Annotated in this window: 46 protein-coding genes; 16 read left to right on the top strand and 30 right to left on the bottom strand. The window is 60.0% G+C overall.

Going from position 1 to position 57,671, the window contains the following annotated elements; genetic code table 11:
• Window positions 1-189 precede the first annotated feature (189 nt).
• Window positions 190-633 (top strand): response regulator, encoded by a 444-nt coding sequence (locus DOU54_RS03255; protein ID WP_006700295.1) that lies wholly within the window; start codon window positions 190-192, stop codon window positions 631-633.
• Between the two features lie 496 nt (window positions 634-1,129).
• Here DOU54_RS03255 and DOU54_RS03250 read toward each other — a convergent pair whose 3' ends face one another.
• From DOU54_RS03250 to DOU54_RS03200, 11 genes are all read right to left on the bottom strand, one after another.
• Window positions 1,130-1,276: a DUF1127 domain-containing protein gene (locus DOU54_RS03250; RefSeq protein WP_004444643.1), complete on the bottom strand. Its 147-nt coding sequence runs from the start codon at window positions 1,274-1,276 to the stop codon at window positions 1,130-1,132.
• A gap of 217 nt (window positions 1,277-1,493) precedes the next feature.
• Entirely contained in the window at window positions 1,494-2,096 is a 603-nt protein-coding gene (locus tag DOU54_RS03245) for a hypothetical protein (protein ID WP_193603293.1), read from the bottom strand.
• A 138-nt stretch (window positions 2,097-2,234) separates the two neighbouring features.
• Window positions 2,235-3,353, bottom strand: coding sequence for an ABC transporter permease (locus DOU54_RS03240; RefSeq protein WP_064264170.1), 1,119 nt, complete (start codon window positions 3,351-3,353; stop codon window positions 2,235-2,237).
• Window positions 3,350-6,118: a ribosome-associated ATPase/putative transporter RbbA gene (gene rbbA, locus DOU54_RS03235; protein ID WP_113730624.1), complete on the bottom strand. Its 2,769-nt coding sequence runs from the start codon at window positions 6,116-6,118 to the stop codon at window positions 3,350-3,352. The genes DOU54_RS03240 and rbbA overlap by 4 nt, the downstream gene beginning before the upstream one ends.
• Window positions 6,119-6,129: 11 nt before the next feature.
• Window positions 6,130-7,194: an HlyD family secretion protein gene (locus DOU54_RS03230; protein ID WP_022563844.1), complete on the bottom strand. Its 1,065-nt coding sequence runs from the start codon at window positions 7,192-7,194 to the stop codon at window positions 6,130-6,132.
• A gap of 416 nt (window positions 7,195-7,610) precedes the next feature.
• A complete protein-coding gene (locus tag DOU54_RS03225) occupies window positions 7,611-8,984 on the bottom strand; it encodes an alpha-glucosidase/alpha-galactosidase (RefSeq protein ID WP_113730622.1) in 1,374 nt (457 codons plus the stop codon).
• Window positions 8,985-9,007: 23 nt separating this feature from the next.
• Window positions 9,008-10,675 carry an ABC transporter ATP-binding protein gene (locus DOU54_RS03220; protein WP_113730620.1) on the bottom strand — a complete coding sequence of 556 codons (1,668 nt, stop codon included), beginning with the start codon at window positions 10,673-10,675 and terminating at the stop codon, window positions 9,008-9,010.
• A gap of 12 nt (window positions 10,676-10,687) precedes the next feature.
• Window positions 10,688-11,824, bottom strand: a complete 1,137-nt coding sequence (locus DOU54_RS03215) for an ABC transporter permease (protein ID WP_113730618.1) — start codon at window positions 11,822-11,824, stop codon at window positions 10,688-10,690.
• 1 nt (window position 11,825) lies between these two features.
• On the bottom strand, window positions 11,826-12,833 hold the full coding sequence (locus tag DOU54_RS03210) for an ABC transporter permease (protein ID WP_113730616.1): 1,008 nt from the start codon (window positions 12,831-12,833) through the stop codon (window positions 11,826-11,828).
• 142 nt (window positions 12,834-12,975) lie between these two features.
• On the bottom strand, window positions 12,976-15,063 hold the full coding sequence (locus DOU54_RS03205) for an ABC transporter substrate-binding protein (protein WP_113730614.1): 2,088 nt from the start codon (window positions 15,061-15,063) through the stop codon (window positions 12,976-12,978).
• A gap of 106 nt (window positions 15,064-15,169) precedes the next feature.
• Entirely contained in the window at window positions 15,170-16,636 is a 1,467-nt protein-coding gene (locus tag DOU54_RS03200) for an alpha-glucosidase/alpha-galactosidase (protein WP_113730612.1), read from the bottom strand.
• Window positions 16,637-16,834: 198 nt separating this feature from the next.
• Between DOU54_RS03200 and DOU54_RS03195 the strand changes: the two genes are divergently transcribed.
• Window positions 16,835-17,722, top strand: coding sequence for an AraC family transcriptional regulator (locus tag DOU54_RS03195; protein ID WP_004444665.1), 888 nt, complete (start codon window positions 16,835-16,837; stop codon window positions 17,720-17,722).
• Window positions 17,723-17,799: 77 nt separating this feature from the next.
• Complete coding sequence (locus DOU54_RS03190; protein WP_080823136.1) at window positions 17,800-18,267, top strand: hypothetical protein; 468 nt, start codon at window positions 17,800-17,802, stop codon at window positions 18,265-18,267.
• A gap of 10 nt (window positions 18,268-18,277) precedes the next feature.
• Here DOU54_RS03190 and DOU54_RS03185 read toward each other — a convergent pair whose 3' ends face one another.
• Genes DOU54_RS03185 through DOU54_RS03175 form a run of 3 tightly spaced genes read right to left on the bottom strand, consistent with a single transcriptional unit; the run spans window position 18,278 to window position 22,834 of the window.
• Window positions 18,278-19,189, bottom strand: coding sequence for a DMT family transporter (locus DOU54_RS03185; protein WP_080823137.1), 912 nt, complete (start codon window positions 19,187-19,189; stop codon window positions 18,278-18,280).
• Entirely contained in the window at window positions 19,186-21,588 is a 2,403-nt protein-coding gene (locus tag DOU54_RS03180) for a PIG-L family deacetylase (protein WP_113730610.1), read from the bottom strand. Before DOU54_RS03180 ends, DOU54_RS03185 begins: the two co-directional genes overlap by 4 nt.
• Before the next feature lie 19 nt (window positions 21,589-21,607).
• A complete protein-coding gene (locus DOU54_RS03175; RefSeq protein WP_113730608.1) occupies window positions 21,608-22,834 on the bottom strand; it encodes an ROK family transcriptional regulator in 1,227 nt (408 codons plus the stop codon).
• Window positions 22,835-23,085: 251 nt separating this feature from the next.
• Between DOU54_RS03175 and DOU54_RS03170 the strand changes: the two genes are divergently transcribed.
• The 6 genes from DOU54_RS03170 to DOU54_RS03145 are packed head-to-tail and all read left to right on the top strand — an operon-like array spanning window position 23,086 to window position 29,586.
• Entirely contained in the window at window positions 23,086-24,339 is a 1,254-nt protein-coding gene (locus DOU54_RS03170) for a sugar ABC transporter substrate-binding protein (protein WP_113730736.1), read from the top strand.
• Window positions 24,340-24,356: 17 nt separating this feature from the next.
• Window positions 24,357-25,298, top strand: coding sequence for a carbohydrate ABC transporter permease (locus DOU54_RS03165; protein ID WP_113730606.1), 942 nt, complete (start codon window positions 24,357-24,359; stop codon window positions 25,296-25,298).
• On the top strand, window positions 25,295-26,137 hold the full coding sequence (locus DOU54_RS03160) for a carbohydrate ABC transporter permease (protein WP_044458934.1): 843 nt from the start codon (window positions 25,295-25,297) through the stop codon (window positions 26,135-26,137). The genes DOU54_RS03165 and DOU54_RS03160 overlap by 4 nt, the downstream gene beginning before the upstream one ends.
• A gap of 4 nt (window positions 26,138-26,141) precedes the next feature.
• A complete protein-coding gene (gene argH / locus DOU54_RS03155) occupies window positions 26,142-27,656 on the top strand; it encodes an argininosuccinate lyase (protein ID WP_113730604.1) in 1,515 nt (504 codons plus the stop codon).
• Complete coding sequence (locus tag DOU54_RS03150; RefSeq protein ID WP_113730602.1) at window positions 27,656-28,696, top strand: ABC transporter ATP-binding protein; 1,041 nt, start codon at window positions 27,656-27,658, stop codon at window positions 28,694-28,696. Before argH ends, DOU54_RS03150 begins: the two co-directional genes overlap by 1 nt.
• On the top strand, window positions 28,693-29,586 hold the full coding sequence (locus DOU54_RS03145; RefSeq protein ID WP_113730600.1) for a carbohydrate kinase family protein: 894 nt from the start codon (window positions 28,693-28,695) through the stop codon (window positions 29,584-29,586). The genes DOU54_RS03150 and DOU54_RS03145 overlap by 4 nt, the downstream gene beginning before the upstream one ends.
• A 15-nt stretch (window positions 29,587-29,601) precedes the next feature.
• On the opposite strand, the gene betC is transcribed toward DOU54_RS03145, so the two are convergent.
• Both betC and choX read right to left on the bottom strand, forming a co-directional pair.
• Entirely contained in the window at window positions 29,602-31,116 is a 1,515-nt protein-coding gene (gene betC, locus DOU54_RS03140; protein ID WP_113730598.1) for a choline-sulfatase, read from the bottom strand.
• 14 nt (window positions 31,117-31,130) lie between these two features.
• The gene (gene choX / locus DOU54_RS03135) at window positions 31,131-32,084 is read right to left on the bottom strand and encodes a choline ABC transporter substrate-binding protein (RefSeq protein WP_113730596.1); all 954 of its coding nucleotides are present in this window, start codon (window positions 32,082-32,084) and stop codon (window positions 31,131-31,133) included.
• Between the two features lie 94 nt (window positions 32,085-32,178).
• Here choX and DOU54_RS03130 point away from each other — a divergent pair, with 94 nt between their 5' ends.
• The gene (locus DOU54_RS03130; protein WP_004444701.1) at window positions 32,179-33,075 is read left to right on the top strand and encodes a choline sulfate utilization transcriptional regulator; all 897 of its coding nucleotides are present in this window, start codon (window positions 32,179-32,181) and stop codon (window positions 33,073-33,075) included.
• 29 nt (window positions 33,076-33,104) lie between these two features.
• On the opposite strand, the gene DOU54_RS03125 is transcribed toward DOU54_RS03130, so the two are convergent.
• The 6 genes from DOU54_RS03125 to DOU54_RS03100 form a co-directional block, all read right to left on the bottom strand.
• Window positions 33,105-34,556 carry an aldehyde dehydrogenase gene (locus tag DOU54_RS03125; protein ID WP_113730594.1) on the bottom strand — a complete coding sequence of 484 codons (1,452 nt, stop codon included), beginning with the start codon at window positions 34,554-34,556 and terminating at the stop codon, window positions 33,105-33,107.
• A gap of 16 nt (window positions 34,557-34,572) precedes the next feature.
• Window positions 34,573-35,295 (bottom strand): ABC transporter ATP-binding protein, encoded by a 723-nt coding sequence (locus tag DOU54_RS03120; RefSeq protein ID WP_113730592.1) that lies wholly within the window; start codon window positions 35,293-35,295, stop codon window positions 34,573-34,575.
• A complete protein-coding gene (locus DOU54_RS03115; RefSeq protein WP_108081301.1) occupies window positions 35,288-36,016 on the bottom strand; it encodes an ABC transporter ATP-binding protein in 729 nt (242 codons plus the stop codon). Before DOU54_RS03115 ends, DOU54_RS03120 begins: the two co-directional genes overlap by 8 nt.
• A complete protein-coding gene (locus DOU54_RS03110; RefSeq protein WP_022563820.1) occupies window positions 36,013-36,921 on the bottom strand; it encodes a branched-chain amino acid ABC transporter permease in 909 nt (302 codons plus the stop codon). Before DOU54_RS03110 ends, DOU54_RS03115 begins: the two co-directional genes overlap by 4 nt.
• Window positions 36,918-37,790, bottom strand: a complete 873-nt coding sequence (locus DOU54_RS03105; protein WP_108081412.1) for a branched-chain amino acid ABC transporter permease — start codon at window positions 37,788-37,790, stop codon at window positions 36,918-36,920. Before DOU54_RS03105 ends, DOU54_RS03110 begins: the two co-directional genes overlap by 4 nt.
• 70 nt (window positions 37,791-37,860) lie before the next feature.
• Window positions 37,861-39,075, bottom strand: coding sequence for an amino acid ABC transporter substrate-binding protein (locus DOU54_RS03100; RefSeq protein WP_113730590.1), 1,215 nt, complete (start codon window positions 39,073-39,075; stop codon window positions 37,861-37,863).
• A gap of 410 nt (window positions 39,076-39,485) precedes the next feature.
• Here DOU54_RS03100 and DOU54_RS03095 point away from each other — a divergent pair, with 410 nt between their 5' ends.
• Window positions 39,486-40,079, top strand: coding sequence for a helix-turn-helix transcriptional regulator (locus tag DOU54_RS03095; RefSeq protein ID WP_286079850.1), 594 nt, complete (start codon window positions 39,486-39,488; stop codon window positions 40,077-40,079).
• A gap of 198 nt (window positions 40,080-40,277) precedes the next feature.
• Here DOU54_RS03095 and DOU54_RS03085 read toward each other — a convergent pair whose 3' ends face one another.
• From DOU54_RS03085 to DOU54_RS03070, 4 genes are read right to left on the bottom strand one after another with little or no spacing between them, the layout of a single operon-like run.
• Complete coding sequence (locus DOU54_RS03085; protein WP_113730588.1) at window positions 40,278-41,087, bottom strand: ABC transporter ATP-binding protein; 810 nt, start codon at window positions 41,085-41,087, stop codon at window positions 40,278-40,280.
• On the bottom strand, window positions 41,084-42,118 hold the full coding sequence (locus tag DOU54_RS03080) for a FecCD family ABC transporter permease (protein WP_113730586.1): 1,035 nt from the start codon (window positions 42,116-42,118) through the stop codon (window positions 41,084-41,086). Before DOU54_RS03080 ends, DOU54_RS03085 begins: the two co-directional genes overlap by 4 nt.
• Window positions 42,119-42,120: 2 nt before the next feature.
• Window positions 42,121-43,158 carry a FecCD family ABC transporter permease gene (locus tag DOU54_RS03075; RefSeq protein ID WP_502695898.1) on the bottom strand — a complete coding sequence of 346 codons (1,038 nt, stop codon included), beginning with the start codon at window positions 43,156-43,158 and terminating at the stop codon, window positions 42,121-42,123.
• A 2-nt stretch (window positions 43,159-43,160) separates the two neighbouring features.
• Window positions 43,161-44,135, bottom strand: a complete 975-nt coding sequence (locus tag DOU54_RS03070; RefSeq protein WP_286079849.1) for an iron-siderophore ABC transporter substrate-binding protein — start codon at window positions 44,133-44,135, stop codon at window positions 43,161-43,163.
• 257 nt (window positions 44,136-44,392) lie between these two features.
• On the opposite strand from DOU54_RS03070, the gene DOU54_RS03065 reads away from it, so the two are divergent.
• Window positions 44,393-46,513 carry a TonB-dependent siderophore receptor gene (locus tag DOU54_RS03065; RefSeq protein WP_113730580.1) on the top strand — a complete coding sequence of 707 codons (2,121 nt, stop codon included), beginning with the start codon at window positions 44,393-44,395 and terminating at the stop codon, window positions 46,511-46,513.
• 133 nt (window positions 46,514-46,646) lie between these two features.
• On the opposite strand, the gene DOU54_RS03060 is transcribed toward DOU54_RS03065, so the two are convergent.
• On the bottom strand, window positions 46,647-47,540 hold the full coding sequence (locus tag DOU54_RS03060) for a helix-turn-helix domain-containing protein (RefSeq protein WP_210206188.1): 894 nt from the start codon (window positions 47,538-47,540) through the stop codon (window positions 46,647-46,649).
• 224 nt (window positions 47,541-47,764) lie between these two features.
• Here DOU54_RS03060 and DOU54_RS03055 point away from each other — a divergent pair, with 224 nt between their 5' ends.
• Window positions 47,765-47,941, top strand: coding sequence for a hypothetical protein (locus DOU54_RS03055; RefSeq protein ID WP_113730578.1), 177 nt, complete (start codon window positions 47,765-47,767; stop codon window positions 47,939-47,941).
• A 126-nt stretch (window positions 47,942-48,067) separates the two neighbouring features.
• Here the strand turns inward: DOU54_RS03055 and katG are convergent, their stop codons facing one another.
• Complete coding sequence (gene katG, locus DOU54_RS03050; protein ID WP_113730576.1) at window positions 48,068-50,239, bottom strand: catalase/peroxidase HPI; 2,172 nt, start codon at window positions 50,237-50,239, stop codon at window positions 48,068-48,070.
• A gap of 205 nt (window positions 50,240-50,444) precedes the next feature.
• Between katG and DOU54_RS03045 the strand changes: the two genes are divergently transcribed.
• On the top strand, window positions 50,445-51,365 hold the full coding sequence (locus tag DOU54_RS03045) for a hydrogen peroxide-inducible genes activator (protein ID WP_035208302.1): 921 nt from the start codon (window positions 50,445-50,447) through the stop codon (window positions 51,363-51,365).
• Here the strand turns inward: DOU54_RS03045 and DOU54_RS03040 are convergent.
• Window positions 51,338-52,228 carry a DUF535 family protein gene (locus DOU54_RS03040; protein ID WP_286079848.1) on the bottom strand — a complete coding sequence of 297 codons (891 nt, stop codon included), beginning with the start codon at window positions 52,226-52,228 and terminating at the stop codon, window positions 51,338-51,340. The two genes, DOU54_RS03045 and DOU54_RS03040, sit on opposite strands and share 28 nt — an antisense overlap.
• Window positions 52,229-52,804: 576 nt before the next feature.
• Here DOU54_RS03040 and DOU54_RS03035 point away from each other — a divergent pair.
• Window positions 52,805-53,953, top strand: a complete 1,149-nt coding sequence (locus tag DOU54_RS03035; protein ID WP_113730572.1) for an efflux RND transporter periplasmic adaptor subunit — start codon at window positions 52,805-52,807, stop codon at window positions 53,951-53,953.
• A 1-nt stretch (window position 53,954) separates the two neighbouring features.
• Entirely contained in the window at window positions 53,955-57,140 is a 3,186-nt protein-coding gene (locus tag DOU54_RS03030) for an efflux RND transporter permease subunit (RefSeq protein WP_113730570.1), read from the top strand.
• A gap of 57 nt (window positions 57,141-57,197) precedes the next feature.
• On the opposite strand, the gene DOU54_RS03025 is transcribed toward DOU54_RS03030, so the two are convergent.
• On the bottom strand, window positions 57,198-57,671 hold a 474-nt coding region (locus DOU54_RS03025), incomplete at its 5' end, for an NUDIX hydrolase (protein WP_113730568.1).

Below are 57,671 nucleotides of genomic sequence, written 5' to 3'. Positions count from 1 at the left end.
TCACTATGTTTATCTCACTTTGGAACGAGTTGGCCCGCCGGGTGTTTGCTTGCCGACCGTGCTGAGGCGGCGGGTGATGAGATCAAACAGTCCCGACGCTCCAGATATTGTCGAAGCACCAGACGACCCCAAACCGCGGCATATTTTTTCAGTTCGGTGCTTGGTAGCGTACTCAATGGAGGCAGGCATATGTTGGCAGACGTTTTGCAGAGTGAACCCGGCTTCCGCATGGAGCAGCCGCGGGTACTGATCGTGGAAGACGAGTTCCTCATCGCCATGGACATAGAGGATTCCATTCTTCAGGCGGATGAAGAGGCAGACGTCATCGGGATCGCCAACAAGCTGGATGATGCTGTGGCACTTGGCCGCCGCGCCGATATTGCCTTTGTCGACGTCAATCTTGCCGATGGACAAACCGGGCCGGAGATCGGGCGACGGCTTTCCGAAGAGCACGGTGTGGTGGTCATCTTCATGACCGCGAACCCCGAGGTCGTGGTCAATCTCGGCATCGGCGCCGGCGTCATCGCCAAGCCCGTTCCGCAAGATGCAGTCGAACAATGCCTCACTTATGCACTCGCCAGACGCGCAGGCACCCGTGCCGTGACGCCCATCGGCATGATGGCATTCGACTGAGATATACTGACGAGGAAAACGGCCAAAGACAAAAAAGCCTGCCGCGGGAGGAGGTGCGGCAGGCTTTCTGAAAAGATGAACAGCGATATGGGAGGAGGAAAACCGCTGTCCCCGGGGCAATCCTTTGGGAGGAGGAGTAGGATCACCCGCTTAACGAAAAGGATGTGGGAGGAGGTACATCCGTTTCGATGAGAGGAACATACCATTTCCCTGCGCATTTGACAGGCACAAGGTTGCAGCGCAGATATGCGTCGAGCGCATGGCATCCGTCACGAAGGACAATACCGGGCTCTTATCCGCGTCTCGCGGCCCCGGCCTTTACCGATTTCCCAACCTGCACGGAACCTCGACAGCAATCGAGAAGAATGTCGTGCAAGCGGCGAGACCGCCGCCTCGCTGTCAGACGCCCCCAATGATGTGCCTTCATTTTCAAACCAAACAAAAACGCCCGCAAAGCGGGCGTTGAAGCATTCAGAATGTGGCGGTATCGCCCTATTTACTTGCCTACAGCGGCGCGAGCGACACTGGTGATCTGGCTGCGATCGATACCGAGATCGTGCAGTTCACGGGTGCTCATGCGGCCGAGTTCGGTGATGGTCTGACGATATTTGCGCCAATTGTTGAAGCTGCGTGCTACGTTCATGACATTACCCTTTCTGAGGTTTAGGTGACGTCAGTAACGTTTTCGTTCCGGCGTCCTTCGATGACCTCTATATGCGCTTTCCAATGGGGAATTAACAGGCAGAATAAGGCAATCCACCCATGCGTCAGACGCAAGGGTTGCTGGCGCCGGTTTGCGTTGAAACAGAGACATGGCTGAAATTCAGACAGTTCGCAGGACCTTATAACGGCGCGGCGGCTCAGAATTTGTAGCGGACTCCGAACACGTTGGCGTTTGTGGCGCCCTTCATGTTGCCAAGTGTTTTGCCGCCACCGGAACGGTGGTGGAGGCGCCAGAAGAATTCCGTCGAGGAATCCTCGCTGAAAGACACGTTGATTTCCGGCCCCAGATAAAAAAGGACATTGGCGTTGCCGTCGTCCTTGATTTCCTGTTCGCGCTCGCGGCCCGGCTGCGCATCCGTAACAATGCTGAGCCCTGCTGTAAAACTTGGGGTGATGAACAGTCGCTCTCCAAGCCTGATCTGTTCATAACGCGCGACCGGGCCCGCCCACACCTCGCCGGTGAAGCCCTTGCCGAACCTGACGGCCATGCCGACCTCGCCGCCCAGTTTTATATTGCCGATACGGTAAGGATAGAACTGATAGCCGCCGCCGATGACAGCATTTCTTTCATAGTCCACGGGAATAAGCGCCGCGCTTTTCAGCATGTCTTCTTTCGTCATGGGGCCAGCGAAGCCGAATATCGCCTCACTCGTCTCAGAGGTCATATCCTCCGACGCGAAAGATGACGTGGCAGCCAGTGCGACCATGGCTGCCGTCGACAGACGTGCTGCAATATTCATCGTGCTACTCCTGAACAAAGCTCGCTTTACCCAGCCGTCCTCATAGGCATAATCGCGGAAGGCGAACATACCGTTACCGAACACAATTAATTCAACTTACGTGGAATCGGCTGAAACATGCGCGTGATCCCGATGCTGTCAGCGCAGGAAACGCCTGAACCGGCGAAGCGCAAAAACGAAAAGAGCCGAGCCGATGGCCAGCAGCGCCAGCAGTTGCGGCCAGACCACATCCAGCCCCGCCCCTCTGAAAAGCACCGATTGCGCCAGGATGATGAAATGGGTGTTTGGCGCAAGAAGCATGATGTACTGGATGATATCAGGCATGCTTTCGCGAGGCGTCATGGCGCCGGAAAGCACCTGCAACGGCAACAAAAACAGGATCAGCAACATGCCGAATTGCGGCATGGACCCGGCGACTGTCGCGAGAAAAATTCCCATGGAAGTCATGGCGAAGAGTTGCAATGCCGTTCCGAGCAGGAAAAGCGAAAGCGAGCCTTCGATGGGAATGGCAAGCAGGCCCCTCACCACCACGAACAGCGAAAATGCAGAGGCCATCAGCACGACCAGCCCCATGGACCACACCTTGCTGAGCATGATTTCCAGCGGCGTCACCGGCATGACCAGCAGATGCTCGACCGTTCCGTGTTCTCGCTCGCGAATGAGCGCCGCCCCCGTCAGCACGATGGATAGCATGGTAATGGCGGTGATGATGTTGTTGATCGAGCCGAACCAGGACTTGTCCAGTTCCGGATTGAAGCGGGAACGTAGCGTGAGGTCCACCGGCACCGAGGTCGCGCCGCGATAGCGGTCGACATACTCCTGTATTTCGCTCGTCACGATGCTCTGCACGTAACCGCCACCGCTGAAAGCCTGACTCATGCGGGTGGCGTCGATATTGAGCTGGATGGCCGGCTGCTGTCCGGCCATCAGCCGGCGCTGGAAATCCGGGGGAATGTTGAGCGCGAAGGTATCGAGGCCCGCATCCATGCGCTTGTCCATTTCAGCGATGGAAATCTGCTTCGGCGGGGAGAAATAGGGCGGATAAAACGCCGTGCTGATGCGGCTGGAAAGCGGCGACTGATCCTCATCGACAATGGCGATGGCCGCGTTGTTCAGCGTCTCCGGCAGCGCGCTGGAACCGGTATAGATCTGCAGCGTGAAGGCATAGACGATAAGCAGCATCAGCATTCCGTCTCGCGCGAGACCGCGCAGTTCCTTGATGCCGAGCTGGAAGATGTTGGACGAAAAAAGCCTCATGACGCCTGTTTTCTCAAAAGTGCAGCGCCGGCAATGAGGAGCAGTGGAATGGCAATGAGAAGCGGCAGAAACGAGCCGGAAAGTCCGGCGAAATCCAGGCCCTTGGAGAAAGTTCCGCGCGAAATGGTCATGAAATAGGTGGCAGGATAGACGTTGCCGATAAAGGCGCCCGCCCCTTGCAGCGACGAGACGGGATCGATCATGCCCGAATATTGCGTCGCCGGAATGAGCGTCAGAAGAGCCGTGCCGAAGATTGCCGCAATCTGGCTCTTCATGAAGGAAGACATGAGGAGGCCGATGGATGTGGCGATGATGACATAGAGCAGCGCGCCCGTCGCATAAGCGAGATAACTTCCGGTGAACGGCACCTGAAAGATGAAGACCGCAAATGCCGTCAGAAGTACGAAATTGAGCATGCCAAGGGCGACATAGGGAAGCTGCTTGCCGATCAGGAATTCCAGCCGCGTGGTCGGCGTCACGTATAGATTGACGATCGAACCGAGCTCTTTTTCCCTGACGACGCTGAGGGCCGCCAGCATTGCGGGGATGAGCATGAGAAGCAGCGGAATGACCGCCGGCACCATGGCGACAAGGCTCTTGACGTCGGGATTGTAACGATAGCGCGTTTCGATGCTGAAGCTGCTTTGCGTGGCCGCGCTGCCGTAAATTTCGGCGGCCTTCCGCGCCAGCCATGTCTGATGCATGCCCTGCACGTAACCGCGAACGGTCTCCGCCCGCTGCGGCATGGCGCCGTCTATCCAGGCCCCTACCTCCACAGTCTTGCCGCGCAAGACATCGCGGCCAAAGCCAGGAGGAATTTCTATGGCAAGGCTCAGTTCGCCATCACGCATCCGCCGGTCCATATCGGCATAGTCCCGGATAGGTTCCTTCTCGATGAAATAACGGGAGCCGGCAATGTCGAGCACGTAATCGCGGCTGATAGTGGAATCGTCGCGATCCAGCACCGCGAAAGTCAGGTCCTCGACATCGAGATTGATGCCGTATCCGATGACGAACATCAGGATGACGCTGCCGAGCACGGCCAGCGTGCCGCGAATGGGATCGCGCTGCAGTTCCAGTGCCTCGCGGCGCGTATAGCTGAACATGCGCCTGAAATCGAAAAATCTCTTGCGGGAGGGCGCCGCATGTTGCGTCACCGGCACGTCCGCTGCTGCCACAGATGCTGTCGCAGGCGCGTCCCTCGTAACCCCGGAAGCATCTTCCAGATAGGCGACGAAAGCCTCTTCAAGTGTTGCGGCATTACGGCTCCTGGTGATCGCATCGGGCGTATCGCTGATCAACACCTTGCCGGCATGCATCAGCGAAATCCGGTCGCAGCGCTCCGCCTCGTTCATGAAATGGGTGGAGATGAAGATGGTGACATTATCGTTGCGCGAGAGATCGGCGAGGATTTGCCAGAAGCCGTCACGCGCCACCGGGTCGACACCAGAGGTCGGCTCATCGAGGATGAGAATATCGGGCGAATGGATCATCGCCACCGCAAGCGACAGCCTCTGCCGGATGCCAAGCGGCAGGTCGTCCGGCAGCGTGTCCATGACCGCGCCAAGATCGAAACGCTCCGCCATTTCGGCGATACGCGGTTGAATTGCCTCTTCCGGCAGCTTGAACAGGCGGGCGTGCAGATCAAGGTTCTGCCGCACCGTCAGTTCGGAATAGAGCGAGAAGGCCTGGCTCATGTAACCGACGCGGTGGCGGATCGCCATGTCGCTCGCATCCACCTTGTGTCCGAAGAGCTTCGCCTCTCCTTCGCTGGCGGCCAGAAGCCCCGTCAGCATCTTCATGGTGGTGGATTTTCCGCAGCCATTGGAGCCGAGAAAGCCAAAAATCTCGCCGCGCGGAATCTTGAAGCTGACATTGTCGACGGCGGTGAAATCGCCGAAACGCATGCTAAGGTGGGATGCCTCGATGGCATAATCACCTTCACCGGTCGGCTTTCGTGGCGCGATATGGACTTCGTGGTAATCCTTGCGCTTTTCTTCGGGAAGAAGCGCGATGAAGGCGGCGTCGAGATTGGGTGCCGCGGTGCGGTCGAGAAGTTCGGCGGGCGAGCCGGTGGCAAGAATCTTGCCGCCATCCATGGCAACCAGCCAGTCAAAACCGGCGGCCTCCTCCATATAAGCCGTTGCGACGATGACGCTCATGCCCGGACGCCCGGCACGGATAGAGTCGATCAGTTCCCAGAACTGCCGCCGCGATAAAGGATCAACGCCTGTCGTCGGCTCGTCCAGGATCAGCAGGTCCGGGTCGTGGATGAGCGCGCAGCAGAGCCCCAGCTTCTGTTTCATGCCGCCGGAGAGCTTCATCGCGGGACGATCGGCAAAAGGTTCGAGGCCGGTGCTCTTGAGCAATTCGGCGATACGCGCCTGCCGTTCCCTTCCGTCCTGTCCGAACAGCCGGCCAAAAAAGTCGATGTTTTCAAAGACTGACAGGGTGGGATAGAGGTTCTTGCCAAGGCCCTGCGGCATATAGGCGATACGCGGGCAGGTATCCTCACGGTGGCGCGGATCGGACATGTCGCCGCCCAGAACCTCTACCTTGCCCTTCTGGATGGCGCGCGCGCCCGAGACCAGCGACAACAGGCTCGATTTGCCGACGCCGTCAGGCCCGATGAGCCCTATCATCAGCCCGGCGGGTATCTCGACCGATATGTCGTCCAGCGCAACCGTGCTTCCGAAGGTCAACCGCACATCGGTCAATCGCGCAACGGGTGCGTTTCTGTCATTCGTTTCTGGAGGCGCGACCATAGCGGCCACCCTCACTTGACGAGATTGCGTTCGAGATTCTCCGGCCAGGCGGCCTCCGGATCAAGCCGGACATAGGCCATGCCGGGCAGCCCTGTTTTCACATATTGAATATATTTCTGCAGAAGTGCCTGGGGGATTTGCGCCCTTACCCGGAATGTCAGCTTCTGGCGTTCCTCTTCGGTCTCCACCGTTTTCGGCGTGAACTGCGCGACATCCGCGACGAAGGACACTTTTGCCGGAATGGTGTATTGGGGGGCGGCATCCAGTATCAGTCGAACATCAGACCCCATCGACGTGCGGCCAGCCTCGGCCGTCGGCAGGAAAAACGTCATATAGACGTCGCCGAGATCGACGAGGTTCAGAACCCTTCCACCGGCGGAAAGCACTTCTCCGGGCTGGGCGATGCGATATTGCACGCGACCGTCGCGGGGCGATTTCAGCGTCGCATCGGCTATGTCAGTCTCGATGCTCTCGATGTCAGCCTGTGCGGCGTCTACCGCCGCTTCGGCGTCGACGATCTGCGCCTTGGCGGCGTTGATCGCGGCGTCGGAAGCCGCAAGCGAGGCCTGCGCAGAGGCGAGCGTTGCGCGGGCGGACTGCTCGGCGGCCTCGCTGTCATCGACGATCTGCTGCGAGACCGCATTGCCCGTCAGCAATTGTTTCGAGCGTGCATTGGTCTTGGAGGCGGAATCGAGCTGGGCCTTTCGCTGTTCCACCACCGCAAGCGCCGACGTCTTTTCCGCTTCACGCTGGGCGACAAGACTGTGGGCCGTGTCGATTGCTATTTTCGCACGGCGAAGCTGTGCTTCCGCCTGGCGTTTCCTCGCCTCCAGCTGGGCCGTATCCATCTGCGCCAGAACCTGTCCGGCCTTCACGAAATCACCCTCACGGACCATAATATCCCGAAGGCGGCCGGCGGTCTTGGTGGAGATATCGATCTCGACGGCCTCGATGCGACCGTTACTGGCCACGAATCCCGAAGGCAGGCCCTCGGCCGTCAGCTTCGACCAGGCGAAATAGCCGGCCACGGCCAGAACCACAACCGCCAGACCAATGAGCAAGCCCTTTTTAGACATCCGTCTTCCCCATGAACCCTTCAGGTTTCAACCGTAGTACGATAAAACTGAAGAAGCCAGCCACCATCACGTTCATAATTCGTACCTGGTATTTCCCGCACTGAAAGCGGAATAACCGGTTTCCGGGACTGTCTACGCCAGAGAGCGGCCTGCAGCCTTGACACAAGTCAAGCGGCGAAAGGATTTAATGGAGAGCGTCATCAAGGCGCCTCCCGTTCGCCGGCAGTTAACCGGCTCACCTTTGAGAACACCGACAGTACCATGCGATCATACCGATGCCGCGCCATCCCCTCGACAATCGGACGTCATCCTCGAGCTTGTCCCGAGGATGACAGAGTAGGGTCTTCGATAGCGCTTGCGGAAGGATGATGTGGGCTCGCTGCACACCTCCGATCCGTTATTGAGGGCGATGATGTTTACACAGCCCGCGCCCGCTTCACCTCCGCCTGCGTCCATTCCGGCAGCCAGTCACTATGGGCCAGCAGCAGATCGTCCACCAGCGACCAAATCTGATCGAGATCGAGTTCCGCCGCAGTATGCGGGTCCATCATCGCGGCGTGAAAGATGTGGTCGCGGTTTTCGCTCATCAACGCCCGCACGGTCAGCTCCTGAACATTGATGTTGGTGCGCATCAGCGCGGTGAGCTGCGGTGGCAACTCGCCGATGAAGGTGGGCTGCACGCCGTTATGATCGACCAGGCACGGCACTTCCGCCGCGCAATCCGATGGCAGCGAGGCGATGCAGCCATTGTTGCGCTGGTTGCCGTAAATGACCGATGGTTCGCCGGTCCAGACCGAATTGATGATCGAGGAGGCATATTCCTTCGACTGCTTGACCTCGATCTTTTCGGCCGAACGATAGGCCGCCGCCTGGCCCTTCCAGCGCTCGATCTGTTCGATGCAGCGCTTCGGATATTCATCGAGCGGGATGCCGAATTTCTCGATCAGGTCCTCACGGCCTTCCTTGATGAAATAGGGTGTGTATTCGGCGAAATGTTCGGAACTTTCGGTGACGAAATAACCAAGCCGCGTCAGCATCTCGTAACGCACCTTGTTGGGGCAGCGCGGGTTCCAGCCGGGTTTTGGCGCGCGGCCTTCGCGATAGGCGCGCACGAGATCGGGGTAGAGATTCTTGTAGCTCCCGTCCGGCTGGCGATGTTCGAATTCCAGGAAGAACGCCATGTGGTTAATGCCGGCCGAACGATAACGGATGTCCTCATAGGGAATATCGAGATCATGGGCGAGTTCCATCGCCGTGCCCTGCACGGAATGGCAAAGACCCACCTGCCGGATCGTCGGGTATTTTTCGGCAATCGCCCAGGTGTTTATCGCCATGGGATTTACATATTGCAACATGATGGCGTTCGGGCAGACGGCCAGCATGTCCTCGCAAATCTTCCAGAGGTGAGGCACGGTGCGCAAGCCGCGCATGATGCCGCCGACGCCAAGTGTGTCAGCAATGGTCTGGCGCAGCCCATACTTACGCGGCACTTCGAAATCAGTGACCGTGCACGGCTCGTATCCGCCGATCTGGAACGCCACGATAACAAAATCCGCGCCGGAAAGCGCCTTTTTCTGGTCGGTATAGGTCTCGGCCTTCGCCTTTGCACCGAGCGTCGAAATCAGCTTGTTGACGACGATGGCGCTTTCTTCCAGCCTTTCACGGTTGATATCCATCAGCGCGATTGTGGCGCCGGAAAGGGCCGGACGCTGCAGCACGTCACCGATGATGTTCTTCATGAACACCGTGGAACCTGCGCCGATGAATGCAATCTTGGGATCTCTTGCCATGTCTACCTCCGGCAATTGGGAATTCAAGCGATTTCGAAAGCAGCTCGCACAAGCCGCTGTGTATATTCAGTTTTTGGCTGACTGAGCACGTCCTCGACAGGCCCCTCTTCGACAATCCGCCCGCGCTGCATGACGATGACGCGGTGGCAAAGGGCGCGGACCACTTTCAGGTCGTGGGAGATGAACAGGTAGCTCAAGCCACGCTCATCCTGCAGCTTGCGCAGGAGATCGATGATCTGCGCCTGCACGGAAAGATCGAGTGCGGAGGTCGGCTCATCGAGCAGGATGAATTCCGGCTCCAGCGCCACTGCGCGGGCAATGGCGATGCGCTGTCTTTGGCCGCCGGAGAACTCATGCGGGAAACGCGAGAGGATGTTGCCGGGCATACCCGCCGCCTCCAGCGCGTCGCGCACCCGGTCCAGCCTCTCGGCCTTTGTCTTGCCAAGACCGTTGATGATGAGACCTTCCTCGATGATCTGGCCAATGGTCATGCGCGGGTTTAGCGAGGCAAACGGATCCTGGAAGACGATCTGCATACGCGACCGCAGAGGCCGCATATCAGCCCGGGAACGGCCATCGACCCTCTGACCGTCAAAAACAACCTCGCCGCCCACAGGGTCGTTCAACAGGAGCAGGGACTGGCCGAAGGTCGTCTTTCCGGAGCCGGATTCACCCACGAGCCCCAGTGTCTCGTGCCGCCTGAGCGTCAAGCCGAGACTGTCGACCGCTATCAGCTCCTTGAGTTCTGGTTTGAACAGGCCGCCATATCGCATCATGAAGGAAACGCGCACGCCGCTTGCCGTCAGGAGGACGCCGGCGTTCTCCGGCAGCGGCTTTGCTGTGCCCCGAGGTTCGGAAGCAAGCAGCCTTTTCGTGTAGGGATGCTGCGGCGCTGCAAACAGCCGCTCCGTGGTATTGTGCTCACGCATCTCGCCATGCTGCATGACATAGACGTAATCGGAAAACTGCTTCACGATCGTCAGATCATGGGTGATGAGGACCACGGCCATGCCGCGCTTCTTCTGGAGATCCCGGATGAGGTTGAGTATCTGCGCCTGTACCGTCACATCCAGCGCAGTCGTTGGTTCGTCGGCAATCAGCACGTCAGGATCATTGGAGAGCGCCATGGCGATCATAACGCGTTGGCGCTGGCCGCCGGAAAGCTGGTGCGGGTATTGTTTGAGCCGCGCTTCCGGCTCCGGTATCTGCACCTGACGCAGCAGATCGAGCGCCCTCGCCTCTGCCTGCTTCTTGCTCAATTTCGAGTGGACGCGGATTGCCTCTACAATCTGGCTGCCGATCGTATAGATCGGGTTCAGCGAACTCATCGGCTCTTGAAAGATCATCGAGATGCGATTGCCGCGCAGCGCCCGGCGCTGGCGCGACGAGAATTTCAGGATGTCGTCGCCGTTGAACCGGACGACTGCCGATTTCGCGACTGTGGCGCGCTTGGTCAACAAGCCCATGACGGTGCGGGCGGTGACCGATTTTCCCGAACCGGATTCGCCGACGATGGCGATGGTCTCACCCCGGTAAAGCTGGAAGGAAATGTCCTTCACGGCCTCCACCATTCCGTGCTCCACCTTGAAGGTCACGGCAATGTTGCGGGCATCGATGATGGCGTTATCCTGACGATCATCCGCGTCGAAGCGGATGGCGGGGGCGAAGGTGTTGTTCAGGGCAGCTACCATGTCACGCTCCTCTCAATAGGGATCGACGGCATCGCGCAGGCCGTCGCCCAGTGCGTTGAAGGCAAAGACGGTGACCAGCACGAAACCGACCGGTGCAAGAATCCAGGGATAGGAACCTATGACCGAATAGGTAGCGGTATCCTGCAGCATCAGCCCCCAGGAGATCAGCGGCGGCTTCACCGCAAAGCCGAGGAAACCGAGGAAGGATTCGAGCAGCACGACGCTTGGAATATGCAAGGTCACCGCGACGATCACATGGCTCATCACATTCGGCAGGATGTGCTGGAAGATGATGCGCCTGTCGGTGGCGCCAACAGCGATCGCCGCCCGGACATAATCGATCCGCGCCAGTGCCAGCGTCTTGCCGCGCACCTCCCTCGACATCTGCGCCCAGCCAAGCGCCGACATGACGCCGACCACAAAGACGAGGAACACGGTTGTTGGTGCGGTGACGGGAATAAGGGAAGTCAGCGCGAGGTAGAGCGGCAATTGCGGGAAGGCGAGCACCACCTCCACGAAACGCTGCACCCAGGCATCCAGCGGCCCGCCGAAATAGCCGGAAATCAGCCCGACGCTGGTGCCTATGACGGTAACGATGGCGACAACACTGAGTGCAATGGCAAGCGAGATGCGCGAGCCATAAATGGCGCGCGACAGCACGTCGCGCCCGAACTTGTCCGTTCCGAGAAAATGCACCGGCTGGCCATCGGTAGAGCCGAAGAAATGCCGGCTCATCGGAATGAGACCCAGAAGTTTGTATTCCGCACCCTTCACGAAGAAGCCGAGATAGACGGGACTGTCGTAATCCGGGCCGACGATCGGCTGGAAGGTGACCGGATCGAGCTCTTCCGTCTCCGCAATGGCATAGACGCGTGGCGCGAGGCTGAAATTGCCGTCCTTGTCGGTGAACCGGACCACCTCCGGCGGCGAAAAGCTGCCATGGGTTTCGAGCGGGTTCATCGGCGCGAAGAAGTCCGCAAAAATGGAGATGAGGATCAGCAGCACCACTAGTACCAGCCCGACCATACCCGTGAAGGATCGTCTAAGACGCCGCCAGACAAGCGCCAGATAGGTCTCGTTGCCATTGGCGGAGCGGTCGGGTTTTGCCGCGGCGGCCGTTTCGGTTTTCATCTCGTCAAACGCCATCATCTCAGGCCCTCCCGAATTCGCGGACGCGCGGGTCGAGCATGGCGAGCAGCATATCGGCGATGATGTTGCCGACGATCAGCGTGGCAGCCAGCACCATCATGAAGGTCGCGGTGACATAGACGTCACCCACCGCCATGGAGCCGACGATGGCCGGGCCGACGGTCGGCGACGCGAAGATGATCGCGGTTTCGATCTCGCCGCTCAGCATGTAGGGCAGCACCACGCCCTGATACATGACGAGCGGGTGCACGGCATTCGGCACCGCATGGCGCATGATGACGGCGCCTTCCGAAAGGCCCTTGGCACGCGCCGTCTCGACATATTGCGCATTCAGCGTATCGAGCAGATTGCCGCGCATCACCCGCATATTGTAGGCCAGCCCCCCGAAGACGGCGATAGCGACCACCGGCCAGACGTGGCTGACCAGATCGACGAATTTCACCCACGACCACGGCGCGCCGCCATATTGCGGTGAAAAGAAGCTTCCGATCTCCGACACATCGAAATGAAATACCATGAGATAAACGAGGATCAGCGCCATCAGGAAGCGCGGGATCGTCATGCCCAGGAAGGCAATGGTGGAGAGCAGGTTGTCGACCCAGGAATATTGCCGTGTGGCGGCCCATATGCCGAAGGCGATGCCAAGTACCGATGCGAAGATGTGGCAGACCAGCGCCAGAGCGATAGTGCGCGGCAGGCGTTCGCCAACCACATCGGCGACCGGCTTGTTGTAATAAAAGCTGTAGCCGAAATCGCCGCGGGCGAAGATGCCGCCGATCCAGTTGAAATATTGAATAACGAGCGGCTTATCGAGTCCGTGTTCGATACGGTATGCCTGCGCCTGCGCTTCCGCCTGCTCGAAGGATGCTCCGCCCTGGTTCATCAGCTGCGAGCGGATGTAGTCGGCGTAGTCGCCGGGCGGCGCCTGAATGATGGCGAAGGTCACCACGCTCAGGATCAACAGCACCGGAATGGCGGATGCCACGCGTATCGTCAGAAATCTCAGCATCGAACGGTCTTCCTCGGTTTGGATTGGCCGTGTGTTGCCGGCCGCGCTTCACGCGCGACCGGTACCGGGTGTGCTCCGGGAGGAGTTCTTCAGGTTTTCGTACTTCCGGACATAATGGCGTTACGCACCTTTACCGGAAGCTTCAGTTGATCGGCCCGCCCTCGCCCGGCTTGCCGGGAAGCTGCTCAGGGAAAAGTTCGTATTCGCCCTGCCTGTCGGCCGCGACCCACAGGCGTTCGCGGATGATGGCGTCTTCGGCCCAGTTGAACATGAAGATCGGCGTACCCTGCGGCACATTGGAGAACCGCTTGTTGACGATGAGCGCACCGGGATATTCGGTGAGGCCAATCGTGTAGAGGTTCTGCGTATAGACCTTCTGGTACTGCTTCATCAGCTCGGCCCGCTCGGCATTGTCCTGCGAAGATATGAACTTGCGCACAATGTCGGCCATGTCTTTTTCGAAGGGCATCAGGTCCAGTTCCTTGCCTTCGGGTGCGCGGTGGTTCCAGCTGGTGCGCGGCCCGACAGGGGCCAGTTGCTCGGTATTCTGCACCACGGATGAAAGCTCGGTGGAATTGCGCCGCACCAGCCAGTCAAACTGCCCGCCATAATGGGCGGCGTCACGCTGGTTTGAATCGAGGCTATTGATGACGACGCGAAGCCCAAGTTTCGCCATCTGGCCGACGAGACCTTCCGCAAGGCTCTTGTCTGTCGCGTAACCGTTGTTGACGAGAAGGGTAATCTCGACATTACGACCGCCAAGCGTTTCCTTGGGGAAATTCAGGAAACCGTCGCCGTCAGTGTCTTTCAGGCCAATCGAAGCCAGCGCCGCCTTGGCAGCCTCGAGGTTGAAGGGGTAATAGACCGTCGAAGCACGATCATAGAAGCTTGTCCCGGACGAAATGCCACCCGGATAGATCGCCGTGAAAGGCCCCTTCACCAGCGAGTCACCGATCGCCTTGCGATCAAGAGCAGAGGTGACGGCCTGGCGGAACACCTCGTTACGGTTCAGCTCACGAATGGCCTGTCCGCGCTCATCCGGATTGCCCCAGCCATTGGCGGAAAAATTCATCTGCAGATTATAGCCGATAAGGCGTGGTCCAAAGGCAAGGCGGGCTGGCGCATTGGGGTCAGCGGCGCGTTTCAGCGAGGCGACGAAATTCTCCGGCTGCTCGAGATTGGAGAAATCGCCAGATCCCGCTACGGCCTGCACATCGCGGTCCGCCCAGGTGGAGAGCTTGTAATGGACTTCATTGAGATAGGGCAACTGCTGGCCTTTCTCGTCCACTTTCCAGTAATAGGGGTTGCGCCGCAGCACGATGAGATCATCCGGCCGATAAGAAACCGGCACCCATGCGCCCATGACCGGCATGTTCATATACTCAGGCGGGAACGCGTTTTTGAACTGGTTATAGGTATTCTTGGAATATTTCGGATGCTGGGGTTTCAGAATATGCGACGGCCCGGGGCAGAAGCTCGGATAGGCCATGGTGTAGAGATATTGCTTCGGGAACGCCGCCTTGAACGTCCATTCGACGGTATAGTCATCGATCTTCTTGAGCGTCGTTCCCTCACCGAAAGCCTCAGGCGATGCACCACCGCCAAGCGGTGAGACATTGGGATCGATGACGGCGTCTTCCCAGTAGAACATCACGTCATCGGCGTTGAAGGGCTCGCCATCCGACCATTTCGCACCCTTGACGAGATGCATCGTCAGCTTGTGACCATCTTCCGACCACTCCCAGCTTTTCGCCAGATTGGGCAGCGGCTCGGTATCCTTGGCATCTACCTGGAACAGCGGCGCGGTGCGCGTCAGGCACTCGGAAAGGGCGATATCGATGCCGCCCCAGCCCTGGCTCTGACCGGCAATATAGTTCCAGCCCTCCGGCCTGCCGCCGACCACATGGCGCATCGTATCGCCGTAGACGCCCATGCCGTCGGGCATATTGCCTGTTTTGTAAACCAGCGGCTCCTCGGGCAGGCGCTCTTTCAGCGGCGGCAGCTTGCCGGTCTTTTCGAATTTCTCGGTAATCCAGTCGGGTTCGCTGTAGCTTGGCAGCGCCTTGAATTCGAGGATCGAGTCGCGCGCCACATAGTTGATCTTGCCTTCGGCCGGAAATTGCGGCGGCTCGGGCGGCGTAGTGGTCTCGAAGGCATTCGCATTGAGTGCGATCATCGAAACACCGAACCCCAGTGCCGAGATGATACCAATCCTGCGTTGAAGTAACATCGTCATTCCTCCCAAATGGCAGCTCTTCGACCGCCGACCCTCTGTCATCGTTGAGACCGGACGGCGAACTCCCTTCCGCCGCCGGCCTTTTCCCATGTCTTTTCCTTCAAACGGCCTTTTTCAGTGCCGATTTCTCGGCCCGCAATTCCTCGATGGAACGCACGTTGCGGCGCGCGGCACCCGCCCAGTCACGGGTCTTGACGCTGGACTTCGCAAGTCGCTCCTTCGCCGCCGGAACGGCATCGGCATATTGTGGCAGCCAGCGCGCCTGAGCGACAACCATCTCGTCCACCATCTGCCAGACCTCCTCCGGCGTGGCGACGGCGCCGACCAGCGGATCATGCAGCACGGCGAGTTTCAAAAGATCGATATCGCCAGTGACTGCCGCATGGACCGACATGCGCTGCACATTGATGGACGCCATGCAGGTGGCCGCACAGGCTTCCGGCAACGTGATGCCGGAAACCATGTTGATGCCGAAACGGTCGACAAAACCGGGCGATTCGATGATGGCGTCCGCCGGCAGATTGCTGATGACGCCATTGTTCTTGACGTTGAAGTGGCCGCGATAGACACGCCCGGTCTCCAGCGCCTCAAGAATATGGCTTGCATGTTCGTTGGAGCGCTTTGCCGGATCGATCGGCTTGTCGGCCGATGCGAGAAACTGCGGGAATTCCGTTTCGAACCAGTTGCGCGTTTCGGTGGAGTGGCGGAGATAACCGCCGGTTTCCCCGTGAATCCAGTCGGACATGTCGATCCAGCGGGCGATTTCCTCTGGCCGCTTACGATACCACGGCAGATATTCAGAGAGATGGCCGTTGCTTTCGGTCGAATAGACGCCGAAGCGCTTCAGCACGTCGATGCGAAGCTTCTCCTGCTGCGAGAAGACCGGATGCGCCTCAAACGCGGCAACCAGCTCCTCCTTACCGATCTTGCGGCCATTGAGCCGCAGATCGATGAACCATGTCTGGTGGTTGATGCCGGAGCAGATGTAATCGAGTTCTGCCGGGGATTTCGCACCGAGGATTTCGGCAATCTGTTCCGCCCCGTGCTGAACGCCATGGCAGAGACCGACCGTATCCACCTTGCCATATTCGATGGCTGCCCAGGTGTTCATGGCCATCGGGTTGGCATAGTTCAGGAACTTTGCGCCGGGTGCCGCGACCTCGCGGATATCTTTGCAGAAATCGAGAATGACGGGAATGTTGCGCTGACCGTAGAGAATTCCGCCGGCGCAGATTGTATCGCCTACGCACTGGTCGATGCCGTATTTCAGCGGAATGCGGATATCGTCCGCATAGGCTTCGAGCCCGCCGACCCGCACGCAGCTGATGATGTATTTCGCGCCCTCCAGCGCCCGGCGGCGGTCCGTATGGGCGGTCACCTTCACGGGGAAACCATTTGCCTCAACGATCTTGTCAAGGATCGCCCTGATCATATCGAGATTGTGCTGGCTGATATCCGTGAGCGCGACTTCAATATCGTGAAACTCCGGCACACACAGGAGATCCGTGAACAGTTTTTTCGTGAAACCGACGCTGCCTGCGCCAATAATAGCGATTTTGAAACTCATAACGCCACCTCTGTTGCAAATCGAACGGGTGAAACGGGCCGGCGGATCGTAAAATGGCACTGCAGAAAAACACCCGTGAGAATCCCGGAAAACCGGCCTTCCTCTCCAATTTTTCAGCAACAATATCCTGCTGGCTGTCTCCTCGGATCGGGATTATGCGTATAATACCGGCGAGGACCAGAGAAGGATTATGCTTTCATGGGTAATTTTGTGCTGCAGGATTTGATCGATCAGGGACCCGGCATGCGAACCGTCTCACTGCCGCGCGGCCGCCAGACGCTGCACACCATGCCGACCAGCAGCGGTTATGAAATCCGCCGTGGCGGCAATTATGATTGGGATGGTCGCAAGCGCGGCCAGACGCCCTTTACCGTCCTGCAATATTGCATCGGCGGTCAGGGCAACCTGCGCTATGAGAACCGTCATTACGTGGTGAGGCCCGGCGAAACCCTGCTGCTGCTCATCCCCCACAATCACCGCTACTGGCTGGAAGATGGCAAGGAGTGGGAGTTCTTCTGGATTTCAATGAATGGCGAGGAAGCGCTCCGCATCCACCGCAACATTCTTTCCGTCACCGGCCCGATCCTCAAGCTGCAGCCGGAAACGGTGGATCATCTCGCCGGATGCTGCTCACGTCTCGTCAACGGTGCCGAGACACCGGGGGCGGCGTCGGCTGTCGCCTATGAGGCGGCGATGACGCTTTATGACGATGTTTTCGGCTCGCATCCTTCCTTTGGCGGCGAATATCGCACGATGCAGCAGGTGCTGAGCTATATAGACAGCCACCTTGGCGATCGACTTTCCGTCAGCGACCTGGCCGCCGTGGCGGGTCTCAGCCGCGCGCATTTTTCCCGAATCTTCACCGCAAGCGAAGGCCTGCCGCCGGCGGAATTCGTCTTGCAAAGACGCCTGAGACGGGCAGCCAAGCTATTGACGACTGCAGCCAACATTCCAATCAAGGAAGTCTCGGTGCTGTGCGGTTTCGAGGATCCGAACTATTTCTCGAAGGTGTTCCGCAGGCTTTACGGCACCAATCCGAGCGAATTCCGCACCACCGGCATGTATGCCAGTGTCAGGCAGGGCTGACGCGAAACAGGACTTGGTTTTGACATGTTTCAGGCGATTAAGAATAGGCGTTACACCTTCTTTGGAGGCTGGCAGAGGTGAACAGCAAAATCCGGACGATTCTCGTCTTTCCGCTCAGGGCGATCATCGTTTTCGCCATGGTCCTCGACGGCATTTTCCGCCCGCTCTACCGGCCGGTCATCAGGGCCCTGTCGAACCTGAAAATCATCCAGCGGCTGGAAAGCCGGATAGCGCAGCTGCCGCGCCTTGCCATTCTACTCTGTCTCGCCGTTCCCTTCGCGATTGCGGAACCGATGAAGATCATAGGCCTCGTCCTCTTCGCCCATGGGGCTTTCAAGTCGGGGGTGGTTCTGACGATCATTGCCCATCTTTCGACCTTCCTGATTGTCGAACGCATCTACCATGCCGGCCGGGAAAAGCTTCTCACCTATGGCTGGCTCGCCTGGATCATGCGCTATGTGCGTTTTGCCCGTTCGTTTTACGACCGTTTGAAACTTGCGGCGCTGAGCTGGATTAAGCTTCGGGTCCTTGCACAATCGCGATAGAACCTGCCCGTCATCTTTTGCGGCGCAGCCTTTTCAAGAGATATTCCGCAAGCGCAGTCGATTGCAGCGACACGAGAATGATGACGATGCCGAACACAACGCGGGCTTCAGGCACTTCGTCGAACAGAAAATATCCGACCGCAGTCACAAACAGGATCGACAGATAGCTGACCGGCGCAAGGACGCTTGCATCCGCGATACGATAGGCCCGCAGAAAGCAATATTGTCCGATCTGCGCCAGCAATCCGATGCCGAGCAACGGAACCCAGTCAAATGACGCAACCGGCTTCCATGTCCAGATTGCCGGAATGGCGGTGATGACGGCGAGGCCCACCGTATAGAACACCATCATGACAGTGGTGTTCTCCCGCCGCAGCGCTCGTGTCTGGATAACCGCAAGCGCACCGAACGCCACCGATATCAGCACAACGATCACGCCCACGCCAAATTCCGCGCCGCCCGGCCCAATGACGACCAGAACGCCGACAAATGCAAGACAGGCTCCCGCCCAGCGAAAGCGGCTCACGCTTTCGTCAAGAAAGGCGACAGCCATCGCCATCGTCACCAATGGCCGGGAAAAACCAACGGCATTGACGGTCGCAAGCGGCAACAGGGTGATGGCGATGAAATTGCTGGTGAGTGCGATGGCATTGCAGCAGATGCGGAAAATGTTACGCCAGGGATATTGGATGCGCGCCATTTCTCCCCGGTGCCGCCAGATGAGTGGCAGGATGAACATCAGGCCAATCATCGCCCTGATGAAGACGAGCTGGAAGGCGGGATAGGTGACGCCTTGCGCCTTGACGAGCGCGGTCATACCGCCCGCAACAAGGGTCATGTCCAGCAACAGCCAGCCTATGCCCGCGCGGGTGTCCGTTTCGCGAGGGCCTTGCTGTTCTTCGCTTTGATCGTCGCCATTCACGCCGGTTGCACAAGATTGGCCATGAGGCGGAAAGCGCCAGGCACAAGCTTGTCCATCTGGTGATGCAGCACGAGGCTGGTATGGGTATGCCTACCCTTGCCGATGACGCCCGAAACCAGCGCACCCTTCAGCGGCTGCTCATCGACATCATGCATGGCGAGCAATGGCTCGTAGACATCATCCCAGCGCGAGGCGAAATAAAGCCCGCGCTCCTTGTCCCAGCCCCCCCAGTCGGCGGCATCAATCCTGTTGGGCCCGGCAAGCAGCGGATGGTCGGGCAAGAGCACCGTTACCTCCGCCTGCGGATCGGTCACACGCCAGCGCAGGGAAGGCTTGCCGATCTCAAGACGCCGGACTGGTGTCGTTTCCGGATTCCATCCGTCAGTCGGCCGGTGATAGAGCGTGACCAGATGACCGCCGTTTTCGACGAAGCGGTGAAGTTTCTCCGTCTCGGCAGCGAGATCCCTGCGGATGCCGAAGGCGAAGATGCCAATAACGATCGTCGTAAAGGAAGACAGGTCCCCGCCAAGCGCCTGAGCGTCGAGGTCGGTGACATCGAGTCCCATTCGCGACAGCCAAAGACCCACCCTGTCAGCACCACCACCGACATAGCCGATCCGCGCCTTCTCGGGCAGCTTCAGGTCCAGCGAGAGGATCTTCAGAACGGACGGCGCCAGAAATCTTGCCCGACCGATGTGCGGATAAGCGATCGGCGTTATCTGAAAAGCGGGTTGCGCACCGACAAGCGCCTCGATCTGGGCAAGGCCCACCCGAGCCTCGCCGTTACGTTCGGCAATCCAGTCGCCGCCGTTCTTGCGCAGGTTCCAGCCGCCCGTATTACTGAACGACAGCAACGCATCGGCGCCCTTTATATGCGCCTGAAAGACATGCGCCTCCTGCCGCTGTCCGAGGGGAACCAGAAGAGCGTCCGGCGCAATCGTCAGCGACTGCGCCGGCGTCACAAAAAACGGTTCCTCAAGGTCGAAGGCGGCCGAAACCGTTCTGCCTTCAACCTTTGCGGAAAGCCGCACTGAGGCATGGCCATTGCCGCCCATGGCTTTCCAGTCAGGCTGATACAGCCCGGAAACAGGTGCATCCTGATCCGCGACAAGCGTAAAGACCCGCCTCTCGCCAAGCGACTGGATGGATGACGATACACCTGATGGCAGGACCGGGGTGACCTCAACGTCAATGTGAGCCGCCTTATCTGAAAGCTCCACGGAAAGAACCGACGTTCCGCCCGGAACGATCTCCGCCGGCTCGGCGTAGGCCCGCTCGAAAACATCAAGCGCCGTCAGGATGGCGGCATCGACCTGCGCCCGCTTGCGCCCGATCCGATGTCCGTGCACTTCCCTGAAATCCGCAGTGGCGGATTCGTCCACCGTCTGCAAAAGCGCTGCCGCCGCAAGAAGTGACGCCGTGATCCGCTGCCTGTCGGGAAAGGCTGATATCGCTTCGCTTATCGCCTGTTCCGCCTTGACCAGCGCCCTTGCCAATTCGGTATCCAGGCCCGGGAACACCGCAAGGTCTGACAACGAAGACGGCAGCCCGTCGAGGATCGAGTGTTCTTGGCCCCTTGCATCACTGGCGAGTTCGAGATGCAGCGGCCAGACCTCCTGCGCCAGCTTAGGCCAATGTCCCATTCCCTGAGAAGCGTGATAATAACGCGACCATTCGCCGATCCGGTCATATTGCGCGCCGGTCGCCTGCTCCCTGCCGCGAGCGTTTACCGTTACGGTCGTCTCCGGCGGCGGCACTTCGTCATCATAGGTGTCACCACCGCCCGACCACGCGGGAAGGTAATATTTCGCCACCTGCCACGGCTTCAGCCCCTCTGCAAGATGTTCAGGATAGGCCGCAGGGTCCGCCGCCAGCGCGATGGCGCTCTTTGCCGCACGCGTCATGGCGCGGTGGTGCCCATGTTGTCCCGGCACATCGAGAAAGGTCGGGATGACGATATCCGGCCGCTCCTTGCGATAGGCGCGCACCAGCCGCTCAATGATGCGCTGCTGCCCCCAGCGGCCAAAGGTCTGGTCGCCATCCTTGGAGAACCCGAAGTCATGAATGAGATCCGCCGGCCCATGGCCGAGCCAGCTGATATCCGCATCGATGACGCGGGCCGCCTCCTCCAGCTCCCGCGAGCGGATGACGCCGAGCGCGCCAAGCCTTTCCGGCCCCAGCGCATTCTGACCGCCCTCGCCACGTGTCGAGCAGGCGATGATGGTACGCATGCCAAGCTCCATGCGGAAATAGGCAAGCAACCCGTTCTGCTCGTCGTCCGGATGCGCGCCGGTATGCATGACGGTCACCGTGGACTTCAGCGCGCTCAGCCTGCGATGCAGGCGTATGAGCCACGGATCGGCCATTTGCCGTTCGATGCGCTCCCGGGGGGTAAGCATGGGCGGTCTCCTCCAATATTCAGCCGGGTGCCTGCGCTGCGGCTCCCATGGATGTCTCAAGTTTTGGCGTGACGATATCGAAAAGCGGCAAGGCGGCAGCGCCGAGGGCAGCAGTCAACTGCCCGGACTTGCCATGGATGACACGCGGAAGTTCCCGCTGCCTGCGACTTGCGACCGAGGTCGGCAAAGGCCCCATCCGTGCAATGATTTCACTGATGATGACCTCAGGCAGAGCGCCGCCGAGAATGACTGTCTGCGGATCGAGAATATTCTCGAGCATCGCCACCATGGGCGCCAGATGCGCCGCAGCTTCGTCGATCCATTCCCTCACCACGGGATGGCCTGCCTTGAACAGGGCCTCCAGATCATCAAGTTCCGTATCCGCAACACCGGCGCATACAAGCTTTTCCTTCAGTACATAGACTGAGGCATAAGCCTCCAGGCACCCTCTCTGCCCGCAGGAAGGACAAGGCCTTCCCCTCGGCGAAACAGTCACATGGCCGATTTCGCCGGCATTCCCGAATGCACCGCGATAGGGCGCGCCATCCTGGATGATGCCGAGGCCGATACCGACGCCGAAATAGATCATGCAGAAATTCGGGATCGCCAGACCAGCACCAAACAGCCGTTCCCCGACTGCTGCGGCCGTGGCATCGTTTTCAACCACGACCGGCTGGCCGCAGGCTTCGCCCAGCATCTGCCGGGCATCAATGCCGCCCCAGCCGGAAAGCGTCGTCGGTCCCACCGAAGTCATGCCATCGATCTCGAAGGGACCGGGCATGACGACCCCGGTGCCAAGAAGCCTGCAGCCTAGATTTTTGGCAACGGCGTCATGCTCGGCGGCAAAGGTCTTGAATATGGCTTCCGGTGTCGTGTCCGAGAGCGGCGTGATGCGCTGCGTGCGAAGAACGCCGGCGAGATCAAGACCGACGGTGACCATATGGTCGGCGGCGATTTCCACGCCGATCGTCGCCCCCCCATCCGGGTTGACCGAAAACTGGATCGGCGGCTGGCCGCGACCGGAGCGACGACGGCCGAGCTCCTTCAGCAACTCCTCGCCCATGAGTTCATCGACGATATTGGCGACCGCCTGCGGCGTCAGATGCGTGATCTTGGCGATCTCGGCGCGGCCGAGGGAGCCGTGCCGCCGGACAATATCGAGGACGACTCGCCTGTTATGTTCGCGGCTCCGCTCAGGGTTTTTTCCGATTGCTACGGGATAAGCGTCCGCCGTGTGCACCGTCATCTCTTCAACTTCCCGTCTGTTAGAAAATTAATAGCGTCGAACCGACGATAAGCGCAATATAATAATTCAAGTAAATTATCTTATTGACAAACGCCTGCCTTCAGAGAACCGTAAGAGCGACCGGGGGTCAGGCTTGCCCGGGCGGAAGAGGAAACTCCGCCACCGGCAAATCGATGAGCGCGCGCGAAAGCGCGGAAAAGGGAACGATGGCTCCGCATCCGGAAGACCGGGCGGAGGAAAAGGAGGCTTACATGCGCAGGGCAACTCTGTTCGCCGGCTTGGTTGCCGGTTTCAGCACATTTGCATTCAACGCCGCGCAGGCGGTTGAAATCGAATATTGGCAATATGTCTTCGACACCCGCGTGAAGGCCATGGACGAGCTGATCGCACAGTTCCAGAAGGCCAATCCCGACATCACCGTCAAGCAGGTAACCTTCCCTTATGCCGATTACCAGACGCGCGTGATTGCCGCCAATATGTCCGGCAAGGGCCCGGACGTGATGCAGCTGTTTTACGGCTGGCTCGACAAGTTCGCAGCGGGCGGGATTTTGCAGCCATTGCCAACAGACGCTTTCCCGCATGACAAGATCGAAAGCGAATTTTTCCCGATCGTCAGCGCCATGAAACGCGGCGAGGACTATTACGGCCTGCCGACCGCGGTTCGTTCGCTTGCACTGTTCTACAACAAGAAGCTCTTTGCCGAGGCGGGTCTCGATCCCGCAAATCCGCCGAAGACGCTCGATGAATTCGTCGCCGCCGCGCAAAAGATCGCCAAGCACGATGCCGCCGGCAATCTCACCGTCGCCGGTTCCACGCTCGATATGGGCGGACAGGATCACCAGTGGTGGCGTGAGGTGCTCATCCGCCAATATGGTGGCGAGCCCTATACCGACAACGACCAGAAGGTCGCATATAATAGCGAGCCCGGCATCCAGGCTCTGAAATTCTACACCAGTCTGCAGCTCGAAAAAAAGATCGGTCAGGCGGGTTTTATGGATGAAGGCCAGGCCGCCTTCCGTGCGGGCAAGGCGGGCATGACCATCGACGGCACTTTCCGGCTGGGCTCGTTCCGCACCATCAAGGATTTCGAGTGGGGCGTGACCGAACTTCCGACCAATGACAAGAATATCCGCTCCAACTATGCGAGCTATTTCGCCAACGGCATCAGCGCCAAGACAACGGGTGAAGAGCTTGAGGCGTCCAAGAAGTTCCTCGCCTATATCTCTTCACCGGAAGCCATGGCGATCTGGCTGAAGACAGTGGGCGAACTGCCGGCGCGACGCTCCGCAGCGCTGACCGAAGAAAACCTGAAGGACCCGATCTACGCGCCGTTCCTGAAGGGTCTGGAATATGCCCACACGACACTGTTAATGGATGAGGCCGCCCAGCGCCAGAACGCCATTGACATGACCAACCGGGTCCTGCTCGAGGGCCAGTCGGTTGAAGATTCCATCAAGCAGGCCGCCGAGGCCGAGCAGGAAATCATCGACGCGGCGAAACCCTGAAAACCGCAGGTCCAACCATGACAGCGACAGATCAACAGGGGGCGGTATCCGGCCGCCCCGGCGGCTCCTTTGGGGACCGTCTTTCCATGCGCACGAAACGGCTCTTATGGATATGGAGCTTTCTGGCAATCCCTATACTGTTTTACAGCATCATCCGTTTTTACCCGACGCTGCAGGCCTTCTACCTGTCCTTCACCAACTGGGACCTGCTGAGGCCGGCAAAGTTCATCGGCGTTGCCAATTACGTCAAGCTCTTCAAGGACCCGCAATTCTGGAAGGTGTTCAAGAACACCTTCGCGTATCTCATCGTCGGCACGCCGATCAGCCTCGTGCTCGCCTTCGTCATCGCCTTTTATCTCGACCGCGTACGCATCCTGCACGGTTTCATCCGCGCGCTTTATTTCCTGCCCTATCTGACGACGGCGGCCGCGATGGCCTGGGTCTGGCGCTGGTTCTATCAACCGCCGCCCATCGGCATCATCAACGACGTCTTCGCAATTCTCGGCATTCCGCAGCAACCCTTCATCCGCTCTACGGACCAGGCGCTTTATTCGATCATGGTGACAGCCATCTGGGCAGGCCTTGGCTTCCAGATCATCATCTTCATGGCCGGGCTGCGCGCCATTCCAACGACATTTTACGAAGCCGCCCGCATCGACGGGCTGGGCGAATGGGCGATCCTGCGCAAGATCACGCTTCCGCTTCTGAAACCCACTACGGTCTTCCTCGTGGTCTTCTCGTCCATCGGTTTCCTGCGCATCTTCGACCAGGTCTACAACCTGACGACCAATGATCCGGGCGGACCGCTCGGCTCAACCAAACCGCTTGTGCTGATGATCTATCAGACGGCGTTCAATTCCTATGCCATGGGTTATGCCGCAGCGCAGACGGTCGTCCTGTTTACCATTCTTCTCGTCGTATCGCTGATTCAGCTCTGGGTCCTGAGGGAAAAGAAATGAGCGAAGCAAAGCCACTTTCCCACGCCCGTATCCGCCCCGGTCGCATTCTCGCCTGGACGTTGCTGTTCATCGGCGGCGTGATCATGGTTTCGCCGCTACTATTCATGTTCTCGACCTCGTTCAAGACGGCGGACCAGGTCTATGATCTCAGGCTCATTCCCGCAGCACCGACGCTTGCCAACTATATCACGGTCATGGCCGACGGCCGTTTCCTGCGCTGGTTCTTCAACTCCATGCTGGTTGCGGTCATCGTTACCGTCTCCAACTGCTTCTTTGACAGTCTGGTCGGGTACACGCTGGCGAAGTTCGAGTTTCGCGGCCGCTATTTCATCTTCCTCGCCATTCTGTCGACGCTGATGATCCCGACCGAAATGCTCGTCATTCCCTGGTATCTGATGTCCAGCCAGCTGGGCTGGCTCGACAGCTACTGGGGCATCATGTTCCCGGGCATGATGACGGCCTTCGGCACCTTCCTGATGAAGCAGTTCTTCGAGACGGTTCCGAACGACTTCATCGAGGCCGCGCGCGTCGACGGGCTGAACGAATTCCAGATCTGGTGGAAAGTCGCCCTGCCGCTGGTGACGCCCGCGCTCTCCGCGCTCGCGATCTTCACCTTCCTAGGGAACTGGACAGCATTCTTCTGGCCGTTGATCGTCACGACAAGCAAGGAGCTCTACACCCTGCCGGTCGGCCTTTCGAGCTTTGCCGTGGAACAGCAGATCCAGTGGGAAATGATCATGACGGGCGCAGCCATTGCGACCATTCCCACCCTCATCGTCTTCATCGTCCTGCAACGCTACATCGTTCGCGGTGTGATGCTGGCGGGTCTGAAAGGATAACATCATGACCGATATCAACCCGCGCCAGTCGGATACCAGCAAGTTTCCCGACCCTGTCTACAAAGAAACCGTGCTGCGCCCGCTTTTCGATGGCGCCAAGAACCACCACGTAGAGGGCTTCCGCCGCATAGACCGAGCCCACCTTGTCATGCTGCGCGAGACCGGCATTCTCGATGCCGAGACGGCGGCCAAGATCGCCGGCGCACTCCAAGACATCGACAAAACCATCGAACCCGCGGAGCTTGTTTATACCGGCGAAGTCGAGGATTTCTTCTTCCTGATCGAGAAAGAGCTGAAAGCCCGCATCGGCGTTGATGTCGCCGGCCGCCTGCACACGGCCCGTTCGCGCAACGATATCGATCACACGCTGTTCAAGATCGGCCTCAAGGACAAGATCGATACGCTCACCGTCAAGGCGCGCGTCCTGCTGAAAGCGCTGATCGATGCCGCCGAACGCAATCAAGCTACGCTGATCGTGGCTTACACCCATGGTCAGCCGGCCCAGCCCACCACCTTCGGCCACTACCTTTCCGCCGCGATCGAGGTGCTGATCCGGGATATCGAACGTTTTGCGGAGGCGCGCCGCATCGTCGATCTTTCGCCGATGGGCGCTGCCGCCATCACCACCTCGGGCTTTCCCATCGATCGGGCGCGGGTCGCCGAATTGCTGGGTTTTGCTGCACCCTTACGCAATTCCTATTCCTGCATCGCCGCCGTGGATTACACGACCGCGACCTATGGCGCGATCGAGCTGATGTTCCTGCATCTCGGACGGCTCATCCAGGATTTCCAGTTCTGGACGAGTTTCGAGGTTGGCCAGATCTACGTGCCGAATGCGCTGGTGCAGATTTCCTCGATCATGCCGCAGAAGCGAAACCCGGTGCCGATTGAACATCTGCGCCACCTCGCCAGCCAGACATTCGGGCGGGCGCGCACGGTGCTGGATGTGATGCATAATACGCCCTTCACCGACATGAATGACAGTGAGGGCGAAACGCAGGGCATGGGTTATGAGGCCTTCGCCTCTGCCGGCCGGGTTCTCGATCTTCTTGCCAGCCTCGTTGGCCAGATCAGCATCGATCCCGAAAGGGTCGACCAGAACATCCGCCGGTCGTGTATCACCATCACGGAACTGGCGGATTCGCTTGTCCGCATCGAAGACCTGTCTTTCCGCCAGGCCCATGAGATTGCCGCGACTGTTGCCAAGAGCGTCGTCGCGCTGAAAGGCGATCTGCCGAACGACGGTTACCAGCCGTTCCTCAAGACGTTCCATGAGCTGACAGGGCGGCAAACCGGGATCGATGAGGAAAAATTCAGGCAGATCGTTTCGCCCGAGCACTTCGTTGCCGTACGCAGCCGTTTCGGCGGCCCTGCCCCCGAACCGATGCGGGAGGCGATTGCCACCTATCGCAACAGGCTTGCTGCATTCGAGGCGGAAGCACGGCGATCCGCCGATCACGAAGCGGCAAAGGCCGCGGAACTCACAGAGAAATTCACAGCCCTGACGGGAGCCCGATGATGGCGACAATCGAACTCAATAAACTCGTGAAGCGCTATGGCAAGGTCGAGGCGGTCAAGGGCATCGATCTTGCCATTGAAGACGGCGAGTTCGTCGTTTTTGTCGGCCCGTCCGGCTGCGGCAAATCAACCACCCTCAGAATGATCGCCGGGCTGGAAGAAATCTCCGACGGAGCGCTGAAGATCGGCGGCGACATCGTCAATGAGAAGGAACCGAAACAGCGCAACATCGCGATGGTCTTCCAGAACTATGCGATCTATCCGCACATGACGGTTCGCCAGAACATCGGCTTTGGCCTCTACACCTCGAAGCTTGACCGCGAGGAAAAGAACCGCCGCATCGAGGAGGCCGGCCGGGTGCTCGGTCTGGAGGCCCTGCTCGACCGGCGGCCGGCGGCCCTGTCAGGCGGCCAGCGGCAGCGTGTCGCCATCGGCCGCGCCATGGTGCGCGATCCCGCCGCCTTCCTGTTCGATGAGCCACTGTCTAACCTGGACGCCCAGCTGCGCGCACAGATGCGTATTGAAATCAAGCGCTTGCATCAGCGTCTTAAGACGACAACCGTTTATGTCACCCACGATCAGGTAGAAGCCATGACCATGGCCGACAGGATCGTCGTCATGAAGGACGGCCACATCCTGCAGGTCGGCACGCCAACGGAACTTTATGAAACACCCGTCGATATCTTTACCGCACGCTTCATCGGCAGCCCTTCGATGAACCTGCTGCGCGGAACCAGAGCCGGCGACAGCGTCGCGCCGTCCGCCACGGGTGAGCTTCTGATCGGCGTCCGGCCGCATGATCTGTTGGTCGGCGAGAACGGTGCTGCACAATCAACGTTTACGCTTGAGGGAACGGTAACGGCAGTCGAACCGCTCGGACCGGAGACGCTTGTTCATCTGGACACCGACACCAGTTCTGTGATTGCCACGGCGAGAAGCAAAACCATTCCGACCGTCGGCAGCAGGCTGCAATGCCAGGCGGAGCGAGGTTCGCTTTATCTTTTCGACGCCAAGACGGAAAAGCTTCTGGGCCGCGCATGATGACAACGGAAAAAACTGCCGTCATCAGCGTCGGCCGGATCTATTGCGACCTCATTTTCACCGGTCTTAATGAACTGCCAGTGCTCGGCCGGGAACTGTTTGCCCGAGACATGGAAATCGCCCCCGGCGGCGGAGCCTTCATTGCCGCCGCCCATTTCGCCCATGTCGGACGCCCGGTTGCTCTGCTCGCAAGGCTCGGCACCGATACGTTTTCGCGCGATATCGGTGAGAAAATGGCGCAGAGCGGCGTCGACCTGCGGTTTCTGGAACATGCAGCCGATGCCGGACCGCAGGTGACGGTGGCGACGGTGGTTGGCCAGGACCGGGCATTTTTGACGCGCCGCGCCGGTGCCGCCCGTCCCTCGACGCTCGATGCCGCCTTCGCGTGGGATAACGCCCGGCATCTGCACATCGCCGAATTCGCCACGCTGCATGAGATGCCTGATCTGGTTTCACGCGCCAAGGCAAGCGGATTGTCAGTATCGCTCGATCCAAGCTGGGATGCTTCGCTGATCTACGACAAGGGGCTGCTGAAGGCCTGTGCCGGTGTCGACGTGTTTTTGCCCAATCTTGAAGAGGCGGAAGCAATCACGGGGCATTCTGACCCGGAAAGAGCCACCCACGCCCTGTCAGAGGCCTTTCCCGTCGTGGCGCTGAAAGGCGGCGCGCAAGGCGCTTGGGTATCTTGTCGAAGGGGCTTGCAGCATCTGGCAGCCCAGGAAGTACCCGTCGTCGATACGACCGGCGCCGGCGACGCCTTTAATGCCGGTTTTCTTGATGCCTGGCTTCAAGGCAGGGACGAACAGCAATGCCTCACAGCCGGGGTTGCCGCGGGCAGTCTTGCCGTGCAGGCGGCGGGCGGCGCACCGAGGGTGTCGACCACCGCTTGAGGCACCTTGCCCACCTCACTCGCCGCGCGGAAAACGCTGGTTTTCTTCCAGAACGTTGAGGTCCATGTGGTTACGCATGTAGCGTTCCGAAGCCTTCTGCAAGGGTTGGTAGTCCCACGGGTAATAGGCGCCGTTGCGCAGCGCCTTGTAGACCACCCAGCGCCGCGCCTGACTTTCGCGAACGGCGGCGTCGAACACCGGCAACTGCCACCGCCGGCCAATTTCGGCGGAAAGCGACGAGAGCACGTCGCTGAAAGCGGGATCGCCGGCGAGATTGGTGCGCTCTTCGGGATCGGCGTCCAGATCGTAAAGCAGCGGCGGATCGGCCTCACAGACGGACAATTTGTATCGACCGTCCCTGATGGCGACGAGCGGCGAGATCGAGCCTTCGGCCGCATATTCCATCGGCACCGGGCCGCGCCCGCCGGTGCCAGCAGCCAACGGCGCCAGATCCTCGCCATCCGTCCAGCGTTTAAGCGAGGTGATATCAAGCCCTGCCAGACCGCACAGCGTCGGCGTCACATCCAGTGTCGAGGCCGGCGTATCGATCAATGCCGGCTGCCAGCCTGGCGCGGCGATCATCAGCGGTACACGGGCCGAGCCCTCGAAGAAGCACATCTTGAACCACAGGCCGCGCTCACCCAACATATCGCCATGGTCTGAAAGGAAGAGGACGATGGTGTCCTCCTCCATCCGCGTCGCCTTCAGGACGCCAAGGATTTCGCCGATCTTCTCGTCGATATAGGAGACGTTGGCGAAGTAACCGCGGCGTGCCCGGCGTATCTGCTCCGGCGAAATATCGAAGGCATTGTGGTCACAGGCTTCCAGCAACCGTTTCGAATGCGGGTCCTGCTGATCGAAAGCAATGGCCTCCGACTGCGGATCGAGCGCCGGGCAATCCTCATAGAGATCCCAGAATTTCCGCCGCGCCACATAGGGATCGTGCGGATGGGTGAAGCTGACGGTCAGACACCACGGCCGGTCATCGAGCCGACGAGACAGGTCATAGAGCTTGCGGGTGGCGTGGTAGGCTACCTCGTCGTCATACTCCATCTGGTTGGTGATTTCGGCAACCCCTGCACCCGTCACCGAACCCAGATTGTGATACCACCAGTCGATCCGCTCGCCCGGCTTGGTATAATCGGGCGTCCAGCCAAAATCCGCGGGATAGATGTCGGTCGTCAGACGCTCTTCGAAGCCGTGCAGCTGGTCAGGCCCGACGAAATGCATCTTGCCTGAGAGACTGGTGTAATAACCGGCTGCCCGTAGATGGTGCGCATAGGTCGGAATGTCGGAGGCGAACTCGGCGGCATTGTCGTAAACCCGCGTCCGGCTGGGCAATTGCCCGGACATCAGGGAGGCGCGGGCCGGCGCACAAAGCGGGCTGGCCGTATAGGTATTGGCGAAGCGTACAGATCGCTCCGCCAAGGCTTTCAGATGCGGTGCATGGAGAAAATCGGCCGGTCCATCGGGAAACAACGTCCCGTTGAACTGGTCGACCATCAGTATAAGGATATTGGGACGCGGCATTTCCACTTTCCGGCTCAGAGACCAAGCTTGCCCTTAACGGCATCGGCACCCGGTTTTCCATCCAGCGTGGTAACGCCCTGCAGCCAGCCATCCAGCGCTTTGGGGTTGGCCTTCACCCAGGCCGCTGCCGCGGCTTTGGAATCCTCTCCGCCGAGAATCGAACCCATGAGGGTATTTTCCATGGCGATATCGAACTTCAGGTTTTTGAAGAGCGCCGCCGCGTTGGGGCATTTTTCCGACCAGCCGGTGCGGGCAAGCGTATAAACCTCTGCGCCGCCGAAATTCGGGCCGAAATAGGCGTCACCGCCGGAGAGATAGGCGATATCGATCTTCTCGTTCATCGGATGCGGCGCCCAGGCAAGGAAGACCACGGCCTTCTTATCCCGGCCCGCCCGTTCCACCTGCGCCAGCATGGCCTGCTCACCGGATTCGACGAGCTGCCAGCCTTTAAGGCCGAAATCATTGGCGTCTATGATCTTCTGGATATTCTGGTTGGCGGGTGCGCCGGGCTCGATGCCGTAAATCTTGCTCTCGAATTCATCGGCATGTTTGGCGAGATCGGCGAAATCCTTCACGCCCTTCTCCGCCATATAGGACGGCACCGCCAGCGTGAACTTGGCGCCCTCGAGATTCTTCGTCAAGACCTCGGCAGCTTTCGCCGAATTGAGGTCATCTACGAAGGATTTCTGCGCCGGCATCCAGTTCCCGAGGAAAACGTCGATTTCGCCGTTCTTCATCGCCTGATATCCGATGGGCACGGAAAGCGTCTTGACGTCGGCTTCATAACCCAATGCATCGAGCAGTACCGAGGCGACGCCATTGGTTGCGGTAATATCCGTCCAGCCGGGATCGCTTAGACGTATGAGCATGCAGGACGCGTCATCGGCCGCCTGAAGCGGGGTGGAGAAGGCCGCCACGGACAGGAACAGGCCGGCGGCGATGCGGTGCAGATGAGAAACGGTTTTCATTGCGGCTCCCCTTGTATTAGTCCAGTTTATTGAACACCACATTGTTTTTGCCTGTGAAGCAGGTATTTTTCGATAAGGGATATAAGGAAATTTAATGTCAGACCGGCCGCTCGATCTCGGATGGATGCGCATCTTTACCGAGGTTGCCCGCCAGGGCAGCCTGACGGCGGCGGCGGGCTCCCTGCGGCTCACCCAGCCTGCCGTCAGCTATCAGATGCGCAGGCTCGAAGAGGAGCTTGGGGTGGCGCTCATCCGCCGCAAACATCGCGGCATCGATCTGACGGCAGAGGGACAAAGGCTGTTCGAGATCGTCTCCCGCAATGTCGATGCCATTGATCTCCTCGCGCAGCAGCTTCGGCGAACGGAGGAACGCCAGACCATCCGCCTACATACCGACTATGCCTTTTCGTCATTGTGGCTCATTCCGCGGATGCACGGATTTCGAGCGCTCAACCCTGACATCAACATCCAGATCGTCGCCACGCAGGACCCGTTGGGTCAGGGCAAGCATGACAGCGACGTGATGATCATTTTCGGCACCCGGCAGGAGGCGGGTGACGGGGCCGTACTGCTGCTTTCCGAAAAAGTCACGCCGGTCTGTTCACCTGCGTTTCTGGCAGCAACGCCGGCGCCCGCAGGCGTTGCTGATTTTTCACGGCGGAAACTCATCCACCTCGAAAATACCTCATCAGCGCACTGGTTCGACTGGCCTTCCTATTTCAAGCATTTCGGCGTTCAGAGAGGCCCCGAAAACGACGGCGGCGACATCAGCTTCAACAATTACACCATGGTGGTTCAGGCGACCATCGGAGAACAGGGCTTTGCGCTCGGCTGGGCCGGGCTCGTCGATCCACTGCTCGAGGCTGGCGTACTGGTCACGGCTGGCCCTAGCCTCGATGCACCGGGGCGCGGCTACTGGTTGATGCGGCCGAAAAGCAGCGACAGCGCGGTGAGAAAACTCACCGGCTGGCTGATTGACGAGCGGCGGTGAGGCCGCCGCAGCCGCCCCCGGCGTCCGGTTCAGATCGGATAATGCAGCGGCCCGTCCTGCAGCGTGACCCAGCGCAATTCGGTGAATTCCGCAATGCCTGCCGTGCCGCCGAAGCGGCCGTAACCGGAGGCCTTGACCCCACCGAAGGGCATCTGCGCCTCATCGTGAACAGTCGGCCCGTTGATGTGGCATATGCCGCTTTCGATCCGCGCGGCAATGGCAAGCGCCCGCGCCTGGTCCCTGCCGAAAATCGCGGCGGAAAGACCGAACTCTGTTTCATTGGCGATGCTTACCGCCTCATCGACGCTGCCGGCCCTGATGATTGAAACGACCGGACCGAAACTTTCCTCGGAATAAAGCCGCATGGCGGGAGTGACGCCATCAATGGCGATCGCATCGAGCATGGTGCCGGTGCCGCCGCCTCCCGCGACCAGCTTTGCGCCTTTGGACACGGCGTCGTCCACCAGCGCCCTTATGCGTGACGTCGCTTCGGCGCTGACCAGCGAGCCAAGCGGTGTTTTGCCCTCGCGTGGGTCTCCGGCCGTGAGGCTGGACGCTTTTTTGGCGAAGGCCTCCACGAATGTATCGGCAATGTTGTCAAGCACGATGATGCGCTCCGTCGACATGCAGATCTGGCCCTGGTTCATGTAGGCGCCGAAGGCGGCCGCCGTGACCGCCGCATCGATGTCGGCATCATCAAGCACAATGAACGGCGCCTTGCCGCCGAGTTCCAGCAGAGCGGGTTTCAGGTAACGGCCGGCCGTTTCGGCAATCACACGGCCAACGCGGGTCGAGCCGGTGAAGTTCACCCGTCTGACAGCGGAGTGCGCGATCAGCGCATCGACGATCTTTGCCGCATCCTCCGGCGCATTGGAGACGGCATTGAGCACGCCCTTCGGCAGACCTGCCGATGCCACCGCCTCGATGATCAGCGCATGGGTGCGCGGGCAAAGTTCCGAGGTTTTCATCACCACCGTATTGCCGCAGGCGAGCGGCGTGGCGATGGAACGTACGCCGAGAATGACCGGCGCATTCCACGGCGCGATGGACAGCACAACGCCTGCCGGCTGGCGCAGCGCCATCGCCATGGTGCCGGGACGGTTGGAGGGAATGATCTCGCCCTTGATCTGGGTGGTCAGGCTTGCGGCCTCCACCAGCATATCGCTTGCGAGCTTTACATTGAAACCAGCCCAGGCATCGGTCGCGCCGATTTCTTCCTTCATCGCCTGGGTAATGTCAGGCCCGGCGGCGAGTAGCGCCTGAGCCGCCGCCAGCAGCAGGCGGCGGCGCTCGCCGGGCGATGTGGCCGACCAGACGGGAAAGGCGGCAGCGGCAGCATCGGCCGCACGGGTAGCGTCCTCCACCGTTGCCGCCGCCGCGCTGGTCGCAACGTCGCCGGTGATCGGATTGTGACGCTCGAAGCGCTTTCCGCTCGCGGCCGGGCAATGGTCGCCACCGATGAAAAGATTGACAGTCTGCATGGTCTTCCTCCTGAATTCAGACAATGGCGGCGGTGGTGCCGCCGAGAAACGCCCGTTGCACGGCGGCATCGGCGGAGAGGGCCTCAGCTGAACCTGCCCCGACGATACGCCCCGCTTCCAGCAAATAACCCCGGTCGGCCAGCGCCAGGCTTTCGCGCACATTCTGCTCCACGAGCAGAATGGAAAGGCCGGTCTTCTTGATCTCGGCCAGGGCGGCAAAAAGTTCCTGCGTGACGATGGGCGCAAGACCCAGACTCGGCTCGTCCAGCAAGAGATAATCCGGTGCCGACATCAGCGCCCGCCCGATGGCGACCATCTGCTGTTCGCCGCCGGACATGGTGCCAGCAAGCTGCTGCCGGCGTTCGGCGAGACGCGGAAACAGCGAGAAAATATGCTCCCGTGTCACTTTCTCTGCTGAACGGGCATGGCGGGGATTAGCGCCGAGGCGAAGATTATCCTCCACCGTCAGCGCCGGGAAAATTCCGCGTCCTTCTGGCACCAGCGCCACGCCGCGGTCCACGATCCCATGAGGAGGGACAGCGGCAAGCGACGCACCGTCGACGCGCACTTCGCCGGACGCCGGCACAACCATGCCGCCGACCGCTTTCAGCAGTGACGACTTGCCCGCACCATTGGCGCCGAGCAGCACCACGGTTTCGCCCTTGGCAACATTGAGCGATATGCCGTCAACCGCGAGATGTTTGCCATAGCGGATTGTCAGTGCATCTATTTCAAGCATGTGCCGCTCCCAGATAGGCGGAAATGACCTGCGGATCGTCAAGCACCGCTGCCGTCGGCCCGTCGGCGATCTTGCAGCCGGCGGCCATGACCACGGAGCGCGGGCAAAGCGCGCGCACGGCGGCCATGATATGTTCCACCAGCAGGATCGTCGTTCCCTGCGATGCCAGCCGCCGGATCAGCGCTATTCCTTCCTGAAGTTCGGTGGGGTTGAGGCCGGCGAGCCATTCATCCAACAACAGAAGCTTCGGCTCGCCAGCCAGCGCACGCGCCAGTTCAAGGCGTTTCTGATCGATGTAGGTGAGGTCGCCGGCCGGCATGGTTTCCCGCCCGGCAAGGCCTATTCTTTCGAGGCAGGCGCGCGCGACCTTCTCCGCCGCTGGGCGGGACAACCGCTGCGGGCCGAACATGGCCGATACGGCAACGTTTTCGAGCAGGGAAAGCGACGGCAAAAGCCGCACGAGCTGGAAGGTGCGCGCCACGCCGGCGCGCGCAATCGCATCCGGCCGCCGGCCGGCAATCTCCTGCCCTTTCAGCCGGATCGACCCTTCGGTCGGCTTCAGCGCTCCGGAGATCAGATTCATTAGCGTCGTCTTGCCGGAGCCGTTCGGCCCGAGCAGCCCGACGACCTCGCCGGCCTCGATGGTGAGACCAAGGCCATCCACCGCCTTCAGCCCGCCGAAGGTCTTGCGGATATTGGTGATTTCGAGAACGGCGCTCATGCGGCTTTCTCCTTTTTGCGCAACTTCTCCAGCGCCGCCAGCACGCCATCCGGCAGCACGAAGACGATGAGGATGAAGAGAGCGCCGAGGATGATGGAAAAATGGTTGGGGAAGTTCGCGCCCAGCCATTCGAACAGCAGGAAAAGCGGCACTGCACCGAGAATGGGTCCCCAGCGGCGCGTGGCTCCGCCAAGCAGGGCCATGATGACGGTGAGGAACGATACCTGCGGATTAAACACGATGGCCGGCTCGATATAGACCCAGCGCGGGGCCTGAATGGCGCCGACCAGCGTGATGATCGTGGCGGAAAGCACGAAGAGCGCCAGCTTGGTGCGGGCAAGATTAATTCCTGCGTGGGCGGCCACCACCTCATCATCGCCGATTGCCTTCAGCGCCAGGCCGAGCTTGCTGCGGTCGATGAGCGTCGACAGGACAAGAGTAACGGCGGCCAGCGCCAGCAATTGCCAGAGGACATGCTGCGGCTCCAGCGGCAGGAAGATATAGCGCCCGAGCGTTCCGGTCACATTCACTTCATACCATGTGATGAGCTGTCGGATGAGTTCGGCAAGGCCGAAAGAAAAGATCACGAAATAAATGCCGGCAACGCGCAGCGTGGAAAGCCCGACGACGAAGGCAAGCGCCGCGCCGACAAGGGCGGAGCACAGGAGGACGAGCGGCCAGGGCAAGACCTCGCTCAGCACCGCGACCGTATAGGCCCCGACACCGAAAAAGGCGACGGTGGCGAGCGATATATAGCGGGTCGGACCGGAGAACATGGCCCAGGCGGAAGCAAGCGTGGCATAACCGAGAAGGCCGATGATGACGCCGACACCATAGGCATCGAAGAAGAAGGGGGAAAGCGCCAGCAGCGCGGCTGAGGCGAGGCCGATCAGAAGCGGAATCATTTGCCCCTCCTTGCGAAGATGCCTTCCGGACGCCAAAGCAGGACCATGAGAAAGAGCAGGTAGGTGGCGGCAAGTGTGAGGCCGGGATCGACATAAACCAGCACAAAGGTTTCCACGAGACCGAGCAGCAGCCCGGCGACCAGCGCGCCGAGCAGATTGCCGACACCGCCCATGATGACGACGACAAGCGCCTTCATGGTGAAGACCACGCCATAGGAAGCGGAGAAGGTCTGGTACATCGAGATCATCACCCCGCCCGCCACGGCGAGTGCGCCACCGAGAGCAAAGCCAAGGGAAGCCACACGGTTCACATCGATGCCGACCAGCGGCGCGGAACGGGGCGACAGCGCCACTGCCCGCAGGTTAAGACCCCAGCGGCTGTGGGTGAGCGCCAGATAAAGCCCGCTGCCGATCACAACCGACAGGCCGAAGGACAGCAGCCGGTTGAGCGCCACGGTCGTGCCGAAGATGTCGACGCCATCGGAGAGATAGGAATAGGAATGGTAGTTGCCGCCGAACGCCACGAGCATGATGCCCTGGATAACGAAGAGCAGTCCGAAGGTTGCCAGAATGGAATCGACTTCCAGACGGCCAGAGCCGCCCGAACGGCGCACCAGCGGCCGCATCATGACGCGGTAGATCGCGAACGAAAGGCCGTAACCGAGCGGTACGATGATGAAAAGCGACCAGAGCGGCGAAAGCCCGTAACCGGAAAACAGAACGAAGGTGATGAAGGCAGCCGCGATCAGCACTTCGCCATAAGCGAGGTTCATGATGCGGGCGATGCCATATTGCAGCGAAAGTCCAAGCGCGATCAGCGCATAGGTCCCTCCCAGCATCAAGCCGAAGATGAGGGTGGATAAGAACAAGGAAATGTCTCCAGTCTGGAACATGGCCGAAGCCTTCCGGCCGGGTTCACAGGTCCCGGCCGGAAAGGGCTTACCATTGCGGCTTCGGGACAAGGGGCTTGGCCGCACCGGGACGTTCCGCGGGCGCAATCGCGACGAAACGCTCGCCCTGCCATTGCCCCGCCCACCACAGCTGACGAAGCTGGTTGTCTTCAAGTTTGACCGGGCCGATAACGGTGTCGAAGCTTCCCGTCGAAAGCTCGCCCGCCACCGCTGCCCTGTCGAGCCCGACACGCTGGATTGACTGGGCCAGCATTTCGAGGCTCGCATAGGTGATGGCGCTTGCCCAGCTGTCCGGCTTGGTGCCGATGAAGGCTTCGTGACGCTTGAAATAATCCTCGATCCTGTCGCTGCTTCCATCGACGCCGCCGATGCTGATGACGCCTTCCTGCTTGCCATCGGAAACTTTCGGGAAAATCGGGAAAGCACCGCCGACACCGACGTAGAACACCTTCGGATTATATCGTGCAGTCTGCGCCTGCTTCGTTACCGCGAAACTGTCCGGCGGGTAGGAGAAGGCGATGAAACTGTCCGCACCGCTTGCCGCGGCCTCGTTCACAAGCGCGGCAAAATCGGAGGTGCCGACCGGATAGGTCTTGTCATAAGCAAGCGTAAAACCTGCTTCCTTCAGCGCGGGTCGCGCAGCCTTGATGAGATCGATGCCGAAACCGTCCGCGACAGATATCACGGCCACCTTGTCATTGATCTGGCCTGCTTCGCGGGCGGCTTTCAAAACATCGGCCAGTGCAGTGGCATAGTCGTGCCCCCCGCCCAGCATCCAGAAGCTCTTCTTCCAGCGCGCGGCGAAATCGGGCGCCTTGTCGGTGACGCCGGTGACCGCGAGCTGCGGATAACCGAAACGGTCATAGAGCGGCGCAACCGCCAGATTAAATCCCGTGCCCCAGGGCGGCAGGATGAAATCCACCTTGTCCTGGCTGGCCAGCCGCTCCGTGAACCGCACCGCGTCCTCGGCCGAGGAACGGTCGTCATATTCGACCACGTCAACTGGCAAGCGCTTGCCATCGGGCAGCGTGAGGCCGCCGGCATCGTTGACCTCCTTCACCCATAATTTGTAGTTCGGAATGGTCGTGATACCCGCGCCGGTGGCATTGGCGCCGCTTTTTGACACGGCGTAGCCAATCTTTACGGAAGTGCGGTCCTGCGCAGTGGCATGACTGAAAGACACTGCAGACAGGGCAGCACCGGAGAGCAGGCAGAACAGCGTTCTGCGCTTCAAATTGTTCATGATGTTCCTCCCAAAGCGCTCGATCAGGCAGCCCTTCTCCTCAAGACTTCCCACGCGCTGATCGAAGTTTAGCAATGACAGGCGCATATAAAATGCACTAGTGTAGTGCATTATTGCACTTTTGGAGGTTGAATGCCGCTGCACAGCCAGTTTGCCGCCAATCGCGTGGAGATCACGGCACGCACCTTCACCTCCTCGCTGCGGGTATCCGAATTCCGGCTGGAAACAGACAGCGCCCACCTGCTTTTGCTTTCTGTCGGGGAAGCGGAGATCACGCAGGGCGATAAGAGGCTGGATGTCCCTTCGCCGGGACTCATCTGGCTGCCCATAGGCCCGGCCGGCCGCGTGAGACTGAGCGCCGGAAGCCGCGGATCGCTGTTGACGACCACCGAAATCGGCTGGCTCACGCGATGCCGACGGGCACGAGCGCAAACGCCGTACGCGCGATACTGCAGCGTATTCTGGTACAGACACCCGAAGAACAGGGCCAAAAGGAACTGGAGGCTTATCTCCAGACAATCGCGAGCGAAAATGTCCGCGCAGCGACCGGTTCCGACACGATCATCGCCAGCCTGCTCTGCGTCACCCTTGTCCGGGTCTGTCAGCACGCCATCGCCGATGTTGCTGCCGCCGTCTCCACCCCGGGCGGCCTCACCGAACGTTTCGTCCTTCTGGTGAGCCAGCACAAGCACGATCAATGGGCCGTGGAAGATTATGCACACCATCTCGGCGTTACCCGCGAGCGACTGGGATTTGCGGTCCGCAAGGCCACGGGGCTTTCGCCACAGGCCTACATCCACCGGGAACTCCTGTCAGAGGCGCGCGACCTTCTTCTGAACTCTTCGTTGCAAGTCGCTGAAATCGCGTTTCGATTGGTTTTTCAGGACCCCGGCTACTTCAATCGCTTCTTCACCCGCAACGAGGGGACCTCTCCCGGCCGTTTCAGAAGAACGGCAAGGCAGAAGCAGAACATGCCGCCGCCATCCTATGCGGCCTGGCCGTGACGGGAAAGGAGGCTGACAACTACGCGGCTTCCAGTTCCTTGATATTTGCAAGGTCCGTTTCCAGCCTCGCTGCAGCCGCCTTAATGTCAAAAGCGTTCTGCAAGTTCAGCCAATATTCCGGGGTGGTCTTGAAAAACTTTGCCAGACGCAAGGCGGTGTCCGTAAAAGTGAACAGAACCATATCTTAAAGAGATACGTTTATTGCATCCCTGGCGTCGTCCTATGCCGCCCGATAGGCAGCATCATCGGCTTGCCCGACGTCGGGTCCGTGATGACACGGCTTTCAATACCAAAAACGTGGCGGACATTTTCTTCGGTCAACACGTCTTCCGGCGTGCCGAAGACATGCAGCTTTCCGTCCCTCATGGCGACGAGATGATCGGCATAACGGGCTGCGAGATTGAGATCGTGCAACACCATGACGATGGTGGTCCCACGCGACTGGTTGAGGTCTGTGAGAAGGTCCAGCACCTCGACCTGATGACTGATATCGAGGAAGGTGGTCGGCTCATCCAAGAGCAATATGTCGGTCTGCTGGGCAAGCGCCATGGCGATCCACACGCGTTGCCGCTGACCGCCCGATAATTCATCCACCGGCCGTTCGGCAAGCTCGACCGTGTCGGTGGCGACGAGTGCTGCGGCAACCGCTTCGTCATCCTCACGTGTCCAGCGTGCGAACAGGCCGTGATGCGGATGTCGCCCACGGCTGACGAGATCCGCAACCACGATACCTTCAGGCGCTATCGGCGATTGCGGCAGGAGACCCATCCGCTGAGCCAGTTCCCGGGAAGGCAGGCGATGGATCGACTTGCCGTCCAGCAGGACCTGACCGGCGCGCGGTGTGATGAGCCGCGACATGCTGCGTAGCAGAGTGGACTTGCCGCAGGCATTCGCGCCGACGATAACCGTGATCTTCCCGCGCGGGACGGTGAGGTCCAGCTCTTCTATGATGAGGCTGTCGCCATAGCCGACCGAGAGGCCGCTTAGGGAAAGAGAGTGGCCGGTCATAACGAGCCTCCGCTGCGGTTGACCCGCACGATCAGATAAATCAGATAGGGTGCACCGAGCGCACCGGTGACGACGCCGACCGGGTAACGGCCGGGCAGCAGGAACTGGCCGCAATAGTCACCCGCCAGCACCAGCACCGCGCCGACCAGCGCGGCGGGAAGGAGCAGCGATCCATTGCTGCCAACGATACGCGCTGCAATTGGTCCAGACAGGAACGCAACGAAGGCGATCGGCCCCGAGACGGCCGTAGCAAAGGCGATCATGCCAACGGCTGCGACGATGACGATGATGCGTGTTGCCCCGACCCGAACGCCGAGTGCCGCGGCGGCATCATCACCGAGCCTGAGCGTCTCGAGATCCCGTGCACGGCTGAGAAGCAGGCCGCCGAAAAAAACCAGCGCGATGGCAAGCGGCAGTGTCTGGGCAAGTTTGGCGCCATTGACACTGCCGGTCAGCCAGCGCATCGCCTCCTGCAGTGTCCAGGCCGGCGCGACGGAGAGAATATAGGCGATGATGCTTTCCAGCATGGCGGAAACACCGATGCCGACAAGGATCAGACGCGTTCCGGCCACGCCGTTGCGGAAGGAGAGGAGATAGACCAGCAGGGCGATGCCAAGGCCGGCGACGACGGCGACAACCGAAACCAGCGGTCCGTTCATCTGCAATACGACGATGGCAAAGACGGCGGCGGCGCTGGCGCCGGAGCTGATGCCGATAATGTCGGGGCTGGCGAGCGGGTTGCGTAACATGATCTGAAAGGCGACGCCGCCAAGCCCGAAGCTCAGCCCGGCCAGCACCGACAGCAGCGCGCGTGGCAGGCGCAATTGTCCGACGGTAAAGCTGACGCCGGCGATGTCCTCGCCGAGCAGCACGCGGATCACCTGACCGGGCGGGGTGAATGATTGGCCGAGCGTCAGCGTGAGTGCAAAAGCTGCGATGAGAAGCGTCAGCAGGCAAAAGATGACGACACGGCGCCGGCCCTGCCGACGGCGGCGGTTGAAACCCAGCGTTTCGACGACTGACGGAAACATACTCACAGCTCACGCACCCTCTGCCGTCTGACGATCCAGATGAAAAAGGGCGCGCCGACCAACGCCGTGACGATACCGACATCGAGTTCGGAGGGCCGCGCGACGATGCGGCCGACAATATCGGCGGCCAGCAGCAGACAGGCGCCTCCAAGTGCAGAAAACGGAAGGAGCCAGCGATTGCCCACCCCGACCAGCGAGCGGCAGAGGTGAGGCACCACCAGACCGACAAAACCGATCGGGCCGCAAATGGCGGTGGCAGCGCCGCACAGAAGAATGGCGCCGAAGGATGCCATGGCTCTGGCGACGGCAACGTTTTCTCCAAGGCCGGCGGCCAGCTCGTCGCCAAGCGCCAGTGAATTCAACTTCCGCGCCGAAAGCAGGCTTATGACGAAACCGGCAGCCAGAAAGGGCAATACGGTCTCGATACGTTCGAAGGTCGCCCCGCCGACACCACCGATCTGCCAGGCGCGGACGCCGCCGGCGATATCGCTGCGCGGCAACACCACGGCGATGACGAGCGAGGAAAAGGCGACGGAGGTGGCGGCACCCGCAAGTGCGAGTTTCAGCGGGGTCGCCCCGCCTCGGCCGAGCGAACCGACAACATAAACGAAAACCGCCGATACCCCCGCCCCTGCAATTGCGACCATGATGAAGGCATGAGCCGAGGCGATGCCGAACCAGACGATGCCGATGACGACGGCGAGCGACGCCCCCATGTTCACACCGAGAATACCGGGATCGGCAAGCGGATTGCGCGTGACACCCTGCATGATGGCACCGGCCAGCCCGAGTGCCGCCCCGGAAAGCAGGGCAAGCAGCGTGCGCGGCAAACGCACGGCAACCGCTGCCTCGGCAACCGTCTCGACGCGGCCGCTGAGCCCACCAACAATATCCGTGAATGAGACGTCACGCGTGCCGATGGCGACGGACAGCGCACAAAGCAGCGAGAGAAGCGCCAGCACCGCGCCAAGCCATGCCGATCGCACGCGGTTGGAGCGGCCGGCTAGCAGCACGGCCGTCGCTTTGCCGGATCCAGACATCGTCACTGCGATTTCCCGGAGGATTTATCAGCAGCCTTTGCCAGAAGATCGGCATAGTCCTTCAACACCCACGAAATCGACAGAGGTGTGGGATTGGAGGCGGTGCCGAGCGGATCGCGCCCCAGCATGACGACAGCATCGTTTGAGACGGCGGGCATCCGAGCGAGAAGCGGATCGGCGCGCATGGCATTCAGTAGCGGCTCGCTACCATAGGTCACGATGATATCGACATCGTCGAAGGCATCGACGCGCTCGGCGCTGATACCGGCAGCGAATTGCCCAGGCCTCGTTGCCTCCGCGACGCTTTTGGGGGACGCAAGGCCAAGATCTTTGAAGAACTTCACTCTGGTGTCATTGGCCGTATAGAAATTGACGACGCTGAGATTTGTGGCGTCGAGATGGGTGACAAACATGGCCGACTTGCCCTTCAGTTGCGGGTGGCCGGCAACGACCTCGGCTATTTCACCCTCGATGCGCTTGATGAGCGCCTCCCCTTCTGCGGCCATTCCAAGACCGGCGCTATTCAGCCGGATCATGTCACGCCAGTCCGTCGCCCACGGCGAGACAGGATAAGCGACCACCGGCGCGATCTGGCTGAGCGTGTCGTAGTCGGACTGGCTGAGGCCGGAATAGGCCGCGAGGATGACATCCGGCTGCGTTGCCGCCACAGCCTCGAAATCGATGCCGTCACCCTCATCGAACAGCACAGGCTTTGGCGCGTCGAGCTCGGATAGCCGCTTCGCCACCCAAGGCAGCAGCCCGTCGCCGTCATCATCGCCGAAGTTGGCGGCGGCAAAACCGACGGGCACGATGCCGAGCGCCAGCGGCACCTCATGGTTGGCCCAGGCGACAGTGGCGACCCGCTCGGGCTTCCTCGCAATCGTCGTCGTGCCGAACGCGTGTTTGATGATGACGGGATAGGGTGCCGTCTCCTCCGCCACAGCGATATTCTGTGCGATTACGGACAGAAAAAACACGAAGACCGGTAGAAGACCACAAAACAGGCGGGGCTTGAGCGAGGCTTTCAAAGTTCAAAAGTGGACTTGAATTCTCAGCTTCAATTGCCCCCGTCAAGTCCGGCGAGGAAATGCGTCCGCAACAGCGGTGAAATTTCCGGGGTTTTGTACAAAACCGCAAAAATCTACAATACCGGACAAACTTTCTCAAGTTATTGGGCGCATTGAGAGTGGTCCGTGAAAACGGCGATCGGGGCATTAATTTCTGGAACCTACCAATGAATATCGACATCCAAGGCAGAAACCGCAAAACCGCGCGACGTCTCCACGGGAAAGCGGCCCTGCTGGCCTGCACGGCGCTTGCCGCATCCATGCCCGGCCTTCTCGTGGCGCAGGAGGCTGCCAACACGGGCGGCAGCACGGTTCTTGAGACCATCACCATCGACAGCGGCGACAATGATCAGAAATCGATCGTCGCCACCCGCACGACGAGCGGCAGCAAGATGGCGACCGATATTCTCGACACACCTGCCTCTGTCTCTGTCATCACCGCCAAGGAAATGCAGCAGCGCGGCGTGCAGACGGTGGAAGAAGCACTGCAATATACCGCCGGCGTCACCACGGATTTTTACGGCTCCGACGACCGTTTCGACTATTTCAAGATTCGCGGTTTCGATGCTTACATGTACCGCGACGGCTTGACGCTCGGCCGCCCCTTCGGCGCGCTGCGCGAAGAAACCTATGCCTATGAGCGCGTCGAAGTGATAAAGGGCGGCAATTCTACCACCTTCGGCGTTTCGGACCCCGGCGGTTCGGTAAATTACTCCACAAAAGTGCCGAAACATGCGCGCTTCGGCGAAGCCTATGTGACCGGCGGTTCTTATGGCCGCGCCGAGACCGGCTTCGATTTCGGCGACAACATCACCGGGGACGACACTCTGTCCTATCGTCTGACCGGCAAGCTTCGCAACGCCGATGCGGAATATGACTATTCCCGCGACGACGAGAAATTCTTCATGGGCGGTCTTACCTGGGGTCCGACCGACGCCACCAGCCTGACTGTCGTTTACGACCACCTTAACAAGGATGGCGTTCCCGGTGGCGGCGGCCATCCCGTCGGCTCGCATTTCGACCGGAGCCGCTTCTTCGGAGAACCCGACTACAACTATCGTGGCACGAACCGCAACTCGCTGAGCGTGATGTTCGATCACGATTTCGGATCCGGCCTGACGCTGAGTTCCAACGCCCGCTACAGCAAGGCGAATACGGACTTCGGTTATGCCTATATATCGTCGACGCCGACCAACGGTTCGACCATCGCCAATCGTTCTTACTTCGGCAACGACACCGAGACCGAAAACTTCCTGATCGACACGCGCCTGCAATATGACACGCGGTTCGACAACGTCGAAAGCCGCAGCCTGGTCGGTGTTTTCTATAATGACTACACCTCCGGCAGCAAAAGCTACTTTGGCGCTGCACCGAGCATCAACTGGATGAACCCGATCTATACCGGCGCGCCCTCTTCCGTGCCGCTCTATGCGGACTCCCTGACGGACCAGAAGACAAGAGCGCTCTATCTGCAGCAGGACCTGACCTTCTTCGACAGGCTCACCATCAGCGCCGGCCTTAGAAACGACTGGATCGACACCGACCAGACAAACCGGCTGAACCGCACGACGGCGAGCGGCGACATCAGCGAACTTACGAAGCGCATTGGTGTGTCCTACAAGATTACCAACGAGATCGCGCCCTATATCAGCTATGCTGAATCGGTTGTGCCGGCGTCCGGTCTCACCGTCGAGCCGGAGCGCGGCGAACAGATCGAACTCGGCGTAAAGTACCGTCCGGACGCTTTCCCGGCTCTCTTCACCGCCTCGATCTACGATCTGAAAAAGAACAACATCACCGTCACAAGCCCGATCACCAGCCTGCCCACAACGATCGGCGAGGTGCGTGTGCGTGGTCTTGACCTCGAGGCCAAGGCTGAGGTCACAGACAGTCTCAGCCTGACGGCAGCCTATTCCTATCTCGATGCGGAAATCACCGAAAACGGCACTGGCGGCAATGTCGGCAACAGGCCGCAGTTTGTGCCCAAACATCAGGCCTCACTATGGGTCAACTATACGCTTGCGGGCAACGACCATCTCGGTGACATGACGTTCGGTCTCGGCGGCCGCTATACCGGCGCCTATTATTTCGACAACGCCAACAAGGTCGAAACCGGAAGCAGTGTGACCGTGGATGCGGCATTCAGCTACAAGATCCAGGAAACCGCCTCGCTGGATGTCAATGTCTCCAACCTTTTCAACGAAAAACACGTTTCTTATGGCGGGTTCGGAGCAGACTTCTACAATCCGGGCAGGGCGTTTTCGGTTACCCTGCGCAAGACATGGTGATGTAAGATATCTACAACATTTCGATATATTGTGGATATTTCCTGATGCACGATGTCAAGCTCTGGCTTGCCCCGCGATTTAAACAGGCGGTCGCCCACCACGGCCTACGCATCAGGACGCAAATCCCGCCTTTTCAAAGCAGCCTGTGCAGACGTCGCCAGGCAGCAGGCGTGTTACCCACGGACTGACGGAAAGCCTTGGTGAGATGAGCCTGATCGGAAAAACCGAGCTGGGCAGCAATATCGGCCACCGTCAGATCGCCTTCCAGCAGAAATTTTTGTGCGGCATCGATACGCCGCTCAAGTTGCCATTGCAGAGGTGTTTTGCCGGTTGTCTGGCGAAACACCGTGGCGAACCAGCTTTCCGACAGCCCGACAATATCGGCCATCTCGGCGACCGTCATGCGGTCATCACCGCGCTTTTCCACGCGGGCGAGTAACCGGTTCATCTGCGCCTGCGTCAGCCTGCCATTGGCCTGCTCGGGCGTTGGTCCGGGAATATCCAGCAAGCCGGCAACAATACCGCCGACGAGGCTTTCGGCATAAAGCGGATGTTTCTGCGGCTCGGCCAGTTCATCCACCAGCAGGCCCGCCAGGGTTTCCACGCCGCCGATATCCTGTATCTCGACCGGACGGCGTAACGCGGTCATGGCCGCCGAACCGCCGACCGCCGGGGACAGGAAGCGGAGAAGCCGGTCCTTGTGGATATGCAGGTTGAGATGGGAAAAACGATGCGTGGCGTTGCTGCCCGTCCACATGGGCACGCCTGCCGGCACGTAAACCGCCCGCGTGATCGGCCGCGAATGTTGCGAAAGCTCGCCGTCGCGATTTGATATGCGGATCCGTGACGAGACGTCGTTGAAGAAAATCATGATTCGCGGATCGGCGGCGAGATAATACCCTTTCGCCCCCACTTGGCTCTCCGCCTCCCAGAAAGCGCTGACCAGCCCGTCGAACTGGCGCCACTTGACCGGCGCGGTGACGCTGATCCCTTCCGTGTGCCAGGTCATGGAATGCCAGAAACCCAATGCAATTACCGTTCGGTTGTCGAGCCGAGGCCGAGGCGTGGAAACAAACGTGGCACAGTGCAATCGTGGCGATCACCCTGCACGCCGCCATAACATGACTTATCTATTCATGTTAATAGCAAAGATCATTATGAATAGAAACATTCTCCCCCGCGAAAAGGCTGGAACCTCTGCCCGGGACGACCGTTGAATTCCTGACAGGAACCAAACGAGGGAGATTATTCATGGACCGCAACAAGGAACCCTGCGACTTCGCAGAGAAGAAGCGCGAGGAACAGGGCCGCGGCGTCATCGTCGCCGGGCCGGATGCCCACGAGAATGAAAAGAGCGGCAGAACCCCGTCGCAAGGGGCGGAGAAATCATCCCCGGAGCGTCCGGTACCGTCTTCCGACCGTCGGTGAGCCGCCGCCGCGTCCAGCACATTTGCGCAACGTGTGCGAGAGCGCCAAGCCGATCTACGAGAAGCCGAAAACAAAAGCGCCTCCCCGATCGCTCAGGGAGGCGCTTTTTAATGGCAAACAGGCTCGTTACAGAAGATCGAAACGGTCGGCGTTCATCACCTTCGTCCAGGCGGCGATGAAGTCGCGGACGAATTTTTCCCTGTTGTCGTCCTGTGCGTAGACTTCCGCATAGGCACGCAGGATCGAGTTCGAGCCGATCACGAGATCGACACGGGTGGCGGTGTATCTTGCCACGCCAGTCCTGCGGTCACGGATCTCATAGAGATTGTTGCTGGTCGGGACCCAGGTATAGGCCATATCCGTCAGCGTCGTGAAGAAGTCGGTCGTCAGGGCGCCGGGCTTGTCAGTGAACACGCCATGTGCCGCACCGCCGTAATTGGCGCCAATGACGCGCAGGCCGCCGATAAGTACTGTCAGTTCCGGCGCAGTCAGGCCGAGAAGCTGGGCGCGGTCCAGCAGCAGTTCTTCGGGGCTGACAACATAGTCCTTCTTGATCCAGTTGCGGAAACCATCCGCCAGCGGCTCGAGCGGAGCGAAGCTGTCAGCATCCGTCTGCTCGGCGGAAGCGTCGCCGCGGCCCGGTGCAAACGGCACGGCGATATCGAAGCCAGCCGCTTTCGCGGCCTGTTCCACGCCGTAATTGCCGGCCAGAACGATGACATCCGCGATGCTCGCACCGGTTTCACGGGCAATCGGCTCGAGAACCGAAAGCACATGGGAAAGACGGGCGGGCTCGTTGCCTTCCCAGTCCTTCTGCGGAGCAAGGCGGATACGTGCACCATTGGCGCCGCCGCGCTTGTCCGAACCGCGGAAGGTGCGGGCGCTGTCCCAGGCGGTGGCAACCAGATCTGCGACCGGAAGGCCCGAAGCGGCGATCTTGGCCTGTACGGCAGCCACATTGTAGCTCGTCGAGCCTTCAGGCACCGGGTCCTGCCAGATCAGGTCTTCTGCGGGAACGTCCGGCCCGAAATACCGGGATTTCGGCCCCATGTCACGGTGCGTCAGCTTGAACCAGGCGCGGGCGAAGACCTCCGAGAAATGATCCTGATCATCCTTGAACTTCAGCGAAATATCACGGTAGATCGGATCGACCTTCAGTGCCATGTCCGCATCCGTCATCATCGGGATGGTGCGGATCGAGGCATCCTCGACGTCAACAGGCTTGTCTTCTTCGGCAATGGTGATCGGCGCCCATTGCGATGCACCGGCGGGGCTATGCGTCAACGTCCACTCATGCTTGAACAGCATGTCGAAGAAGCCGTTGTCCCACTTGGTCGGATGGCTCGTCCACGCGCCTTCGATACCCGAGACGACGGTATCACGACCGATGCCGCGGCCCGTGGTGTTGATCCAGCCAAGGCCCTGATATTCCGGGCCTGCGGCTTCCGGATCGGGGCTGAGATTGGCCGCGCTGCCGTTGCCGTGCGACTTGCCGATCGTGTGGCCGCCGGCGGTGAGCGCCACGGTTTCCTCGTCGTTCATGCCCATGCGCGCGAAGGTCTCGCGCATCTGCGCCGCCGTCGCCAGCGGATCGGATTTGCCGTTCACGCCTTCCGGATTGACGTAAATGAGACCCATCTGCACGGCGGCAAGCGGGTTTTCCAGCGTTTCCGGCTTTGTCACGTCGCCGTAACGACCGTCGCTCGGCGCCAGCCATTCCTTTTCATCGCCCCAATAGGTGTCCTTTTCCGGAGCCCATATGTCTTCACGGCCGAAGGCGAAGCCGAAGGTCTTCAGGCCCGCAACGTCGTAGGCAATGGTGCCGGCGAGCGCGATCAAGTCTGCCCAGGAAATCTTGTTGCCGTATTTCTTCTTGATTGGCCACAGCAGGCGGCGGCCCTTGTCGGTGTTGACATTATCAGGCCAGGAATTCAGCGGTGCAAAACGCTGGTTGCCGGTGTTGGCGCCGCCGCGGCCGTCCGTTACGCGATAAGAGCCGGCGGCATGCCAGGTGACACGGGCCATCATACCCACATAGCTGCCCCAGTCGGCCGGCCACCAGTCCTGGCTATCGGTCATCAGGGCCCGAAGATCGGCCTTGAGGGCCTCGACATCAAGCGTCTTCAGCGCTTCGCGATAGTTGAAGGAGGTGCCAAGCGGATTGGTCTTGGTGTCGTGCTGATGAAGAATATCGAGGTTCAGCGCGTTCGGCCACCAGTCGGTCACCGATTTGCCGGAAGCCGTATTGCCTCCGTGCATGACGGGACATTTGCCAGCCGGTTTTGAAGTTGCGTCCATTTCGCCCTCCGATGGGTTTAGCAATTAAACAAAATAAGTTCGACACGGGCAGCGGTATGAATCAGCGTTCGCAACGGGTTACTGCCAACCGCGGCGACACTGACGGCCTTTCACAGCTACAGCCTCTTTCTGTCATGACGATGACTAACAGGCGGGTTCCATAATTTCCAATTGTATATTCTAAAGGCTGCGATATGCTGAGCTTATGATTGCGCTCTCCATGAAACATCTCCGCTATTTTGACGCTCTGGCGAAGATTGGCCATTTCGGGCGTGCTGCCGAGGCCTGCGCCATTTCGCAGCCCGCCCTTTCGCTTCAGATCCGTGAACTGGAAGAACTGATCGGTGCGCCGCTGGTCGAAAGAGGCAGCCGGCAGATCAGGTTGACCGCTCTTGGCGAGGAGTTTGCCGAGCGCACCCGCGCGATCCTTCAATCGGTCGATGAGCTGCAGGATCTGGCGCGGGCTCGGCACGGGCCGCTCAGCGGCCGCCTGCGCATCGGCGTCATTCCGACCGTTGCTCCCTATCTTCTGCCGCAGGTCATCAAGACGCTTACGAGACATTACCCCGGGCTGGAAGCACGTCCGCGAGAGGCGGTGACGCAAAAACTGATCGAGGACCTTCTGGAGGCCCGGCTGGACATGGCCATCGTCGCCCTCCCCGTCTCGGAACCGTCGCTGGAGGAAATCCCGCTATTTTCCGAGGAATTCATCCTGGTGCGGCCGATGGAGGATGCGGGCATGCCGGTGCCGAGCGCCGACAAGCTCGGCGAAATGCGCCTGCTGCTTCTGGAGGAAGGCCACTGTTTCCGCAATCAGGCGCTATCCTTCTGCAGCACTACGAATGCGCCACCCCGCGTGCTGATGGAGGGGAGTTCACTATCCACCCTGGTGCAAATGGTCGGCGCCGGCATCGGCGTCACACTCATTCCACAGATGGCCGTCGACATGGAGACCCGGCAGTCCACGGTCTCGGTCTTCCGTCTGGCGGAACCGCGACCGTCCCGCACCATCGGTATCGTGTGGCGGAAGAGTAACCCGCTTTCGGCGCAGTTCGCTCATATCTCGGAGATCATCCGAGACTGTGGCCTGCAAAAAATTCAGGGCGGTAACGTTTCCACCAGATAGAGGTCAGGCGCACAGGGTGCGCAAATCCGGGCCGAAGCCTCGAAAAAAGCCTTCTTGATGCGGCTGCGCTTGTCACTGCCATCCATTGTGGAAATGGGCACTTCGAACCCGAACATGCTCTCCGGCATTGCAAGCCGCTCGTTCCAGAAAGCGTCAATGTCCGAAAGCAGCATCTTCTGGCGCCGTCTTCGCCGATGGTTTATCGGATGCCGGGCCTGCGAGATCGCAAAGAAGCTATGCGCACCCTTTCCCAGATAGGCCTGCATAACCATCAACACCGCCTCTTTGGGGCGCAGACCACAAAGATCACGCGTTACGGCCACCATTTCCTGCTTCGCCGCGTGCGGCCCCTGCATTCCGCCAACCACGATCGTCCTGACATCGCCCCGATTTACGAACATGAACTTGGCTGTCCAAACTGTCGCCTCATCCCGGCATCGGATCAACCGGACGGCAAACGCGCCCTCGTGCCGGCCCCCAAAGCGGTCCGCAAGCGCCAGGCTACACCGGTAATCGTCGGAACGGCCGGAAATCACTGACATCTGGACGGCATCCCCAGCCCAGATCGCTGCCATCACACTGCGCGAAAAGCACTCCCTGGCGAGGTGAAAATTCGTGGTCAGAAGTGCGAGACGTTTCTGAGAGCCCAGATTGGCGATAAGGAATTTCGAGAAAGGTTTTTGCAGCAGGTCGTCGTGCGGAAGCGCTAATTGCTCCATTGCCGAAAACCGCATGAGAAAACGCCACCATCGCAGCGTCACGATGGGATTGCCCGCAAAACGCATCCACAAAAGAAAACCGCGCTTCCAGTGTGCCCGCCGGGTGAACCCCGCGAGCCTTGTCATAAGCGGTAAAAAAGACACTCCCGCCCCCTCAGAGGCTGGGAGACCTTCCGGGTAAGCCGGCAGCGGATCAAGCGCACCAGGGTCATGAGCACGGCGGAGGGCAGACGTTTCAGCGCGCCACATTTTGACACCTGCAGAGAGAATGAGAGCAAAGGGAAAAGAGGGAGGAGGACATCTCGATAATAGCAATCACCTGCGAATCCGGATTTTGCCGCGCCAATCCAATTAGGCCCGTCAAGCTGACATGACTGTGAAACCAAACCGGCGGCGCGTGATGAAAACGAAGACTTTCCAGACGGGGAGTTTTCACGTGGCGGGACGGCACCGGCGTCCTCCAGAAGGGACCCTCTGCGCCATCCCGGCCCATAGCGCCTTTGCCATCAGTCACGATCCGTCTCCACACCACAAACCAACTCAGTTCGGTCAGTCTGACGGGCGTTCTGCACCGGTAACGTTACGTCAACATTATGCCGCCGGGCATTCGGGCCGGGTAATGCTGCTGCAATTATGGATGCCTATCCCTTAGCCATCGGCCTGAGCGCAGGCGGCGTGACCCGGCGGTTACGGGTTGGTTTTATCTGGAGAAACAATGTTATGTGGATGAAGAGAACGATAAAGGCGGGGGGCGCGCTTGCTGGCTGCGTTCTCGTCGTCACCGCTCTCGGTCCGGTACGCGGAAGCGCGGATGCGAATGAGCGCGTCAAGGGTGTCGTGGCGGCGGCTACCATGAGCCCTGCCGGCATTCCTTTCGAACTCACAGAGCAGGAAACGGCAAAGATCGGTACACGCTCCATGGCGGAGCGCCTCAGCATCAGCGGCGAGCTTCAGCCAATCAGCCGCGTTGTGATCCGCGCCCGCGAAGCCGGAAAGATACCTGAGATGACGGTCCGGGAGGGGCAGCCGGTCAAGGCGGGCGACCTGCTTGCGCGTTTTGAAACCGACGAGTTGCAATCAACGCTGCTGCTCCGGCAAAGCGACCGGAATGCGGCCGAGGCTGAGCTGACACTGGCGATGCAGGCGCTGGCGAGAACCGAACAACTGGCTGCAAAAAACATTGCCTCGGCAGAGCAACTCGACAAGGCGAAAAGCGATGTCGCGGTGAAGACGGCAAGGGTTCAGAGCCTGTCGGCACAGGTGGATATTGCCCGTCTCGCCCTCCGCAACGCCGAAATCCGTGCACCATTTGACGGTACCGTTACCAGACGTGTGGCAGAGACGGGGTCGCGGATCAGCGCCGATGGCGAACTTCTGACGCTGGTGGACAGCAGCATGCTGGAAGCAAAAGTCCTCGTAGCCACCCGCGATGTTCCCCGCATCGCACTCGGCCAGACGGCCGACTTGGAGATCGACGGGCTAAGTGGGGACGTCGTCAGGAGCACCGTCGACCGCATCAATCCTCTTGCCGAAGAGGGGACGCGCTTCGTCGCGGTCTATCTGCGGCTTGCCAACCGTGACGGCAGGTTATGGGGCGGAATGTTCGCAAGCGGATCGATCCTTCTGCGGGAAAAAAACGACGCGCTGGTAGTTCCCGCCATCGCGCTTCGCAAGGATGAGACAGGTTATCATGTCCTCAAGGTGCTGAACGGCCGTCTCCGCCGCCAGGCCGTTGCGCTTGGAGCGCGCTGGAACGGTGGAAGCTCCGTCGAGATCGCCGCCGGCCTGAACGAAGGCGAGACGATCCTCACCGCGCCGTTGCCGGAGTTACAGCCTGATATGGCGGTGACGATAGACAGGGCGGGCTGACATGGTTCTGACCCGCATATCCGTTACTCATCCCGTTTTCACCACCATGATGATGGTGGCGCTGCTGGTCCTGGGCTTCTTTTCACTGCAGAGACTGGGGCTGGACCAGTATCCCAAGGTCGACGTGCCCGTTGTCGTGGTGGCCATTACCTATCCAGGCGCGACACCGGAGACGGTGGAGACCGACGTGACACGTCCGGTCGAGGAGGCCCTGAACACCGTCGGCGGTCTGGATGAAATCACCTCTACCTCCTATGAGGGGCGATCCGTCGTGGTCGCGAAATTCAAGCTGGAGGTTGAAGGCGCGACCGCCGCACAGGATGTGCGTGACAGGGTGGCGGCCATTGAGGCAAATCTGCCGGAAGACACGAAAAAGCCGGTCATCTCTCGCTTCGACCCCGCTGCGGAACCGATCCTTTCGATCGCGATCAGCTCCACGGCACTCGATGTGCCGGCCCTCACCACACTTGCCGACCAGAAGGTGTTGCGGCAACTGACCAGCGTCTCAGGCGTCGGACAGGCGACACTCGTCGGCGGCCGAAAGCGGCAGATCGATGTTGCAATGGATGAGACACGCATGCGCGCGCTCGCGATTGGCGTCAACGAGGTGGCGAATGCGCTGCGCAGTGGCAACGGTAACAGCCCGGCAGGCAGCATCGTGGAGCCAACCTCCGAACGTACGATTCAGGTTCAGGGCCGCATCGACACCCCACAGGCACTGCTGGATATGGTCGTGGCGCGGCGCGGCGGAGCGCCGATCCTGCTTCGCGACGTGGCAACAGTTTTCGAAGGGGCGGCCGACGCGGAAAGCCGCGCCCTTTACAACGGCCAGACGGCACTGGCGATCGATATCGTCAAGATACAGGATGCCAACACCGTTCAGGTCGTAAGGGACGTGAAGAGCCGCCTTGACGATCTCAATAGAGAACTCGCCCCGCAGAACGTGCAACTGCGCATCGTCACGGATTCGTCTATCCCGATCCGGGAATCCGTCACTCAGGTGCAGACAACCCTGATCGAGGGCGCGGCACTTGCAATCGCCATCGTTTTTCTCTTCCTCAATTCATGGCGCAGCACGGTCATTACCGGATTGACCCTGCCCGTCGCCATCATTGGCACGCTTTCAGTAATCGATTCCCTCGGCTTCACGCTCAATACGCTCAGCCTGCTGGCGCTGACGTTGTCCATCGGCATTCTGGTGGATGACGCGCTCGTGGTACGCGAAAACATCACCCGCCATCTTCACATGGGCAAATCCCATATCCGCGCAGCACTTGATGGAACGAACGAGATCGGGCTTGCGGTTATCGCCACCACCGCGACCATCGTGGCAGTCTTCCTGCCGGTCGCCTTCATGGGCGGAGTTGTGGGCCTGTTCTTCTACGAATTCGGCGTCACCGTTTCGGCCGCCGTGCTCATTTCCCTCTTCGTCGCCTTTACGCTCGATCCGATGCTGTCGAGCGTCTGGTACGATCCTGATTCACAGCCTGACGCGAAACGTGGGCGCATCGGTCGCCTGATTGCACGTTTTGATCATGGCTTCGGACGTTTCGCCGATAGGTACCGACGCGTGATCGGCTGGACCCTCCGACATCGGCTCGTTACATTGCTTGCCACCATCGCCATTTTCATCGGTAGCCTCTTCATGGTGCCGCTGCTCGGCGCGGAATTCGTGCCGACCGCCGACGGGGGCCGCTTCCAGATAACCGTTACCGCACCAGCCGGCTCTTCGCTGGATTACACCACGGCGAAGGTCCGGCAGGTCGAAAAGGCGCTCAGGCAGTTTCCAGAAGTCGAGACGCTTTATTCCACGATCAATACCGGCGGCGCCGCCGGGAAACATCGCGCCATCATTCAGGTGGCGCTCGTGCCGCTGGAGATGCGGAGCAGGACGCCGCTGGCGCTTGCCGACCCGATCCGCCAACGCCTGACGGCCATACCCGGCATTGAGTTCTCGATCCTGCAGGACGGCCTTGGCGGCGAGGAAAGCCCGGTGCAGCTCAGCGTTCTCGGCGACGACAGGGAGGTACTCGACAAAATCTCATCCGCCCTGATGGAAGACATGAAGAAAATCCAGGGCCTTGTGGATGTCACCTCCAGCGCCCGCAACGTGAGACCCAACCTTTCCGTACGCCTGAAATCCGCGGCCGCGAGCGATCTCGGTGTCAGCAGGTCCGAACTCGCTGCAGCACTCTCGCCGCTCATCGGCGGCGAAGACGTATCGAAATGGACGGACAGGAACGGCAACAGCTACGACATCGTCCTGCGCCTGCCTGCCGAGCGGCGTTCCGATGTCATGGCGATCAGCGACCTCATGATCGCAACCGGACGGACCACGTCAAACGGCGCCCCCGTCATGGTGCGTCTCGATCAGGTCTCCGAGATCAACGTCGTTCCGGCACCGGCGGAAATCCGCCGTATCGACAATCGCCGCGAGGTGCTGGTCACGGCCAATATTGCCGGCCGCGCGCTAGGCGATCTGACGGAAGCGTTGCAGAACCTCACAGCGCATCGCGATCTGCCGGATGGTTACCGCATACGCTTCGGCGGCGAGGCCCAAACAATGGAGGAAACCGTGGGCCATATGGTGACAGCGCTGACCATGGCGGTTATCTTCATCTACATCGTCCTTGCCTCGCAGTTCGGCAGCTTCATGCAACCACTCGCCATCATGGCGTCGCTGCCGCTCTCGCTTGTCGGCGCCCTCGCCGGCCTTATGGTGGCCGGCAGTACGATCAACATGTTCTCGCTGATAGGCTTCATCATGCTGATGGGCCTCGTGACCAAGAATGGCATATTGCTGGTCGATTTCGCCAATCGTGAACGGCGGCGCGGCCTTTCGCTGAACGACGCGCTGGAAAATGCGGGCGTGATCCGCTTCAGGCCGATCATCATGACGACGCTCGCGATGATCTTCGGCACGATCCCTCTCGGGCTCGCCATAGGTGGAGGCGGCGCGCAGCGCGCGCCGATGGCCCATGCGGTGGTGGGCGGCCTCATCAGTTCCACCTTTCTCACCCTGATCGTCGTGCCGACCATCCTGTCCTATATCAACAGCATCAGCACGCGTTTCGCCCGACTGCTGCCGAAACCGCCGGACGAGGCGGATGAGCACGACGTGTCGGATCGGCAGCCGCAGTTTCTTCAGCATGAGCTTCACCTGCCAGAAGATATCCGGCAGATTTGAGCCTGTCGTTTTACGCCCACATTAGTCGTCGGTTCAGCCAGGCGATGCGGCAGATCTTCATGCCCCTTCGCCCGTGCGGCCCTTCCGTTTGCCCTTTGGCCTGAAATCGACCAGCAGCGATTTCAGCTCGATATCCCTGACCCTTCTTGCCGCCTCGTCCGGGCGAACCCATTCCACCAAGCGCTCGCCGCGCTCCTTGAATTTGGTTTCCGCACCCGTCACTTCGATCTGAAACACGTCCACGACGCAGGGCACGACTTCGCCATTATCCAGCATCTTGAGATAGGTATAGCGGCCGACCGCTTCCTTTCTGACCCGGCCACGAACACCGGCCTCTTCCCAAGCCTCGATTGCCGCGGCCTCATGAGGCTTCTTGCGCTTCATCGGCCAGCCGCGCGGAATGATCCAGCGGCCGCTGGTGCGTGACGTGACAAGCAGGATTTCGACATTGTCATCGCCCCCGCCATATCGAAAACACAGCGCGGCATATTGCTGCCGGAAAGCGCCTGTGAAGAGCTTTTCCGGAACCGC

It is taken from the genome of Agrobacterium sp. MS2, assembly GCF_003261015.1.
Taxonomy (GTDB): domain Bacteria; phylum Pseudomonadota; class Alphaproteobacteria; order Rhizobiales; family Rhizobiaceae; genus Agrobacterium; species Agrobacterium pusense.
Note: the sequence above shows the minus strand (reverse complement) of the source record. Positions and strands in the feature narration are given on the sequence as shown.

Coding starts and splice junctions, on each gene's coding strand:
- katG (WP_113730576.1), bottom strand. CDS start 50,239: ATGGACGCAACTTCAAAACCGGCTGGCAAATGTCCCGTCATGCACGGA.
- DOU54_RS03160 (WP_044458934.1), top strand. CDS start 25,295: ATGAGCGAAGCAAAGCCACTTTCCCACGCCCGTATCCGCCCCGGTCGC.
- DOU54_RS03230 (WP_022563844.1), bottom strand. CDS start 7,194: ATGTCTAAAAAGGGCTTGCTCATTGGTCTGGCGGTTGTGGTTCTGGCC.
- DOU54_RS03125 (WP_113730594.1), bottom strand. CDS start 34,556: ATGCAGACTGTCAATCTTTTCATCGGTGGCGACCATTGCCCGGCCGCG.
- DOU54_RS03035 (WP_113730572.1), top strand. CDS start 52,805: ATGTGGATGAAGAGAACGATAAAGGCGGGGGGCGCGCTTGCTGGCTGC.
- DOU54_RS03085 (WP_113730588.1), bottom strand. CDS start 41,087: ATGACCGGCCACTCTCTTTCCCTAAGCGGCCTCTCGGTCGGCTATGGC.
- DOU54_RS03075 (WP_502695898.1), bottom strand. CDS start 43,158: ATGTCTGGATCCGGCAAAGCGACGGCCGTGCTGCTAGCCGGCCGCTCC.
- DOU54_RS03095 (WP_286079850.1), top strand. CDS start 39,486: ATGCCGACGGGCACGAGCGCAAACGCCGTACGCGCGATACTGCAGCGT.
- DOU54_RS03145 (WP_113730600.1), top strand. CDS start 28,693: ATGATGACAACGGAAAAAACTGCCGTCATCAGCGTCGGCCGGATCTAT.
- DOU54_RS03210 (WP_113730616.1), bottom strand. CDS start 12,833: ATGCTGAGATTTCTGACGATACGCGTGGCATCCGCCATTCCGGTGCTG.
- DOU54_RS03120 (WP_113730592.1), bottom strand. CDS start 35,295: ATGCTTGAAATAGATGCACTGACAATCCGCTATGGCAAACATCTCGCG.
- DOU54_RS03065 (WP_113730580.1), top strand. CDS start 44,393: ATGAATATCGACATCCAAGGCAGAAACCGCAAAACCGCGCGACGTCTC.
- DOU54_RS03220 (WP_113730620.1), bottom strand. CDS start 10,675: ATGGTAGCTGCCCTGAACAACACCTTCGCCCCCGCCATCCGCTTCGAC.
- DOU54_RS03245 (WP_193603293.1), bottom strand. CDS start 2,096: ATGAATATTGCAGCACGTCTGTCGACGGCAGCCATGGTCGCACTGGCT.
- choX (WP_113730596.1), bottom strand. CDS start 32,084: ATGAAAACCGTTTCTCATCTGCACCGCATCGCCGCCGGCCTGTTCCTG.
- DOU54_RS03175 (WP_113730608.1), bottom strand. CDS start 22,834: ATGACGGTGCACACGGCGGACGCTTATCCCGTAGCAATCGGAAAAAAC.
- DOU54_RS03165 (WP_113730606.1), top strand. CDS start 24,357: ATGACAGCGACAGATCAACAGGGGGCGGTATCCGGCCGCCCCGGCGGC.
- rbbA (WP_113730624.1), bottom strand. CDS start 6,118: ATGGTCGCGCCTCCAGAAACGAATGACAGAAACGCACCCGTTGCGCGA.
- DOU54_RS03255 (WP_006700295.1), top strand. CDS start 190: ATGTTGGCAGACGTTTTGCAGAGTGAACCCGGCTTCCGCATGGAGCAG.
- DOU54_RS03115 (WP_108081301.1), bottom strand. CDS start 36,016: ATGAGCGCCGTTCTCGAAATCACCAATATCCGCAAGACCTTCGGCGGG.
- DOU54_RS03250 (WP_004444643.1), bottom strand. CDS start 1,276: ATGAACGTAGCACGCAGCTTCAACAATTGGCGCAAATATCGTCAGACC.
- DOU54_RS03030 (WP_113730570.1), top strand. CDS start 53,955: ATGGTTCTGACCCGCATATCCGTTACTCATCCCGTTTTCACCACCATG.
- DOU54_RS03170 (WP_113730736.1), top strand. CDS start 23,086: ATGCGCAGGGCAACTCTGTTCGCCGGCTTGGTTGCCGGTTTCAGCACA.
- DOU54_RS03240 (WP_064264170.1), bottom strand. CDS start 3,353: ATGAGGCTTTTTTCGTCCAACATCTTCCAGCTCGGCATCAAGGAACTG.
- DOU54_RS03110 (WP_022563820.1), bottom strand. CDS start 36,921: ATGATTCCGCTTCTGATCGGCCTCGCCTCAGCCGCGCTGCTGGCGCTT.
- DOU54_RS03150 (WP_113730602.1), top strand. CDS start 27,656: ATGGCGACAATCGAACTCAATAAACTCGTGAAGCGCTATGGCAAGGTC.
- betC (WP_113730598.1), bottom strand. CDS start 31,116: ATGCCGCGTCCCAATATCCTTATACTGATGGTCGACCAGTTCAACGGG.
- DOU54_RS03100 (WP_113730590.1), bottom strand. CDS start 39,075: ATGAACAATTTGAAGCGCAGAACGCTGTTCTGCCTGCTCTCCGGTGCT.
- argH (WP_113730604.1), top strand. CDS start 26,142: ATGACCGATATCAACCCGCGCCAGTCGGATACCAGCAAGTTTCCCGAC.
- DOU54_RS03205 (WP_113730614.1), bottom strand. CDS start 15,063: ATGTTACTTCAACGCAGGATTGGTATCATCTCGGCACTGGGGTTCGGT.
- DOU54_RS03055 (WP_113730578.1), top strand. CDS start 47,765: ATGGACCGCAACAAGGAACCCTGCGACTTCGCAGAGAAGAAGCGCGAG.
- DOU54_RS03225 (WP_113730622.1), bottom strand. CDS start 8,984: ATGGCAAGAGATCCCAAGATTGCATTCATCGGCGCAGGTTCCACGGTG.
- DOU54_RS03215 (WP_113730618.1), bottom strand. CDS start 11,824: ATGATGGCGTTTGACGAGATGAAAACCGAAACGGCCGCCGCGGCAAAA.
- DOU54_RS03130 (WP_004444701.1), top strand. CDS start 32,179: ATGTCAGACCGGCCGCTCGATCTCGGATGGATGCGCATCTTTACCGAG.
- DOU54_RS03195 (WP_004444665.1), top strand. CDS start 16,835: ATGGGTAATTTTGTGCTGCAGGATTTGATCGATCAGGGACCCGGCATG.
- DOU54_RS03180 (WP_113730610.1), bottom strand. CDS start 21,588: ATGCTTACCCCCCGGGAGCGCATCGAACGGCAAATGGCCGATCCGTGG.
- DOU54_RS03080 (WP_113730586.1), bottom strand. CDS start 42,118: ATGTTTCCGTCAGTCGTCGAAACGCTGGGTTTCAACCGCCGCCGTCGG.
- DOU54_RS03045 (WP_035208302.1), top strand. CDS start 50,445: ATGATTGCGCTCTCCATGAAACATCTCCGCTATTTTGACGCTCTGGCG.
- DOU54_RS03200 (WP_113730612.1), bottom strand. CDS start 16,636: ATGAGTTTCAAAATCGCTATTATTGGCGCAGGCAGCGTCGGTTTCACG.